Origin of the sequence: Achromobacter sp. MYb9 (genome assembly GCF_002975275.1) — a bacterium.
GTDB lineage: Bacteria > Pseudomonadota > Gammaproteobacteria > Burkholderiales > Burkholderiaceae_B > Achromobacter.
Window position 1 is genome coordinate 57,672 of the sequence record NZ_PCOQ01000018.1, and the last position, 57,671, is coordinate 115,342.

42 protein-coding genes (2 of these 42 cut by a window edge) are annotated in these 57,671 nt (G+C 63.9%); 11 read left to right on the top strand and 31 right to left on the bottom strand.

Annotation, left to right across the window (positions count from 1 at the left end):
- Window positions 1-687: the 5' portion of a LysR substrate-binding domain-containing protein gene (locus CQ050_RS22205; protein ID WP_105559036.1), read on the bottom strand. Its footprint begins 228 nt before the window's first position; 687 of the gene's 915 nt are visible here — the first part of the coding sequence; its start codon is at window positions 685-687; its stop codon lies beyond the left edge, outside the window.
- A gap of 123 nt (window positions 688-810) precedes the next feature.
- On the opposite strand from CQ050_RS22205, the gene dkgB reads away from it, so the two are divergent.
- Window positions 811-1,614 (top strand): 2,5-didehydrogluconate reductase DkgB, encoded by an 804-nt coding sequence (gene dkgB / locus CQ050_RS22210; protein ID WP_105558984.1) that lies wholly within the window; start codon window positions 811-813, stop codon window positions 1,612-1,614.
- Window positions 1,615-1,634: 20 nt separating this feature from the next.
- Here dkgB and CQ050_RS22215 read toward each other — a convergent pair whose 3' ends face one another.
- Both CQ050_RS22215 and CQ050_RS22220 read right to left on the bottom strand, forming a co-directional pair.
- Window positions 1,635-2,411: a fused MFS/spermidine synthase gene (locus CQ050_RS22215; protein WP_105558985.1), complete on the bottom strand. Its 777-nt coding sequence runs from the start codon at window positions 2,409-2,411 to the stop codon at window positions 1,635-1,637.
- Window positions 2,412-2,466: 55 nt separating this feature from the next.
- Window positions 2,467-4,509 carry an alkaline phosphatase gene (locus CQ050_RS22220; protein WP_105559037.1) on the bottom strand — a complete coding sequence of 681 codons (2,043 nt, stop codon included), beginning with the start codon at window positions 4,507-4,509 and terminating at the stop codon, window positions 2,467-2,469.
- Window positions 4,510-4,754: 245 nt separating this feature from the next.
- Here CQ050_RS22220 and CQ050_RS22225 point away from each other — a divergent pair, with 245 nt between their 5' ends.
- A complete protein-coding gene (locus tag CQ050_RS22225; protein ID WP_105558986.1) occupies window positions 4,755-10,925 on the top strand; it encodes an autotransporter outer membrane beta-barrel domain-containing protein in 6,171 nt (2,056 codons plus the stop codon).
- A 34-nt stretch (window positions 10,926-10,959) separates the two neighbouring features.
- Here CQ050_RS22225 and CQ050_RS22230 read toward each other — a convergent pair whose 3' ends face one another.
- The 14 genes from CQ050_RS22230 to CQ050_RS22295 form a co-directional block, all read right to left on the bottom strand.
- Window positions 10,960-12,537, bottom strand: coding sequence for a serine hydrolase (locus CQ050_RS22230; RefSeq protein WP_105558987.1), 1,578 nt, complete (start codon window positions 12,535-12,537; stop codon window positions 10,960-10,962).
- 7 nt (window positions 12,538-12,544) lie between these two features.
- Window positions 12,545-13,714: a hypothetical protein gene (locus CQ050_RS22235; RefSeq protein ID WP_105559038.1), complete on the bottom strand. Its 1,170-nt coding sequence runs from the start codon at window positions 13,712-13,714 to the stop codon at window positions 12,545-12,547.
- 23 nt (window positions 13,715-13,737) lie between these two features.
- Window positions 13,738-14,883 carry a D-alanyl-D-alanine-carboxypeptidase/endopeptidase AmpH gene (gene ampH / locus CQ050_RS22240; RefSeq protein ID WP_105558988.1) on the bottom strand — a complete coding sequence of 382 codons (1,146 nt, stop codon included), beginning with the start codon at window positions 14,881-14,883 and terminating at the stop codon, window positions 13,738-13,740.
- A gap of 154 nt (window positions 14,884-15,037) precedes the next feature.
- Window positions 15,038-15,955, bottom strand: coding sequence for a GAF domain-containing DNA-binding protein (locus CQ050_RS22245; protein WP_233214227.1), 918 nt, complete (start codon window positions 15,953-15,955; stop codon window positions 15,038-15,040).
- 201 nt (window positions 15,956-16,156) lie between these two features.
- On the bottom strand, window positions 16,157-17,365 hold the full coding sequence (locus CQ050_RS22250; protein WP_105558989.1) for a polysaccharide lyase family 1 protein: 1,209 nt from the start codon (window positions 17,363-17,365) through the stop codon (window positions 16,157-16,159).
- 12 nt (window positions 17,366-17,377) lie between these two features.
- Window positions 17,378-19,282, bottom strand: a complete 1,905-nt coding sequence (locus tag CQ050_RS22255; RefSeq protein ID WP_105558990.1) for a tetratricopeptide repeat protein — start codon at window positions 19,280-19,282, stop codon at window positions 17,378-17,380.
- On the bottom strand, window positions 19,275-20,306 hold the full coding sequence (locus tag CQ050_RS22260; protein ID WP_105559040.1) for a sugar ABC transporter: 1,032 nt from the start codon (window positions 20,304-20,306) through the stop codon (window positions 19,275-19,277). The genes CQ050_RS22255 and CQ050_RS22260 overlap by 8 nt, the downstream gene beginning before the upstream one ends.
- A 121-nt stretch (window positions 20,307-20,427) precedes the next feature.
- Window positions 20,428-21,144, bottom strand: a complete 717-nt coding sequence (locus CQ050_RS22265) for an ATPase (protein WP_105558991.1) — start codon at window positions 21,142-21,144, stop codon at window positions 20,428-20,430.
- Window positions 21,145-21,153: 9 nt separating this feature from the next.
- Window positions 21,154-22,494, bottom strand: a complete 1,341-nt coding sequence (locus CQ050_RS22270) for an ABC transporter permease (RefSeq protein WP_105558992.1) — start codon at window positions 22,492-22,494, stop codon at window positions 21,154-21,156.
- Window positions 22,495-22,501: 7 nt separating this feature from the next.
- Window positions 22,502-23,659, bottom strand: a complete 1,158-nt coding sequence (locus CQ050_RS22275; RefSeq protein ID WP_105558993.1) for a polysaccharide biosynthesis/export family protein — start codon at window positions 23,657-23,659, stop codon at window positions 22,502-22,504.
- Between the two features lie 42 nt (window positions 23,660-23,701).
- Entirely contained in the window at window positions 23,702-25,753 is a 2,052-nt protein-coding gene (locus CQ050_RS22280) for a glycosyltransferase (protein ID WP_105558994.1), read from the bottom strand.
- The gene (locus CQ050_RS22285; RefSeq protein ID WP_105558995.1) at window positions 25,750-28,236 is read right to left on the bottom strand and encodes a hypothetical protein; all 2,487 of its coding nucleotides are present in this window, start codon (window positions 28,234-28,236) and stop codon (window positions 25,750-25,752) included. Before CQ050_RS22285 ends, CQ050_RS22280 begins: the two co-directional genes overlap by 4 nt.
- 39 nt (window positions 28,237-28,275) lie before the next feature.
- Window positions 28,276-29,535, bottom strand: a complete 1,260-nt coding sequence (locus tag CQ050_RS22290; protein WP_105558996.1) for a nucleotide sugar dehydrogenase — start codon at window positions 29,533-29,535, stop codon at window positions 28,276-28,278.
- A gap of 631 nt (window positions 29,536-30,166) precedes the next feature.
- Window positions 30,167-31,060 carry a LysR family transcriptional regulator gene (locus CQ050_RS22295; protein WP_105558997.1) on the bottom strand — a complete coding sequence of 298 codons (894 nt, stop codon included), beginning with the start codon at window positions 31,058-31,060 and terminating at the stop codon, window positions 30,167-30,169.
- 143 nt (window positions 31,061-31,203) lie between these two features.
- Here CQ050_RS22295 and CQ050_RS22300 point away from each other — a divergent pair, with 143 nt between their 5' ends.
- The 6 genes from CQ050_RS22300 (at window position 31,204) to CQ050_RS22325 (ending at window position 37,037) form a co-directional block, all read left to right on the top strand.
- The gene (locus CQ050_RS22300) at window positions 31,204-32,139 is read left to right on the top strand and encodes a 3-hydroxyacyl-CoA dehydrogenase family protein (RefSeq protein ID WP_105558998.1); all 936 of its coding nucleotides are present in this window, start codon (window positions 31,204-31,206) and stop codon (window positions 32,137-32,139) included.
- A 173-nt stretch (window positions 32,140-32,312) separates the two neighbouring features.
- Window positions 32,313-32,852: a TRAP transporter small permease gene (locus CQ050_RS22305; RefSeq protein WP_233214229.1), complete on the top strand. Its 540-nt coding sequence runs from the start codon at window positions 32,313-32,315 to the stop codon at window positions 32,850-32,852.
- Window positions 32,849-34,120, top strand: a complete 1,272-nt coding sequence (locus CQ050_RS22310) for a TRAP transporter large permease (RefSeq protein WP_105559000.1) — start codon at window positions 32,849-32,851, stop codon at window positions 34,118-34,120. The genes CQ050_RS22305 and CQ050_RS22310 overlap by 4 nt, the downstream gene beginning before the upstream one ends.
- A gap of 67 nt (window positions 34,121-34,187) precedes the next feature.
- A complete protein-coding gene (locus tag CQ050_RS22315; protein ID WP_105559001.1) occupies window positions 34,188-35,192 on the top strand; it encodes a TRAP transporter substrate-binding protein in 1,005 nt (334 codons plus the stop codon).
- A gap of 39 nt (window positions 35,193-35,231) precedes the next feature.
- Complete coding sequence (locus CQ050_RS22320) at window positions 35,232-36,065, top strand: NAD(P)-dependent oxidoreductase (protein ID WP_105559002.1); 834 nt, start codon at window positions 35,232-35,234, stop codon at window positions 36,063-36,065.
- A gap of 57 nt (window positions 36,066-36,122) precedes the next feature.
- A complete protein-coding gene (locus CQ050_RS22325) occupies window positions 36,123-37,037 on the top strand; it encodes an SMP-30/gluconolactonase/LRE family protein (protein WP_105559003.1) in 915 nt (304 codons plus the stop codon).
- A gap of 265 nt (window positions 37,038-37,302) precedes the next feature.
- Here CQ050_RS22325 and CQ050_RS22330 read toward each other — a convergent pair whose 3' ends face one another.
- From CQ050_RS22330 to urtA, 7 genes are read right to left on the bottom strand one after another with little or no spacing between them, the layout of a single operon-like run.
- Window positions 37,303-37,635, bottom strand: a complete 333-nt coding sequence (locus CQ050_RS22330) for a zinc ribbon domain-containing protein (RefSeq protein WP_105559004.1) — start codon at window positions 37,633-37,635, stop codon at window positions 37,303-37,305.
- A 9-nt stretch (window positions 37,636-37,644) separates the two neighbouring features.
- Window positions 37,645-38,874: a formamidase gene (gene fmdA / locus CQ050_RS22335; protein ID WP_105559005.1), complete on the bottom strand. Its 1,230-nt coding sequence runs from the start codon at window positions 38,872-38,874 to the stop codon at window positions 37,645-37,647.
- A 29-nt stretch (window positions 38,875-38,903) separates the two neighbouring features.
- A complete protein-coding gene (gene urtE / locus CQ050_RS22340) occupies window positions 38,904-39,596 on the bottom strand; it encodes an urea ABC transporter ATP-binding subunit UrtE (protein WP_105559006.1) in 693 nt (230 codons plus the stop codon).
- A gap of 14 nt (window positions 39,597-39,610) precedes the next feature.
- The gene (urtD, locus tag CQ050_RS22345) at window positions 39,611-40,354 is read right to left on the bottom strand and encodes an urea ABC transporter ATP-binding protein UrtD (protein WP_050448137.1); all 744 of its coding nucleotides are present in this window, start codon (window positions 40,352-40,354) and stop codon (window positions 39,611-39,613) included.
- A complete protein-coding gene (gene urtC / locus CQ050_RS22350; protein ID WP_105559007.1) occupies window positions 40,351-41,472 on the bottom strand; it encodes an urea ABC transporter permease subunit UrtC in 1,122 nt (373 codons plus the stop codon). Before urtC ends, urtD begins: the two co-directional genes overlap by 4 nt.
- A 9-nt stretch (window positions 41,473-41,481) precedes the next feature.
- Complete coding sequence (gene urtB / locus CQ050_RS22355; RefSeq protein ID WP_105559008.1) at window positions 41,482-42,399, bottom strand: urea ABC transporter permease subunit UrtB; 918 nt, start codon at window positions 42,397-42,399, stop codon at window positions 41,482-41,484.
- A gap of 54 nt (window positions 42,400-42,453) precedes the next feature.
- Window positions 42,454-43,716: an urea ABC transporter substrate-binding protein gene (gene urtA, locus CQ050_RS22360; RefSeq protein ID WP_105559009.1), complete on the bottom strand. Its 1,263-nt coding sequence runs from the start codon at window positions 43,714-43,716 to the stop codon at window positions 42,454-42,456.
- A gap of 195 nt (window positions 43,717-43,911) precedes the next feature.
- On the opposite strand from urtA, the gene CQ050_RS22365 reads away from it, so the two are divergent.
- Window positions 43,912-47,304, top strand: coding sequence for an ATP-binding protein (locus tag CQ050_RS22365; protein ID WP_105559010.1), 3,393 nt, complete (start codon window positions 43,912-43,914; stop codon window positions 47,302-47,304).
- Window positions 47,273-48,181: a response regulator transcription factor gene (locus CQ050_RS22370; RefSeq protein ID WP_105559011.1), complete on the top strand. Its 909-nt coding sequence runs from the start codon at window positions 47,273-47,275 to the stop codon at window positions 48,179-48,181. The genes CQ050_RS22365 and CQ050_RS22370 overlap by 32 nt, the downstream gene beginning before the upstream one ends.
- Window positions 48,182-48,204: 23 nt before the next feature.
- Here CQ050_RS22370 and CQ050_RS22375 read toward each other — a convergent pair whose 3' ends face one another.
- The 3 genes from CQ050_RS22375 to glmS all read right to left on the bottom strand — a co-directional run bounded on the left by CQ050_RS22375 (window position 48,205) and on the right by glmS (window position 51,866).
- Entirely contained in the window at window positions 48,205-49,518 is a 1,314-nt protein-coding gene (locus tag CQ050_RS22375) for a type II toxin-antitoxin system HipA family toxin (RefSeq protein ID WP_233214231.1), read from the bottom strand.
- Window positions 49,519-49,561: 43 nt separating this feature from the next.
- Window positions 49,562-49,822: a helix-turn-helix domain-containing protein gene (locus tag CQ050_RS22380; protein ID WP_105559013.1), complete on the bottom strand. Its 261-nt coding sequence runs from the start codon at window positions 49,820-49,822 to the stop codon at window positions 49,562-49,564.
- A 211-nt stretch (window positions 49,823-50,033) separates the two neighbouring features.
- Complete coding sequence (glmS, locus tag CQ050_RS22385) at window positions 50,034-51,866, bottom strand: glutamine--fructose-6-phosphate transaminase (isomerizing) (protein ID WP_105559014.1); 1,833 nt, start codon at window positions 51,864-51,866, stop codon at window positions 50,034-50,036.
- Window positions 51,867-52,016: 150 nt separating this feature from the next.
- Here glmS and CQ050_RS22390 point away from each other — a divergent pair, with 150 nt between their 5' ends.
- The gene (locus tag CQ050_RS22390) at window positions 52,017-52,505 is read left to right on the top strand and encodes an Lrp/AsnC family transcriptional regulator (RefSeq protein ID WP_105559015.1); all 489 of its coding nucleotides are present in this window, start codon (window positions 52,017-52,019) and stop codon (window positions 52,503-52,505) included.
- A 15-nt stretch (window positions 52,506-52,520) separates the two neighbouring features.
- Here the strand turns inward: CQ050_RS22390 and CQ050_RS22395 are convergent, their stop codons facing one another.
- The 4 genes from CQ050_RS22395 to glmU all read right to left on the bottom strand — a co-directional run.
- A complete protein-coding gene (locus CQ050_RS22395) occupies window positions 52,521-53,579 on the bottom strand; it encodes a glycosyltransferase family 4 protein (RefSeq protein WP_105559016.1) in 1,059 nt (352 codons plus the stop codon).
- On the bottom strand, window positions 53,576-54,898 hold the full coding sequence (locus CQ050_RS22400) for a UDP-glucose/GDP-mannose dehydrogenase family protein (protein ID WP_105559017.1): 1,323 nt from the start codon (window positions 54,896-54,898) through the stop codon (window positions 53,576-53,578). Before CQ050_RS22400 ends, CQ050_RS22395 begins: the two co-directional genes overlap by 4 nt.
- A gap of 126 nt (window positions 54,899-55,024) precedes the next feature.
- Window positions 55,025-56,422 (bottom strand): MFS transporter, encoded by a 1,398-nt coding sequence (locus CQ050_RS22405; protein WP_105559018.1) that lies wholly within the window; start codon window positions 56,420-56,422, stop codon window positions 55,025-55,027.
- Window positions 56,422-57,671 carry the 3' portion of a bifunctional UDP-N-acetylglucosamine diphosphorylase/glucosamine-1-phosphate N-acetyltransferase GlmU gene (gene glmU / locus CQ050_RS22410; RefSeq protein WP_105559019.1) on the bottom strand. It continues 124 nt past the right edge of the window, so only the last 1,250 of its 1,374 coding nucleotides appear in the window; its start codon lies beyond the right edge, outside the window; its stop codon occupies window positions 56,422-56,424. Before glmU ends, CQ050_RS22405 begins: the two co-directional genes overlap by 1 nt.

Here is a 57,671-nt window from a genome sequence, read left to right on the forward strand (position 1 = left end):
CAACTGCCGCAGCGTTTCGCCGCTGAAGGCCCGCACGCCGGGCTTGACGTGCAACGGCTGGCCATCGCTGTCCAGCAACGGCCATTCGTTCAGCAGTTCCAGTTGGGAAAAGCCCAGCAGCGTGTGCGAGGCCAGGTCCGCCACGCGCTTGGGCGTGCCGTGCGCGGCCAGGTAGCCGGGGCTGGCCAGCACGCGCACACGGCTGGGGCCCAGCGACACCGCATGCAACGACGAATCCTTCAGCCGCCCGATGCGGATGGCCAGGTCCGTGCGGCGCTCCAGCAGGTCGATATTGCCCTCGTTGCTGTTGAGTTCAAGCTCCACTTGCGGATAGCGTTTGCGGTAGCCGGGCACCAGCGGCGCAATCACGTGCAGCATGAAGGGCGACGCCGCGTCCACCCGCAGCAGGCCGGCAGGCTGGTTGCGGCGCACGTTCATCAGGTCTTCGGTTTCCTCCACCGACGCCACGATCCGCCGCACCTGTTCCAGATAGGTCTTGCCCTCTTCGGTCAGCGCCAGCCGGCGCGTGGTCCGGCGCATCAGCGTGGTCTGCAGCTTCTCTTCCAACCGGCTCATGGTGCGGCTGGTGGCGGAAATGGTCTGCCCCAGCACGTCGGCGGCAGCAGTGATCGACCCGCTGTCGACCACTGCGATAAAGACCTGCATTTCGTCGAGCGTGGTTTTCATCATTGACGTTATATCAAAAGTCTTTCGCTGATACAGGGCTTTTTCAGCAAGTATCACCCGGGCACACTCGCTGCATTCCCGGACGACACGCGCCGGCCCGCACCCCCTACCATGGAGTTTTACATGAACATTCCCGCATTTGGCGTCGGCACGTTCCGCCTGCAAGGCCAGGCCGCTATCGATTCGGTGCGCAACGCGCTGGACGTCGGCTACCGGGCCATCGACACCGCGCAGATCTACGAAAACGAAGCTGCCGTCGGCCAGGCGATGGCCGAGTCGGGCGTGGCCCGCGAAGACCTGTTCGTCACCACCAAGATCTGGGTGCCCAACTATGCCCGGGACAAGCTTGCGCCCAGCCTGAAAGACAGCCTGGCCAAGCTACGCACCGACTACGTCGACCTGACCCTGATCCATTGGCCCGCGCCGGGCAATGGCGTGACCATCGCGGAATTCATGACGGCGCTGGCCGAGGCCAAGGCGCAAGGCCTGACCCGCCAGATCGGTATTTCGAACTTCCCCATCGCCGAAACCCGCGAGGCCATCGCCGCCGTTGGCCGCGAACAGATCGCCACCAACCAGATCGAACTCAGCCCGTACCTGCAGAACGCCGCGCTGACCGCCTTCCTGAAAGAGCAGGGCATCCCCGTCACGTCCTACATGACGCTGGCCTACGGCAAGGTGCTGAAAGACCCCGTGATCGGCCAGATCGCCGACCGTCATGACGCCACGCCGGCGCAAGTCGCACTGGCCTGGGCGCTGCAGCTGGGCTATGCCGTGATTCCGTCGTCGACCAAGCGCGACAATCTGGCCAGCAACCTGTTGGCCACGCAATTGAAGCTGACGGCGGACGACATGGCCGCGATCGCCGCGCTGGAACGCAACGGCCGCGAAGTCAGCCCGGAAGGCCTGGCGGCCGCCTGGGACTAAGCCGCCATCGCCACCGCCTCTTACCGAAGCTCCAGCGTCGCCCCGATCACCCGCAGGGTGGGCATCAGCTGCCGCCACGCCTCCTTCGCGATCGAGGCGGGGCGCGTCAGTTCCGCGGCGGCGGGGTCGTTCAGCAGGTCGCCCTTGCAGGCGAAGACGATGCTGTTGGTCATGTCGTCGTCCACCACTTCGAACATCGCGGACCCGAAGGCGGCGCGCACGCGGCTCAGGTAATCGTGGTGCTTGGGGTGGTTGACGTGGAAATTGATGACCAGGATGCCGTCGTCGCGCAGCGCGCGGTGGCAGTCGGCGTAGAACGCCTCGGAACAGAGGGCATCGGGAATGCCGCCCACGCCGAAGCCATCCAGGAAAATCACGTCGGCATGATCCGACAGCCCGCGCAGATGCACCGCCGCATCGGCCTGGATCACCGAGAAGCGCGCATCGTCCCGCGGCACCATGAAGGCGTCCCGCAGGGCGATGACGGCGGGATCGATCTCGACCACTTCGATCGCCGTCCGCGGCAAATGGCGGTAGCAGAACTTCGGCAGCGAACCGCCGCCCAGGCCCACCATCAGAATGCGGGCGGGTTCGGGGTTGAACAGCACGAAGCCCATCATCATCCGCGTGTACTCAAGCTCCAGCGCATCGGGATTGAGCACGGACATGCTGCTCTGGATCTCTTTCTGCGTGAAATGCAGGGTGCGGCGGGTGCCGGTGTTCTGGACGAAAGGCCGGTGGATGGCCGCCGGCTCATCGGGTTGCGAGGAATCGGCGGGGTACGTAGTGTCGGGCATTGGGCAGGGCAGGTGGAGAAAACAGCCACAAGATACCACCCGCCCCCAATCCCGATCAGGCCGCCACGGTTACCTCGGGCGTGCCGGACGCCACCGTCAGCACCGTTTGCGACGCCACCGCCGGCAGCGCGGGCGCCTTCGTGCCGTCCAGGGGCTTGAGTTTGTTGAAGACGCAACGCAGTTCCGTTGACGTCAGCGTCACCACGGCAAAGCCTTGCGCGTCGGTATCGATGTAGCGCAGCCAATTCGCGTTGAACTGCTTCAACGTATCGTTGAACGCGTTCTTCACCACGTCTGCGGCCTGGGTGTAGATCAGCGGCTTGGCCGGCGCGAAGGTGGGGTCGGTGTCGACGACGCTTTTGAAGTAGCTGAAGAACGAATTACTGGAAATGCCCGCGGTCACCAGGTCCACCATCACGGGCCTGGGCGTCGCGGCGTCGTAGTCGTCCATCACGGGGCCGGCGAAGAAGGCGTGGATATCGCCCGTCAACGCCACCAGGTTGCGCACGCCCGCATCGCGCACAAAGGCCATCAGGTCCTTGCGTTCGGCGTTGTATCCATCCCATTGGTCGGCATTCAGCAGATACTGGTCCAGCAGCAGCGACGGCGGCAATTGCGCGTCCAGCAAAGGCTTGATCTGCGCCGCGAACACGGTCGCGGGAATGCCCGCCTGCGCGTCCAGCAACGCCGACAACGCGGGATACGCGGTGACGGGCTTGCCGCTGCTGTGGTCTGCGCCCGCCAGGTCCTGGGCCAGTGCCGTCGTCATGAAAGGGACCAAGGGCCGCAAACCGGGCTGCGCCGCCGCCAGCCCCTGGGCCAGCAAGCCGGCAACGGCCTGCGTGCCATCGAACTGCATGCGCAGCAGTGAGACTTCATTGCCCCACAGATTCCACGCCGTGGTGCTTGCGCCCAGCTGCGCCTTCCACCAGTCGCGCTGGGTATTGCCCAGGATGGAGACGGGCGTCAGTTGTCCGCCGGCGTTGCTGATCTTCAGCGCTTCGACTTGCGAGAGCAGGCGCTTGGGAACGAAGTAGCGGCTGCCGATTTCGCTGCCTGCCTGCTGCTCGGGAAGGACATGGTCGGCGCGGTACAGGCGTTCATCCGTCATCAACAGCGTGGCCAGGCTGCCAAAGCGGAACGCGCGGTAGATCTGAAGGTTCTGGAACGACGGGTTGGCCAGATCCAGCGAGACATCGGCCGGCATGAATTCGAACCAGGCCTGGCTGGCGCTGCGGCGCCGAGACGTCCTGGGGGTTTCGTCGTCCGCGATGTCGTAGGTCTGGCGGTCCTGCCAGCAATCGTCCGAAAACTCGTGGTCGTCCCAGATGGCAATGATCGGAAAGCGGGCGTGCAACGCTTGCAGGCGCGGGTCCGAGCGGTAGCTGCGGTACAGGCTGCGGTAGTCGGCCAGCGTGGTGGCGTAGACCGCGCCATCGGCCCGCGCCGTGCCGTCGGGCAACGACAGCGGGGCGTGCGCGCTTTCGACGCCGCCCGTCTGGAAACCCGCCTTGACGGTCTCGTATACGTAGTCGCCCAGATGCACCACGAAATCCAGGTCCTGCGCGGCCAGTTCGTCGAAGCCGGCCCAATGGTTCACGCTCCAATCCTGACAGGAGATGAAGGCAAACTTCAATTTCGCCACGGCGGCGTTCTCGGCCGGCGCCGTGCGCGTGCGGCCCACGGGGCTCGTGCTGACGCCGGCCACGAAGCGGTAGTAGTAAGTGCTGCCGGCATCCAGGCCCGTGACCTTGTGGCGCACCGTATGGTCCCAATCAGGCTCGGCGCTGACGCTGGCGTCGACCAGCAATTGCGTGAACGCGTCGTCGCGCGCCAACTGCACCCGCACCGGGACCGCTGCGTCGTCGGCGCCGATCACGCGGGTCCACAGGATGATGCTGTCCGGCCGGGGATCGCCGGACGCCACGCCTTGCGGGTACTGGAAGCGGGCGGGCGGCGTGCCGCCACCCGGGTCGCCGCCGATATTGCCGCCGCCGTCATCGTCATCGTCATCGCTGCTGTTGCACCCCGCCAGGCTGGCGGTGGCCGCCGAGACGGTCAGGAAGCTGCCCCACTTGAGGAATTTTCTGCGGTCCATGTCGAGGAATGCCCACGGTAAGGCGGTGCCGGCGCGCGGCATCGCAAGGAAAGGATCGGGCAGACGGCGGCGCCAAGACCGCCGCGTGCCCTCGGCGCCGGTATTAGCGCACCGGGGCGTTGCATGGGCGTGACAGGCGCCGAAGGGGACTCGTCAGGCCGCATGGTTGATTCGTCATCTTGGCCTTGTCCGAAGGGGCGGGGTATTTCTACTCTGCCGCTATCCCCGTCGATGCGCCGCTATCCATGTCCACGCAAGCTCTCTCGAACCCGGGCCGCAACCGCCTGCGACTGCCCTGGCTTGCCGTCCTGCTGCAGGCCGGCATCTCGACGCTGTACGTGTTTGGCCGGCCGGCCTTTGCGCAATCGGAGCCGCTGTCGTATGTGAGCCGGGGCGCGGACGGCACGTGTTGCTCTAGCGGTGATTACCCGGACAACGGCCACGACGGCCAGTGGGCGCCGTCGGACTTCGTCCACCAGGACAGCCAGCAACACATCAACGCGACCGCGCCCGGCCAAACCGGCATCGTCATCGACGTCAGTGGCGGCCGGGGCGGCGACGGCCGGGACGCGAACCCCAACCACTGGGGCGGCAACGGCGGAGGCGGGCGGATCATCGATTACACCCTGACGAGCAGCTCGGTCACCGCCACCGGCCGCGGCATCGACCTTTACTCGGCGGGAGGCAGCGGCGGCCTGTGGGGCAACGCCAACGGGCCCAATGGCGGCTACGGCATCGGCGGCGACGGACACCGCGCCGGCGTCACACTGAACGCCGTCACCGTTACGGGCAGCGGCTTTGGCGTTGCGGTTCAATCGTGGGGCGGCGGGGGATCGGACAGCGGAATCGTCGGCGGGTTCGGCGGCGCGGACAACGCCGGGCACGGGGGCAGCGCCGGCGAGGCGTACGTGACCTTGCAGGGCCGCACATCGATCACCGCACGCGGCCCAGGGCCGGGCGACGTCAGCGCGGCGGTCGGCTTGATTTCGTCGGGCGGTAGCGGCGGCGCCGCCCAGCACACCGGCGACTTCGGCGGGCACGCGGACGCCGGCCGGGGCGGCGACGCGTCGACCGTCACCTTCGTGTCGTCAGCCGGTTCGTCCGTCACCGGCCAAGGCGATGGCGTGCATGGCGTCGTCGCCCGTTCCCTGGCCGGCAGCGCGTCGACCGGCAACGGCACCGACACGAAGGCCGCGGCGGGCGGCAACGCGGGGCAGGTCAGCATCACGAACGGCGGCATGATCACCACGACCGGCAACCGTGCCATCGGCGTCTACGCGCTGACGCAAGGCGGCGATGGCGGCAATGGCGGCAATGGTTCGTGGTCCGACGGGCACAACGGCGGCCCGGGCGGCTCGCCCGGCGCCATCAGCATCACCAATACCGGCCAGATCACGGCAGGCGCGGTTGGCACCGTGGGCGCCAAAGGTATCGTGGCCAGCGTGCTGGGCGGCGAAGGCGGCCCCGGCGGCGCGAACGGCGCGTTCGGGCAAGGCGGTGATGGCGGCGCGGGCGCCGTCGCAGGCCAGGCGATCACCATCGCCAACACGGGAAGCATCAGCACCTTCGGCAATGACGCCGCGGCCGTCGTCGCCAACAGCGCGGGCGGCGGCGGCGGCATCGCGTCGTCCAGCAACGGAATCATCGGGGTGGGGGGTGGCCATGGCGGAACGGGCGGCTCGGGCGGCGGCGTGGCCATGAGCCACGCCGGCAGCATCGACACCTCGGGCGACAACAGCGCGGCCGTCATCCTGCAGAGCATCGGTGGCGGCGGCGGCATGGGCGGTGACGCCAACGCCACAGGGGTCATTGCGGCCATTGCCATCGGCGGAGCCGGCGGCGCGGCCGGCAACGGCGGCCTGGTGCAGTTTTCGTCGCAAGGCAAGATCTTGACCCGCGCTGGGAACGCATCAGGCGTCGTGCTGCAGAGCATCGGCGGTGGCGGCGGCAGCGGCGGATCCGCCAATGCAGTCGGCGTGGGCGTCGGGCTGAATGTCACGGTGGCGACGGGCGGCTCGGGCGGCAGCGGCGGCGCCGCCGGCACCATCTCGTTCACGCAGGCAAACCAAGGAACCATCACGACGCTGGGCGCGCAAAGCCATGGCGTGCTGGCGCAGAGCGTCGGCGGTGGCGGCGGCAACGGCGGGCTGGCGAACGCCCGCGCCATCACGATCGCGCCGCCGTTGGGTGACAACCCCAGCGGCACGGTCACGCTCACGGTTTCAAATGGCGGCGTGGGGCAAGGGGCCGGCGACGGCGGCATGGCCCTCTTCACGAACGGCGGGGCCGTCAGTACGGCCGGCGCGCAAAGCCACGGCGTGGTCGCGCAGAGCATTGGCGGCGGCGGCGGCAATGGCGGCGGCGTCCTGGCGCCGGTCAAGACGCCGACCATCGGCAATTCGCTGATCGACCTGCAATTGAGCATCCGGCATGGCGCGCAAGGCGGCAAGGGCGGCAACGGCGGCCGCGTGCAGGTTGCCAACTCCGGCTTGGGCAGCATCGCCACCACGGGAGCGGGCTCGGCCGGCATCGTCGCGCAGAGCCTGGGCGGCGGCGGCGGCAATGGCGGCATCGTCCAGGCGCACGACGCCAATTCCTTCAATGACATCCTGGGTTCGCCCTCCAACCTTGCCGGCTTGCTGGACAAGGCCGCCAGTTGGCTGGAAAGCGGCCCGCAAATGGCGCTTAGCAAGGCGGTCAGCCTGTCCGTCGGCGTCACGACGGGCGGCAACGGCGGTGACGGCGCGTCGGCAAGCCCCTTCAATGTGCGCAACGACGGCGCCATCTCGACCCAGGGCGATCATGCGCCGGGCATGCTTGCGCAAAGCGTCGGCGGTGGCGGTGGCAATGCCGGCATGATCGATTCGGCAGGCGCGTCCACGCTGCTCTCCAGCATCGACGCGCTGGTCAAGGCCGCCGAATCGGGCGTGCAGAACGTGTTCACCGTCGCCTTGCCGCAAACCAGCATCACCCACCAGACCGGCGGCAGCGGCGGCGCGGCGGGTTCAGGAGGCGGCACGGCATCCGACCCCGCCCTGGTCGTGAACACCGGGTCGATCACGACGCAAGGCGACGGTTCGGCCGGCATCGTGGCGCAGAGCATTGGCGGCGGCGGCGGCCGCAGCGCGGCCAGCGGGCAGGATCTGCAAGCGGTGGTGTCCGCCGCGGCCGGCGACGCCGCCCCCCAGATCCTCGACAAGATCACCCGCATCATCAGCATCCTGGGTACCAAAGGCGGCTCCGCGCTGGGGTCGCTGATCAATGTGCGCAATGGCGGCACGGACGGCGCCAATGGCGTGGGCGGCGTGGTCACGGTTGACGCCGGCGCACCGACCAGCCGAATCACCACGCAGGGTTACCAGGCGCCCGGCATCGTCGCCCAAAGCGTAGGCGGAGGCGGCGGCATATCGGTGGTCGACCAGCCCCTATTCCTGTGGAGCGCAACCACCTCGACGATCGCGCTGGGAGTGGCGGGCGATCATGGCCCTGGCGGGAAGCTGAGCATCGGCGGCGCCGTCAACGCCATTCATGGCGGCACGCTTGGAACCCGCGCCAGCGGCTCCGCGGGGATCATCGCGCAAAGCGTGGGCGGCGGCGGTGGCATCGGCACGCTTTTCCTGCGTAACGCCAGCTTGGCCGCCATGCCGCAGACCGCCTCGCTGGCGATCACGCTGGGCGGTGAATATCCGGCCAGCAGCTTTGGAGGGGCCGACTTTTCGCTGGTGTCGGGAGGCGCCGTGACTGTCAGCAACAATACCGGCAGCATCGTGACGCAAGGCGCGTTCTCGCCAGGGATCGTGGCGCAAAGCGTGGGCGGTGGCGGTGGGCTGGCCGCCGTCTCGTCCAGCGCGTCGCTGGGCAGCGTCGATATCCAGCTGGGCAGTATCGGGACGCACAACAACGAGCTGTTTCCAACAACGGCGACCGGCAATGGCGGCAACGTCAGCATTACCAACATGGGCGGCAGCATCACGACTTCCGGCGCGCTGTCCTTCGGGGTGCTGGCGCAGAGCATTGGCGGCGGCGGCGGGCTGGTCACCATCGACAATGGCACGCAGCCTGCGGCCAATGCCGCGAACATCACCTTCGGGTCGAATGTGCCGATGAGCGGCGCCGCGGGCACCGTCACGGTGACGCAGGACGTGGGCGGCCGCATCTCCACGTCCGGCACGAACTCGCACGGCATCGTCGCGCAAAGCGTCGGCGGCGGCGGCGGCATCGCCGGACTGTCGACCCAGCCCGGCCGGGTGACGCTGAAGCCCGTGGCGTCTTCCACCATCGACGGCGACGGCAATGGCGTTACCCTGACCATCTCGGGCATGGTGGCCACCAGCGGCAACGGCGCCGCCGGCATCCTGGCGCAAAGCGTGGGCGGCGGCGGCGGCCTGGCGGGCGACCCGTCTTCGGCGCTGTACACGACAGGACTCATCCAAAGCGCGGGGCTCACGGGCGGCACCGGCAATGGCGGCCCTGTCAACGTATCCATCGGCACGGGCGGCACCCTTCAGACCACGGGCGCGAATGCGCCCGCGATCCTGGCGATGAGCGTGGGCGGCGGCGGCGTCTTCAAGGACGGCCGGCTGTATCAATACGGCACCCCGGACAACGCCCTGACGTACGGCGGGCCGATCTCCATCACGCTTGGACAGGCCGCGTATGTTGTCGCCACCGGCGCCAATTCGCCCGCTATCGTGGCCGTCAGCAATGGCGCCAACGGCGGCGGCCGGCCCATCACCGTCAACGTCGGCCCGAACGCCCTGCTAAGCGCCGACCGCGCATCCGGAACCGCCATCCTTGCCATCGCGCCGCTGGCCAGCACCACCATCACCAACGCCGGCACCATTCAGGCCAAGACCGCGATCGACACGTCCGGCCTGACAATCGTCGACAACAACGGCACCGTGGCGGGCGATGTTGCGATGGGCAGCGGCAGCACCTTCAACAACCATGCCGGCGCCAGCCTGTACAGCGGCGCCCGATTCCAGGGCAACCTGAACAATGCCGGCACGTTGAACCCCGGTGGGCCGGGCACGTTCATGACGACACGGATCACCGGCGCACTGAACCACACGGGCACCTATCGGCCAGACCTGGATTTCGGCAACCACAACAGCGATTTCATTTCCGTATCCGGGGCGTCGACCTTCGCCGGCACCGTCAATCCGGTGCTACGCAATCCCGTGAAGAATGTCTGGCTGGGCATCGGTCACTTCGACGCCGCGCAGACCCAGGTTCCGGTCCTGGCCAGCGACAGTCCGCTGTTCCAGTTCGCCATGAAAAACAACGGCGGCGGCGGCTTTCGTGACCCGTTGATTTCGGTCGATGCCGACTTCACGCCGGCCGCGCTGCCCCTTAGCGCGGATCGCGTGAACATCGCAAATTCGCTGCAGGCGTTGTGGAACCAGGGCAGCAAAAGCAGCGCCTCGCTGTTCGACAAATTCACCGGCGTCCAGACCACGCAGCAGTACCGGGACGCGCTGAACGGCGTCGCCCACGATGGACAGTTCGCCCGCGCCTCGAATCAGATACACGCGTCCTACGCTTCGATGAGCCGCATGATGAGCTGCCCAGGTTTCGTCGGCGAAAGCACGATCCTGCGCGAGGGCAACTGCGTGTGGTCGCGCCTGGACACCAACTGGACAACGCGTGACGGCACGTCGAACGACCAGGGCTATCGCATCCACCAGACGGCGTTGACGATTGGGGCGCAGCGTGAAATCGTCACCAACTGGTTCCTGGGCGGATCGCTGAGCTATGCCTCAGGCAAGACCTCGTCGTCATCCGGCCTGTCGGCCAACAGCGACACCTATGCAGGCGGCCTGGCCTTGAAGTACAACAACGCGCCGTGGCAAGTCGCCGTCGCAGTGCATGGCGGTGTCGAGAAAAGCAGGATGTCGCGCGGCACGCTGGACGGTGTCGCCAAAAGCAAGCCCGAGTCGTCTTTCCTGGCTGCCCGGCTGCGTACGGCCTACGAGTTCAGCCAGCCGTCCTGGTACCTGCGGCCATATGTGGACCTGGACGTGAACCACATCCGCCAGGACGGTTATCGCGAACAGGGCCCCAGCGTGTTCAATCTGAAGGTGCGCGGCAACGACACGACGTCGTTCATGGTGTCGCCCATGGTCGAAGTCGGCGCGCGCACGGATCTGGACAATGGCGCGACGCTGCGGTCCTATGCGACGGCCGGGATGAGCTTCCTGGGCGGTGGCGACGTCGTCACGACCATGCAGTTAAGCGGATTCAACACCACGCCATTCTCGTTAAAGTCCGGCATACCGAAGACCTATGGCAACCTGTCCGCCGGACTGGAGTACGTCACGCCCAAGGGCATGGAACTGAAGACGGAATACGCCTTGCGCGGCAATGGCCAATACCGCGATCAATCGTTGACGTTGCGCGCCGCCTACCGTTTTTGAGCGGGCGGCAGGCGCGCTTTTCCAGCGGCCCCATCTACTTTGCGGCCCAGTGCCCCAGGCCGTTGTCGTCATAGAACTTGATGTCGAACCCGCTGGCCTTGCCCTGTTCCGTCTTGAACACGATGGACGCCAGCGAATCAACCAGTTCGGCTTCGCCCGCGGGCGAGAAAGCAAAGGTATCGCCGTCCCAGTGCCTGACCGGGAAACGCATGCCCTTGGGCCCCAGCACCAGCGCCAGGCCGCCGTCGGCTTCCAGGATGTCGGCGGCGCCGTAGTAGGCATTGTCGAAGCGGCCCGTGTAGGCCGACAACGCTTTCGCAGGCGCCGGCTTCGCGGGTCTGGTCTGTGCGGATAGGTCCGCCTGCGGTTCAAAGAAGCCCTTCATCGCACCGTGGTACGCCGCGTACCAGTCGCGCGTCGGCTTGCCGTACAACGCGGTGTCGATGAACGAAGCGGCAACGGATTCGGCCGCGCCCACCGGCGCGCCGTTCGTCAGCACCACGATGCCGATGCCCGCGGACGGCACGATCTTGAACGTGGTGCCCGTGCCCATCAGGAACGCGCCCGAATGCCCCATGGACGGCCGCCCGCCCAGTTCGGTGTTGACGTTGAAGCCATAGCCATAAAAGCCGGCGCGCGAATCCAGGTCATGCGCCCGCGCGCTGAACGCCTGCGCGCTCAGCGCTGGCAGCAGTGTGCCAGCGCGGATCAGCCGCTTGCCTTGATATTGGCCGTCGGCAAGCAGCAGCTTCAGCCATTCGGCCATGTCCACCACCGTCGACGACGCGCCGCCCGCCGGCGCCTGCTGATCCGCGTCGCGCTGCCCCATGGGCACGAACACGCCGTTCTGGTAACCGTGCAACACCGCGCGGTTATCGTGCGCCATGAAGTCGCTGAACCGATAGCTTGTCGCCTTCATCCCCAACGGCTTGAACAGCCGTTCATCGGCCAGCGCGTCCCAGGGACGGCCCGCGGCGCGAGCCACCGCCTCGGCGCCGATGGTGGTACTGAAATTCGCGTAGTGGTAGGACGTGCGGAAGGCGTCCAGCGGCAACAGGCGCAGCCGGGCGATGACGTCGTCCCGCTTGAACCCCAGGTCTTCCAGGTCGTCGCCAGCCGTGCCCGGCAGGCCGGACCGGTGCGCGAAGAAATCCCCGATCGTGGCGTGCGTGGACACATAGGCGTCGCTTAGTTTCGCGTCCGGCAGATACCGCGAAACCGGGTCGTCCCACGCAACCGCGCCCTTGGACATTTCCATCGCCGCCACCGTCGCGGACAGCGACTTCGAGATGGAAGCGATCTGGAATACGGTCTGCGCATCCACGGGCGCCTTCTTGCCCACCTCTCGCGTGCCGTAGCCCTTCACCAGCACGGTCTTGCCATCGATGACCACGGCGACCGCCATGCCAGGCACCTGGCTGCGCGTCATGATGTCTTGGACGATGCCCGGCAAGGCCTGGACCGCGTGTGTCTTGCTTGCGGCGGGGATGGCCACGGCGTCCGCCGGCGGATTCGGCGCGCTATCGATGGCGACCGGTTGGGCCCACGCCGCCAGGGGGCCGCCAAGCGCCAGCACGCATACGCCGGCAATGAGTGATGTTTTGCTAGTCATGATGCCCTCAGAATCCCGCTTGATAAGCGATGCGAAAAACGCCCTGGTTGATGCGGGTGGTCTGGTCGCGCTGATGCGTCAGCCCCGCCTGCACAATAAACCCGACCGGCGTCACGTAGGTGACCGCGCCTGAAATAGCCCAATCCGTATCGTCTTCCAGCCCGAACCGCGCCAGCTTCTGTTGGCTGCCCGACAGCTTGCGCACGGCGGCCGTCGCGGTCAGCTGCCAGCGGTCGCGAGAGAACGACATCGACGTCACGGCATTGCCATTGGAGACCGGCGCGCCGCGAAAGGCGCTGGAGAACGTGGCCTCGTTGAACCAGCCGACATTCCACGCATTGCCCAGCGGCGCATCGTAGCGAAGCCGCGCGGACACGGTGTTGGCGCTCTTGCCATGGCCGGGATCGACATGCAGCCGTCCCGCGTCCACCCCGCCCGACAGGCGTTCAAACCCCGGCAGATCGCGAAAATCGTATGACAGGATGAAGGACTTCATCTGGTCGCTGAACGGCGGCGGCTGCGCCGGCCGGATGAAACCCTGGTCCAGGCTCAGCCGGTAGTTCAGGCTGGTGTCGTCGCGCTTGAACAGCACGGCGGCCACGGAATGCGTCCCGACACCGGCGGGTTCGAAGGTGTAGCGTCCGCCCAGCCCGATCGAGCCCCGGAATTCCGAATTCTCGTTGAAGCCGGTGTACAGCCCGTCGACAACGTGCCAGGCGTCGCCAAAGCCCAGATCCATCTTGCCGCCGTACAGCGCGTAGCGGTCGGCGGTATAGGCGGCAAACAGGTTGTCCAGGTCCACGCCCAGATCCGAGAAGGCATTGTCTTTCGTTTCATTGGTCGACGAGTTGAACGTGGCCTTCGCGCGGATCGAGAATTCCCGCGTCAGCTGCAACACCAGCGCGGCTTCCGCCGTGGGCTGCACGCTGCTCCAGTGGGACCGTGGAATCTGCCCGTTGTCATCCTTGATGCCGAAAAAGCCGGTGTATCCCGTCATCAGCAGGAAGCGGCCGTTCAACTGCGGATACGTGTCCTCGCCTTCGCCCAACTCGCTGTACGGCGTCAGGAATATCTCTGTCTTGAAGATGTCCCGGGCCTCTTGCGCGGACGCGCCCTGCGCAAGGAGAGCCGCCACGATCGCGGCCGCGCCAAGCGATGTACCCAGACGCTTTTTCATTGCCACGCGCAGGCCCAGGCCGATCACCGCGCCAGCTCGGCCGCCAGTTCACGCACCTGGGAATGGATGTTGCCGAACATGGCGAAATTCACGCGGCTGGCCACGACGAACACGCCCAGGTCGCGATTCGGCGACAGCACGGCGTAGCTCATGAAGCCGCCCAGGCCACCGCTTTTTCCCAGCAGCAACGGCGCGCCGTTGCGCGGCAGCGTCACCACCCAGCCCAGCCCCATGCCGTCGGCGTCGGTCACTTCAGTGCCCACGACCGACTTCAGCCCGTCATACGGCAGCCACATCACATGATCCAGCGCAAAAGCCTCCTTGGCCTGCCGGGCGCCGTCCAGATGCCAGCGCATCCAGCGCGCCATGTCCGCGCCCGTGGAATAAATGCCCGCGCTTGCGTACATCACATCGGGCACCGGGGCGTTGGGATCCGGCTTGCCAAACGGGTCCAGCCCGGTCATCAGGCGTTTTTTTTGTGCGTCGGTCAGCACATTGGTGGTGTCCACAAGGCCCGCCGGTTGGGTGACTTCATTGGCCAGCACCGTCGAGTAGTCCGCGCCTGCCGCCTTGGCCAGGGCGTCGCCCAGCAAGCCGAAGCCAAGATTCGAATACAGGGTGGTGGTGCCGGGCACGTAGGCCGGCTTGTTGCTGCCCATCCACTTCCAGTAGTAGGCGCGATCGAAGGCGGCAAAGGGGTTGTCGGACGGCTTGGCGTTTGGATCCGGCAATTCGCGCGGCAGGCCGGCCGAATGCGTGGCCAGGTCCAGCAGCGTGATGGGCCGGCCATTCGTCTCGACACGCGCATTGGCCGGCGCGTATTTCGCCAGCGGATCGGTCAGCTTCAGCTGGCCCTTGGCGGCCAGCGACGCCAGCACGTCGGCGGCGAAGACCTTGGACACCGATGCGATTCGGAAGATGGAGTTCGCGTCCGGCTCCACGCCATTGCCCGGCGCCGTCTCGCCATAGCCCTGAATCACCACGTCGTCGCCGCGCACCACGGCAATGATCACCGCGGGCGCGCCCGCGTTCAGATAGAGCTGCATGCCCGCCATGGACACGGCGTCCTGCAAGGCCAGATCGGCGGCCCGAGCCGGCGTCGCGCCCAGCACGCACGCGGCCGATATCGCCAAGGAAGTAATGCGAAGAAAAACGCGGGACGCCAGCATGCCGATTCTCACAAGGTAGCCCGGGGAACGGGAGTTCCACCGCATGCAGGATGATCCCAAAAACTTGCCCGATGGCATCGTTCGTCAGGACGAAACAACAGGCCGGCATGACGAACTGCATAGGCCGGCCAGGTTGCCGGCCGATTCGCCGGGGTCAGATGCCAATGCGTTCGCGCAACAGTTTCCGGTACGAACGTGACACCGGCCATTTGGCATCCAGCGACCGCATCCTGATCACCCACTTGTCGACGCTTCGGCGGTCGACATCCATGACATGCAACGCGTTCGCAATGGCGGTGCGGTGGACCCGGAAGAACGTCTTGTCGGGCAGCAACGTCGACCACATGCCCAAGGCACGCGAATCCAGCACCATCGACCCGTCCTCAAGCCAGATCTCGCTGTAGTTGCCCGCCGACCGGACGCCCACGATGGCCTCCGGCTGCACGCCCCGGACCACGCCGCGCATGCTCAGATAGATCACCGCCGTCGAACCGTCGTACCTGGCCGTGCGGCCGGAATCGCTGCTATTCGCGTACTTGGCCTGCCCGATCAGATTGGCGCATTGGAACAGCGCCCTGACCTCGTCGGCAGACCACGTCCTGTGCTTGGCGGTCGTGTCGAAACCGATGATTCCGTAGAGCTTCTTGTCATGAAACACCGGCACGCTCAGCACGCTCTTGTTTCCCTGACGCTGGAATTCGGCCTGGATGGCTCGCGCGGTGCGCGGCAGGTCGTTCACATCGTGGATGGCCACGGCCTGGCCTTTCACCATGAACCGGTGCAGCCATGCGATCAAGGTGGTGGGCACATCCTGGAGTTCGGCGACGAACGGCTGTGTCTGGCCCCGGCACCATTCATGCGTATTGCGCAGGCGCAGCATGTCGGGGCGGTATTCGATCATCCAGGACCGATCCACGTCCGAGGTCTCGCCCATGAATGCCAGCAGCGCCGAAATCGCGTCGTCGGCCGGGTGTTTAAGCAGGCTCATCGCGCAGTGATACAGCCAGTCCGACGACGGACTGGGTTCAAGCACGGTAGCGTTGTGCGTCTGGTACTGGCCAGCATCCTTCACGTGCGATTCCCCCGGCGGCGGGATCCAGCATCGTCCTTGCGCTAGCTGCGCCGCGCCAAGAGGGGATTTTCGCCGTGGTAACGGGGAATGACAAGAACTGTCTAATGTGAGCAGTTGATGCGAATCGAGGGCATCTGGCCCTTTTTATAGATCACAGCGTGGCGCGCGGAGGATCTGAAGCGGCCCCGCGCTGCGCGACTATCACCCCGGGCAACCCGACCCCGTCCGAGACGCCGGCAACGGCGTATCCCCAGCCGTATTACCTGCGAACTGGCGGATCTTCTCGGCCAGTTCCGGCGTGGCCTTCTCGTAGCCGTAGCAGTACGGCGGTGTCGGCGCGGATTCAGGGCGGTAGTCTTCCAGTACCGGCTTTGCATCGCCCAGATAAAGGTTGTCTTTCAGGCGCAAGAACGCCTTGTAATCGCGCGTGTAGCCGTGCTGGGCCTTCAACTTCTCGTACGCGCCCCGATCCGATTCGCCATTTTCCAACGCGCTTCGCTTGGAGGCGATGGGAATGTAGTGGCAGTAATTCACCTTGATGCCTTCCACCGTGGGGGAAAACTCGGGTTCCACGCATTTGCGCTGCGTGGCGTTGCTGAAGATGTTCCCCTCGACAAACGCCTTGGCTTCCAGGCTGAAACTCATGCCGTAGAAATCCCAGTTTTCCAACAGGTTGTTGAAAAGGTGGAACGTGCCGAACTGCCCGCGCGGATTGCGTTGCACGGTGTTGAAGAAGTAATTGTGATGCAGCGTCACCCGCGCGATCGAATCGCGCTCGTAGTTCTGGAAGAGGTTCTTCGAGGTAATGTTGTTCAGCAACATGACCTTGTTGGAATTATGGAACTTCGTCCACGAGATCGTGACGTCGGTCGACCCGTTCTTCACATTGAGCAGCCGGTCGGACATCCGCGACAGGTCCATATGGTCGACCCAGACGTCGCGGCTGCCATTGGCCACATTCACCGCCTGCGTCAGCCGGCTCAGGCGCCCGTCTATCGTCAGATGCGTCAGGATGACGTTCTGGCTGCCGTACACGCCCAATCCGTCGTCGATCAGCGTGACACGCTTGCCGCGTCCGTCGATCGTGACGTTCGACGGCACGCGCAGCTGCGAATCCAGCACGATGGTCATGTCGGACGCGAAGCGGATCCAGGTGGGGCCTTTCTTGGCCTGCGCCAGCGCGGCGCGCAGCGTCCCTGGCCCCGCGTCCTGGTCGGACGTGACCTCGATGAACTTGCCGCCCAATCCGCCCGTGGCGCGGGCGCCGTAGCCCTCGCGTTGCTGCAGCAGCGACGCGACCGACGCACAATGTTCATCGGGGCGTTCGCACGATGCACTCGCGGCCGCCGCGCCGCCCTGCCACAGGGCCAAGGCAAGCAGCCCCAGCATGGCCTTCATTGCGGGTTTCATCGACGATCGCTCCTATTGCTGCGCGGACCGATCCGCGGACTGCACATGACGCCAGATTCCCCCGCTAAGGCGAAGATTCTCCGGCGGGCCGGCCACGTGCTCACGCAGCCGCTCGAAATACGCCTTCTGCCATCGCAGCGAGTAGGCATCGGCATCCTCGCCGGGTTCAACGGCGGGCAGCATCTCAAGCGTATACGCCACGTGACCGTTCTCCCAGCGAGGCGCGTAGAACACCGAAGGCACCCGCAGGCGGTGCGCCAGATGCGACGCGAAACTGGAGTAGGTCACATCCTGCCCTTCGAAGGTCGTGCGCGGGGCCGCGGGGTTGGCCGCGCCGTCGATGGCCAGGCACAGCACGTAACCCGATCCCAGCGCGCGCATGCAAGCCTTGGCGACTTGCGCCTCGGTCTGGTCCGCGGTGGAGATCAAGGCGGTGGCGTAGCTGCTTTGGGCGACACTGGGCGCCGTCGCGAGCCAGCGCGACGGGATGCCAAGCAATTCCAGCGCCATCAGCCCTGCATACATGGGCCCGACGTGCGCGGTGGCCACCACCACGCCCCGTCCGGCCGCCAACAACGGTGCAAAGAAACGTTCGCCGGTGTCGAGTTCACCCAACACCTGCATGGCCTCTTCGGCGCTGTCTTCGCGGCATTCAAGCCAGTCGTACAGAAGGTGATCGACCAGGTGGCCCCAACGCGCGCGGCGTTCCCACTCTGCCCGGTCGGCATTGGGATCCCCGCGTAACGACCAGGCCCAGTCCAGCCGCGCCTGCGGTATCGGGGCGGTATCCAGCCGTTCGTCCAGTTGATCCAGGGCCTCCTGGAAGGTCGCCGGCAAATGCGCGCCGCGTTTGGCCACATACTGCGCGTAGAGCGCTTCGGCCTGCGTGCTGCGGCCCGCCTGGGACAGCGCGCCGATGGCGGCACGCTGCCACAGCAGCTTGTCGGGCGATTTCTCGACCAGCATCATCATTTGATCGGCGGCCTCGCCGTACTGCAGCGTGTAACGCAAGGCACGCGCATAAAGCGCCCGCGTCTGCTCCAGATCCGGCGCCAGGCCGATGGCCTGCTCAAGCGGCGCCAGCGCCTCTTTGGCGCGACCCGCGCGCAACAGCGTTTCGCCATAGAGCGTCAGCAGCCTGACGTCGGCCGGCGATGCCTTCAGGCCGGCCTCAAAATGCGTCAGCGCGTGCGTCTTGCGATCATCCTCGGACCCGCGCCGCAGGTGGGCCAAACCCAGGGATGAGCGCAGCGCGGCACAATCGTGGCCCGCGCTCAGCGCCGCATCACCCAGGCGGATCGCCGCCGCCACCCTGCCGTCCTCAAGCAGGGCACGCACCGCCATCGTCGCCACGCGTTCGTTGGGCAGCTCGTTGGGATCCAGCGCTGCCGCGACGCGCGCCGCATCAGCCGCGTCGCCGTTGCGCACAAAGGCCAGCATCCAGGAATAGGCATCGCCCGGCTCGCGGTGCACCAGGCCGACGGTCGCGCGCGCGACGTCCGCGGCTTCGGCCAGCCGTCCCGCCTGCACGCGCAACTGGATTCGCGCGGCGTGCAGCGCCGCGGCATCGGGCTCGATGCCCGCGGCGGCATCCGCCACGGCGATGGCGCGGTCCCACTGTTCGGTTCGCCCCAGCAGGCTCGCCAGCAGGCGGCGGTCATCGATGCGCGAGGGATATGCCGCAACCAGCACCTCAAGCGCGGCGATCGCTGGAACAAACTTACCCTCTCGCACAAAGGGGGACACCAGCAATCGTCGGACATCGCGCCAGCCGTCTTCCACCGGCGACAGCGCGGGCGGAAGCGCCGCCATGTCGCGCGCCGGGTCGGCGGCGGCGTGGATGCTCTTGATGACCTCGCGCAGCCGTTTCGTGGCGTCAGCCTGGGTCTGGCGATTCGCAATAGCCGTCTCAACCATGACGCAATCCCCTCAACAATGCCATCGCCACGCGGAAAATGAACATCAATACAAAGCCCAGGGCCAAGGCTTGCAGCAGCAAGATCCCCGTGCGCGGGCTGCTGGGACGATCGGTCGGCACCGGTTGCGCAATGATGGACAAGTACCGCTGCAGCCGCAGCGCATCCGTCACCGCTTGCTGGTAAGTCTGCTGCGCCAACGTCAGGTTTGAATCCGCGAAGGCCTGGGTATTGCGCAGGGTCTCGTACGACTTCAATTGTTTCGCTTCCGTATTGCCTTCGCCGCTCAGACGGCGCCGCAACGACGCGATCCGCTTTTTCAGGGCCGCGACTTGCAGCTCGGCGGGCTTGAGCATGAAATGGTCTTTGTTGCCCAGCGCGCGGATCTTGTCCAGATTGATCTGTGCGCTATTGAGTTCCGACTCGAGTTGGCTCGACAAGTTCAACAACATCGCCACCGTCGCGGTCGGGTCGATGTTGCCGTGCGTGGTCCGCCATGCCGTCAGCGCCTCTCTCGCGGCAAACGCCTTTTGCTCGGCCAGCCGGACGGACTCTTCGCTTACCTTCAGTTTGTCGGCCACGCCTTTTTCGTTCATGGAACTGACGAAGGCCTCCGCCAGGCCGATCAGCGCCTTCGACAAGGTCGCGGCATCTTCCGGCGAAAACGCGCTTACGCGCAGTACGTCGATCTGCTCCAACGCGTTGAACGAAACCTGGACCGACGCCCGGTAGGCGCGATAAAGATCGTCCTCGCTGGCATCTTCGGCCAGGTGGCTGAGCGGGTCCATGCCGGCACGGATCAGGTATTGGCGCAGGCCGACTTTCCTGTCCAGCTGTTGCATGGCATCGCGCGATTTGAGGAAGTCGGCAACCGCCCATCCATCCACGAAGCCACCCAGCATGCCGCCCATGTTCCCCGTGGTGAGCAAGCTTGCCGCGCCGCCTCCGCCGCCTTGCTGGCCGGATCCCGACTGCACGAAGAAGCGCGACTCCGCCTCATAGCGCGGCGTGGCGATCCAAAGCACATAGACCAAGGCCAGGACGACCGGCGCCACGACGATGAAGGCGTTAATCCACCGATGGCGGCGGCGCTCGCGCAGCGACGACTGCCGTTCGCGGCGACGCCGTTCGATTTCGGACCCGCCCTCAGAGGCCGAGCTGCCCTTCCTCGAAGCCGCCGCCGAAGCCGTCGTCGCCTGTGCCGGATTCGCTCCGTGATCGTCGCGGGGGGAATCTGCTGATGCACTGGTCGAGGTCGTCTTCGATGCTGAGAGCGCTTCGTTCATAAATCAAGCCTTTTAGGCAGTAATCCGCCATCTGATTCTGGCGATAACTGGAAAAAATAAGTGTCCGGCCAATCAGCCGCTCTTCAAAGAGAGCCAGCCAGAGGCGGGTGAAACGGCAGGGCTCGAAAGGAATGGCCCCTTCGATGACGTAGACATCGAACGCCGGCGCCAGCGCCAGGGCGAACGAGAACTCCTGCCGTGCGTAAAGCGGCCAATGCTCCATCGGCTTGGCCAGGCACTTGGGATCGCTGATCAGGTCCGCGACCAATTCATACGTGGCCGCCGCATCGATCTCGTACATCTCGCTCACGAAATCGATGATGCTCAGGCCGCTTGCCTTGCCGCGGATGAAGCCTTGCCGCCCGATCGCCCAAGACACGACGCCGTCGTGCTTGACGAACCCCTGACGCGGCGGACGCAGGCAGCACAGCACATCGACGATCTGACGATGCAGTTCCGGCGAATGCGAAAGCAACGCGTAGCGGCCAACGGGTATATCAAGGTCGGCATTGAGCAGCAGCGGTTGCCGGCTTCCGAATGCATAGGGTTCGTCAGTGACGCCATTCAAATGAATCATCGTCTTCCCTCACATCGGCTGGACATTGGGACGCGCAAGGCGTTCGGCTGCCAGGGCGACCACCATCAAGAACACCAACGACGTCAGGAAATAGCCCAGGCTTGCATCCTGGGAGTCGTAGGCCTCGAAGTAAGCCGAGCGCAAAAGTTGCATGCCGTGGGCAAACGGCGACCAGAGAATCCACGGGCGCAGATGTTCCGGCAACTGTTCCGAAACAAAAAAGACGCTGGAGAAAATCTGCAGGAACCGCTCGATCACCGGCGCAAGCCTCAGATAGAAATGCCAGAAGGTCGCGATCGACCCGAACAACACCCCCATCGCCGCGCCGCAGACTCCCATCAGCACGACGAACAGCACGAACCCCGCCCAGCTTTCCGGCAAGGTAATGAGTTCCAGCGCATGGCCAGCGCTGATCAATACGCCGAACACCACGAGATACACCGACAGATAGATCAACGCCTGCACCAGCGCGCACATCAATGGCGTCACGCCCTGAAAGTTCAGCAGGCCGCGGGCCGATATGTAGGCCGCGCTGCTTCTGAAGATGATCTGCCGGAACATGATCCAAGTGGTTGCCCCCAACAGCGAGAACGTCTGCACGTCCATGCCCAGGATGTAATGCGTGCCCATCAGGATGTACAGCGACGAAATCAACGTCAGCAGCACCACCGGGCCCACCAGAGCCCACAGCAAGGCGATCCGGCTCTCGCCGTGTATCACCCGCAGCTGATAGACGAACAACGCCAGCAACGTGCGCCCCACTGGCCGCCCGCGACCCGCATCCCGGGGGTGCCCCCCTTCATGCAAGGCGGCCATGCGATCCCGCAGAATCGCAAGGTCGCCGGCCTCGTCCCCGGACAGCTCGACTTCCAGCGCAATATCGTTGCGCGACGCATGGCGCCGCGCCTCGCGCGCTTCATCCTGCTTGCGCCGCTCGACGCGCCGCGCATGCGCCGCGGCCAGGCGTTCGTCTTCCGCCACCAGTTTGGCGGGCATGTGTCCCGGCACGAACACGTCGGTGCCCGCGCGGATATCCTGCTCAAGCAAGCGCACGATAAGCCGCAAGCGGCGCCGCGAGAAGTCGGCGAGCGTCTCATTGACGCCGCTACGCGCGATCTCTGCGTCCAGCTCCGCCTGCACGGCCTCGTACACCGTTCGCCGGGCGGCCACGGAGTCGTGCGGCTCGCCCTGAAGGCGCGCCAGCAACGGCTTGAGCAACACGGCTGGCGTGGCCTTTTCCTCAAACAGCGCAGCCGGATCCAGCCGCCAGGCGGCGACGCCGGACCCTACCGCGTAATTGCTATCCTTCCGGCGCGAGCGCCAGCCCTTGATCCGATCCTCGTTGCTCATCGACACGCTATTGCGATACGCCGGATGAACTGGAGCCCGAATCGCTGTCGATAGCCCGCGTGGCGCTGAAGCCTGCGCTCATCGTGACGCGGAACGCCGACAAGACCTTCTGCACCTGGGTAAACGGCGCATCCGAAATGTAGATGGCCTGGCCTTCCTGCACGGTAAATTCGCGCGCCAGCGCCACCTGCTCCGGCCGGGTCAGGTCAAACTGGTAGACCACGGGCAGCATGTCGGGCTTGCCGGCCACGCCAGCCTTTGCAGGCGTGAACAGGAACACCGAGCGCGGGTCGGCCAGCTTGTCGTCAAGCCCCCGGGAATCGGCCAGGGCATCCAGCACGCTGTAGTTGCGCTTGCTGATGGCCACGCGCCCCTGGGTGCCCGCCGCGCCCAGCACGGTCAGATATTCGCGGGAGTCATAGGCGGTGATGACATCGCCCGGCCGCAGCAGGATGTCGTTGTTCTGGTTGCGGTAGATATCCGACAGCCGCACCGACGCAACCTGGTTATCGCGACGCAGGCTGATGACGAGCTGCTCGGGATTCGTCTGCACGGGCGCGGCCTGCGCCAGCGCGCTGCTCAGGCGCTGCGCGGTCTGCGTGATGGGAAACATGCCGGGCTTGGTCAGATTGCCCTGCACCGTCACCATCTGTCCGCGCGCGTCGGCCGCACGGGTCACGCTGACGTCGGCGCCCACGACCAGCTTGGCCAGGCGCGCAACGATCGCATCATGCAGCTTGCCCAGCGTCAGGCCCTCGGCCTTGAATTTTCCAAGGATCGGGAAGGTGACATTCCCCGACCGGTCGATCTCCTGGTTACCCAGGTCGCTCACGCCGGACGGGTCCGCGGCGAAGACGCCCAGCCCGCCGCGCTCCCAGACCTTCACATTGATACCATCGCCAGGCACCAGACTGTCGAAGCCCGCTTGCGTCAGATCGCGATAGCGCACGGGAAAATCAGCCACGTCGGGCACCCTGCTTTTCTGCACCAGGTCACGCGACACGGGCATCACCACGACATCCTTGTCGTCGTGTGCCCCCGTCATCTCGCTTAGCATCGGGCCAGAACGCGGCAGTTGGCAGCCCGTCAGTGAAAGCGCGGAAAGCAGCATCAGGGCCAGGGCCGCGTTGCGCCGCAGGCCCGGAGCCGGGACGTTCATTTGCATAAAATCCTTTAGCGTTAGCAGCTCGAAAAGATAAGCGGCCAATCAGGCTTGCATCAAGCGCATGGGCTGCAGATCCATGCTCTCGTCGTTTTCGGACACGGGCATGCACAGCGCCAGGAACTTGGTCAGCATCGCGTCAAGCGAAAACAGTTTTTGCGCCCGGTGGCGGCTATGCGCCCGCAGTTGCTCGTTGCTGCGCACCTGGTCCACCATCGAGGCGACTTTTTCGCAGGCCTCGTGCAGATCGGGATGATCGACATCGCTGAGCAAGTGGCCGGTCTCGTTTTCGACGAAACACTCTCCCGCACCACCGGCAGGCGTCGAGATCACCGGCACCCCCAGCAGCTGGGCTTCGATCAGCACGTTCGGCAAGCCTTCGTACCGGGACAGCAGCACGCTGGCATCCATTTGCGAATACCAATAACCGACGTGGTTCGATAAGCCCACAAGCAGCAGCCGGTCGGTCACGCTCAGCTCTTCTGCAAGTGCCTCGATATTCTCTCGAAGACGGCCATCGCCCACGATGACGAAGCGCGCTTGCGGGCGTTCCTTCAGATAGAGCGCGGCAAGCTTGATCCACAGTTGTGGACGTTTATCCGGCTCCAGCCGGAAGACGCCACCAATGGTCTCGGTCGCGTCCGTCGTGCTTTCCTGGAACGCCTTCCACTTTTCCTTATCGGCGTCGGAGGCGTCGGTCGCCAGATCCGGCACGCCGTTGTACAGGATGTGAAAACGCATGATGGGAATGCCCAGCCATTCGGAATAGGCTTCCGCCGCCTTGCGGCTATTGCTGACGAAGACCACCCCGGGCACCTGGGCCAAGGCCTGGTAGAGCTCGGGATACTCTTCGCGGAAGCGGTCTTTGCGGATATTGGGCGGCAGTCCGCGGAAGACGAGGTGAATGGTCGGCGTGCCGGCAAGCAGCGCCGCCAATGCGCCAAACAGGCAGGTTCCGTCTTGCCACAGACTTACCACGTCAAACGAGACGGCACGCAACACCGGCGCCAGGCGCGTCACGCCATAGTGAACCGGCGGGGGCAATTGCTCCAGCAAACGCGCCAGGCTGCCCTCGGGAACGGGCTGATGGGACACGGACACGGCGGGCAGCTTGTTGATTTCCGTGACAGGAATCTGCGCCTTGACCAGCACGGGCAGGAAGAAATCCAGCTCCTGCTTCTTGGGCGAGCCCGGTGGTTCGGTGTGCTGTTTCACCAGCACCTCCACCTTCTTCGGCTTCATCAGCACCTCGGCCGGCCGCTGCTCGGGAAACGCTGCCAGACGGGTCAGTTCGCCGGCAAGCCGCGTCAGCTGACGCTCGGCGCCGCCCGGCCCCAGGCTGCCGGTAACCAGCGCCACGGACACGGGTTTGTCCGGCGAATTCTCGGCAACCTGCCGATCGCGAAAGTGCAGGATCGCGTGTTTCATCGACACGATCCTGATGTCCTTTCCGGCCAGCCCCTCTTCGGACTCGAAGCGCTGGTAGAAGGCATAGTCGCTTGCCAGTCCGTCGGCAAGTTCCGCCGCCTTGCTGCCCGGCGTCAGGTGCTTGGCCACCGGCGCAATCGCCTCGAACGCATCAGCCAGCAAGCCGCGTTTGCGCAAGCGCTTGGCAAACTCGACGCGCATGTTCCGGTCGGTGTACTGCGTGATCAGCCGGCGGAACAGCGCGTCCGATTGGTCGTGCGCGCGAATGTCGCTAAGCAGCTTGGCCCGCGCGAACAAGCGGTCGGGATTATCCGTCGACTCGGGCAGATGGCGGTCAACCAGCTCCAACGCCTGGTCGACATGCCGTTCCTTCACCAGGCGGGTTGCGCAATAGCGGACGATCTGAAGGTCGTCCGGGCACTCCTGCAACAGCGTTGCCCACTGCTCCGCCATGCCCTCGTTCAAGCCCGCCGACTCCTTCAGCCTGAGCAGAAGAAAGCGGACCTTCGAATCTTCCAAGTGATCGCGCGCCAGCACTTTCGCGCGAGCCAGGTTTTCCTGTGCGACTTGAACCCGCCCTGAAGCCGCGACGATTTCCTCTAATTGGGCCTGAACCCATTGAAGGTCGGACTTGGCGTCCGCACGCTCGGTGATCAGTGGTGGATTCATGCCGCCTTTCTCCGGTTTATCTTCTCGATCCAGACCTGGCAGCGCTCGATGTAATGGTCGAACTGAGCCGGATTATCGGAACGTTCCTGGAGCTTTTTCCAGTGAGGCAAGGCCTGCTCGAAGCGATGCAACCGCATGGCGCCAACGGCGGCCAGGCGCAGGCCGATCGGATCTTCCGGCACGAGTTGCACGATCTTCTCGCCAAGCGCCAGGCGTTCGGTCGCGCTTGCGGGGTCAAGCGCGCGCGCTTCGGCATACAGAACGGTAAGGATGCGGCGCTTTTCACGGTCGACTTCGGTCATCTCGGGCCACGACTGCGCAACGCGCTCCAGCAGGGTCCAGGCCGCCTGATGATCGCCGGCGGACAAGCTTTCACGGGCGCCACGAATGGCGCGCGGTCCAAGCCTGCCCAACTGGCGTTCTGCTTCTTCCTTGGCGCCCTGGTCGGCCGACGGATGGGAAAGCACCATCTTGTAGGCGTCAATGGCTTCGCCGTACCAGCCGCCGTTGAACGCGGCACGCGCAAAGAACAACTGCGCGCTGAACGGGGCGGATTCGCCGGCGGCGGCCTGTGCAAGGTGCCGCATGGCGGTTTGCTTGTCGCCCAGCGCGTCGGCTGCCCGGCCGCGCATGGCGTCCAGCTCGGGGAAGGCAACTTGGGTATCGATAGCGATATCCGTCAGGTCGATCACTTCCTTGTGGTTGCCCGCCAGCAGTGCGGCCCGCACGCCAAGACGCATGGCGCGCTCGAAGGCACGCTGCGCGCGCGCACCGGTCAAGGCGTTGGGATTCAGCAGGCGGTGCGCGCAAATCCTTTCGGCTGCGTCGCGCAGGCGCCCTTCTTCCAGGGCGCGATTGCCTTCTTCGGCCCATGCCGTGGACTGCGCCAGCAGCCATTCCGAAATATCTTGCTGCTCGCTGTCGGCCAGGTGGCAAGACGCCGCCAGCGCCGCCGCGGCCATGATGAAGCCGCGCCACGAGGCTTCCTTGACCAGCTCCAGCGCAACGACGTCGTCCAGCGCGGGGGATTCGGTCGCCAAAGTGCGCAGTCCGGTGCGATCCCCGGCCAGCAGGCGGTCACGCCACAGCACGGCAAAGCCGCGTCCGTATGCGGGCATGACCGCGCGGACTTCATGTACCCAGCGGATGGCGGCTTCCATGTCGCCGCTCGTCTGCAGCATGGACAGCACCGTATCGGCGGCTTCGACCGCGCTTGCGTCTTCCGGGGACGAGATGCGGAACAACTGCTTCCAATTGCCCAGGGCCTCGTCCACGTAGCCCAGCTGGGCCGCGGACACGGCGGCGATCCGGACAATTTCGGGCGTCTCGATTTCGTCGCCCAGCAGGCCGGCCGCCAGCGAGTAGGCCACGTCATAGCGGCCCAGCTTGAACTGATTGCGCATCAGGATCTGCTCGGCCTTGCTGCCGGTTGCCACGCCGTCCGCGCCGTCCGCGCTGCCCAGCAGTGCAAGCGACCCTTCGTAGTCGCCCAGCTCTTCCTGGATCCTGGCGAACAACAGCACATGATCGGGCAGACCGGGATGGCGGCGAAGCACGTCGCGCACGCGGCGCGATGCCTCGCGCAAGTTGCCCGAATCCCAGATCTTTTCGATACGTTCGACGCTTTCGTCGGCCGCGAGCTTGGGCACCGCAACCTGCGGCGTGGTGCCGCTCATCCGCGGACGCATGAAATTCTTGAACCAGTCCACGTACAGGCGCTCGGCAAAGAGCGGGGTGTAGTGGGTCAGGTCCAGGCCGCCGTCTTCCATCGCTTCGGCTTGCCCGACCTTGTTCATCAACGGCGTCGGATCGTAGCAAGGCACGCCGATGCGCTGCGCGATTTCCGTCACCGCGGAGATCAGCTGCTGCCGCTGCTCGATCGGCATGTTGTCAGGGGTCAGGGCGTTGACGTGCGTGACGAACACCACCTTGTCCCGGCCGATCAGATCGACCAGTTGACGCATTTCCGCCTCGATCTCTTCATCCGTCTGATCGCGCTTCACGATACGCGACAGCAGTTCGCGGTCCTCGGACGACAGGCTCTTGAAGACCGGATCCTGGTCCAGCAACGCGCGCCTTTCGGCCAGCCGGTCAGCATGCGCCATCGACCAGAACGTCCGGGTGCGGGTACGGTCGGCGAAGAATTCGCTGAAGTAGCGCACCACGTAGTTGGACTGGATGGGATAACCGTCGATGGTCAGCAGCTTGCGCGAAGATAGCTCGACCATGTAGAGATCGGCCGGCTTATGCGTTCCGCGGCGAGCCTGCTCGCCATTCGAGGGGCGGAAGATCAGGCGCTGGACGTCGGCGGGAATATCGCCGTGGCCGAACATGAACCGGGCCTGCTGAAGCGCCTCGGCGCTGGTATGCACGAAACCGTAGTTACGCCCGAGTTGCAGTTTGATCGGATAGCGTCCCACGGCATCGCGCAGCGGCGTATGGATGCGGCACGTGCCAATCGGAGCAGTGGTAAATGCAGTCATTCTGGGTCTCTCCTGCAGTGATGGGTAGCGAGACCGAACTTAAAGAGTCCAGTACAAGAGGTCGGAGGCAAGCCGTTTGCTGTCAAGCACGGACTTCAGGTCGCAGACCATCCCGCCGCTCTTGACCAGACTGGGCATGTCTTCCCAGATGGCGTCCATGGTTTCGCGATGCGGAACCGCCAGGATCAGCACATCCATGTCTCGGAACTCGCCGCGCTCGACGAGCTTGATGCCGTATTCGTGCTCCATCTGGCCCGCGTCTGCCATCGGGTCGCAGGCCACCGGCGTAATGCCGTACTTGCCCAGCGCGTTGTACAGATCGACCACTTTCGAATTGCGGATGTCGGGCACGTTTTCCTTGAACGTCATCCCCAGGATGCCGACGCGGGTCGACGCATTCAGGCGGCCGTTGCGGGCCAGGGTCTGAACGATCCGCGAGGCAACGTGGTTGGCCATGCCGTCATTGATGCGGCGGCCCGACAAGATCACCTCGGGGTGATAGCCCAGCTCTTGCGCCTTGGACGTCAGGTAGTACGGGTCGACGCCGATGCAGTGGCCGCCGACGAGGCCGGGCGTGAACTTCAGGAAATTCCACTTGGTGCCTGCCGCAGCCAGCACTTCCGACGTGCGGATGCCGACCAGATCGCAGATCTTCGACATTTCGTTCATCAACGCGATGTTGATGTCGCGCTGCGTGTTCTCAAGCACCTTCGCGGCTTCGGCCACTTTGATCGAAGAGGCGCGATGCACGCCCGCGTCGATGATCTTCTCGTAGACGCCAGCGATGACTTCCAGCGAGGCCTCGTCCTGGCCGGACACGATCTTGACGATCTTCTCCAGCGGATGCTCACGGTCGCCCGGATTGATCCGTTCAGGGCTGTAGCCCAGCTTGAAGTCGACGCCGCAGCGCAAGCCGGACACCTTCTCCAGCTCGGGGCCGCAGATTTCCTCGGTTGCGCCCGGGTGGACGGTGGATTCGAAGACCACGATGCATCCAGGACGCAACACGGGGCCGATCGACCGGCAAGCCCGGACCAGCAGCGAGAAATCCGGATTGTTCTTCTCGTCGACGGGTGTCGGCACGGCCACGACGAAGAAGTCGCAGCCTTCCAATTCCGTCACCTGGTCGGTGAACTGCATGGGGGAAGCCAGCAATGCGTCGCGTTCGATTTCGCCAGTCCAGTCATCACCCTCTTTCAGCCGTGCGATTCGACGCTTGTCCACATCAAAGCCAATGACATCAAAGCGCTTGGAAAATGCGACGGCTACGGGCAGGCCGACATATCCAAGGCCACACACTGCGATTCTCTTTACCACGGGGGACCTCACTGTTTTCGTCGTGTCGAAGACACTAGAAATCGACGCCCAACGACACGTATTCGATATGAAATCGAAGGACGTTTGTCCTGGGTTGGGCTGACAGATTGCTTAAGTTTGATTACAGCTCGATACCCAGATATACGTGTTGGGCGACGAGCCAACGAATCGTAGATGGGTCACACAGCAAACTTCTTTCTAAAAATTTTTATTGCTGTGCAAATAAGTCGGGGGGTCGGTAATAAACCTAGGGAATCCCCTCAAATAATTACATTCATTACACAAACCGCAACATTGGCGAGCCGCCAAGTTGTTAATAAATATTAAAAAGCGTTTTTCTTATTTTTGTTTAACCAAACTGAAAAGACATAATACCCCAGCGGGCGCTATTTATTAATACTCCCGGGTAATGACGGGATAAATGATCTGATCGTCCCACATATTGGGCTTATAGCGCGCGAGTCAGCGCGGCCTCACGCCCGTAAACCCCCGGCTTACACGGCCAAACCCCTCCATCACCTCTTAATTGGAAACATCGATCAACCTTGTGTTTAATACCTGCCTGCCGTGCGCATCGAAATTCGCTAGCGCTTGGCTGCTCAAGGCTTGACCCTCAGTTCGCGCTTGCCACTTCCCGCAAGGCGCCAATCAGCAATTCGGCCGGCCGGGACAATGATCGCCCTGCGCGGCGCAAGATGCCGATGAATCGATACAGGGGGGGATTCTCGATCGAAATGCGCCGCAGGCGCTGTGCATCGCCTCCGCCCACAACCAGCTCTGAAAGGATGGCCACGCCAAGTCCCTGAGCCGCCATCGCAATGATGGTCGAGTTATAGACGGCCTCATAGGCTGCGGGCAGCGAGATCTTGTTTTTGTCGGCCGCAGCCTCGATGTGCATGCGGATGCTGCTTTCCCTGACGGGCAGGATAAGCGGCGGACCGGCCAGGTCCTTGAGGGTCACGGAATTCCGTGTCGTCCACGGGTAGTCCGGCGCGACAAAAGCGCAAAAGCGGTCGGTCATCAATTTCTCCCAGACCAGCTCCTGATCGCGTTTGACGGGGCTGCCAACGCCAAAATCCACTTCCCCGTTTCGGATCATGTAGTTCAGGCGCGCGGCCACGGTGTCGCGGATGCGGACCGTGATACGCGGATAGTCGCGATTGAGCCGATGAATCGCACGAGGCAGCAACCCCGCAGCCACCGAAGGCAACGCCGCCACAGTCACCGTGCCCCGGTCGGGGTCGTTTGCCTCTCGGGCATGGGTGACCAGATCTTCGATTTCGGCAACCACGCGTTCGATGCGGGGGAACAGCTCCTGCCCGTGCGGCGTCAACGTCACGCTTCGGCGATTGCGGTCGAACAGTTGCGTACGCAGATGCGTTTCAAGCTGCTGGATCTGGATCGTCAGCGCCGACTGAGAAATGTTCAGTTCGTACGCGGCCCGGGTGAAGTTGCCCAGGCGGGCAATAGCGAGAAACGCGCGCAACTGCTTGAGATCACCCAGCATTACCGCCCTCCATGTCGATGACGCACCAGGTGAACTATTAATTTTTTCGAAGACACTATTCGTTTATTTGAATTTTACCGATCACTACCGCGTATGTAAATTGTGGTGCAGCAGTTGTCCAGCCCTCTAACCAGGAACAAATGATGAGCAGCATCAGAAAGATGGTGGTGGTAGGCGGCGGAACGATGGGATGCGCGGTCGCAGCCATGTTCAATGTGGCCGGGTGGCGCGTCCACGTCGTCGAGACGGATGGGACGGCGCGGCATGCCTTGCCTGGAAAGGTAGACACGGCAGCCCAGGCGCTTGGCGCCGATGGACACGAAACCCCGCTCGCCGTTCATGGCGCGCTGACAGACATCGATTGGACGGATGTCGATATCGTCATTGAATGCGTATTCGAGGATCTCGGACTCAAGCAGGCGGTCTTCGCTGAACTTGAAACCCTGTGCCCGGCTCCGACTCCTTTGACCAGCAATTCCTCGAGCTTTCCGATAAGCCAGATCGCAAAGGGTCTGGCGACGCAAGGCCGGATGCTTGGGCTGCACTTTTTCATGCCCGCCCATCTGGTTCCGGCGGTGGAGGTGGTCTGCAGCGTAGCCTCCGATGCGTCGACCGCCGACGACGTCAGCGCCATCATGCGCGGAGTTGGGAAAAAGCCGATTCGGGTCAAGCGCGATATCCCGGGCTTTCTTGCCAACCGCATCCAGCATGCCTTGATGCGCGAAGCGATCGCCCTGGTCGAAGAAGGGTTCGCCTCGGCGCAAGACGTGGACGCCGCCGTGCGCTATGGGTTCGGATTCCGCTACATCGCGGCCGGCCCGCTGTTGCAAAAGGACCTGGCCGGCATCGACATCCATTGCGCGGCGGCAACGACGATGTATCCCTACCTTCGCACCGACCAGGAACCCAGCGCCTATATGCGCAAACTGGTCGCCAACGGCGACATCGGCGTGAAATCGCCCACGTTGCGCGGCTTCTACCAATGGACCCCCGAACAAGTGGCGATCGAGCAGCGTCGCTACGAAGCGGCACTTCTGAAAGCCGCGCGGATCCTGTCGGATGAAGAGGCGGCCCACTGACACGCGCTACACGGCACATGCAGCATCCATAGAAGACCAACCACGCAAATCTGCAGTGCGGATTCCTATCAAGGATCAAGGGGAGATGTGATGAAGCGAGACAAGAAAAACGGGGAGGCACGATGAACGGGTCCTCTGCCTCTCATAGAAAGTTCCTGGCGCTGCAACGGACGATGGATTCCGTCAACAGCGCCGCAGAAAAATGCGCCGGGCTTTTTCTCCTCGGCATGATCGTCGCCGTTTCAATTTCTGTTTTCTCCCGGCTGCTCTATACCTATACCGGCATCTCTTTGTCGACGCCATGGGCCGAAGAGCTCGCGCGCTTCCTGATGATCGGGAGCGTCTTTATCGGCGGTGCGGTGGCCGCCTACCACCTGCGCCTGATCGGCGTCGATGTCTTCGTCACCATTGTCCCCGAACGTATTGCCCGCTGGCTGAGGCTGCTGTCCCATCTCCTGACCTTGGCACTGGCGCTTTTGCTGGTCTGGAAATCCATCCGGCTGATTGAACTGGGCTTCAAGCAATGGTCGCCCGCGATGGAAATGCCAATGGCCTACGTGTACGCGTCGATGGCGATCGGCTGTCTCCTTATGTGTGCGAACACCCTCACGAATGCGGCCAAAGAGCTGCTGAATGTGGAACTGCCACACCGAGAGTCAGCGGAAATGGAAGAGGCGATGGAAATCAAGAACAGTGTCGAGGGGGCATTATGATTTTGGTGCTTGGCTTGTCGTTCTTCCTGATCATGCTGATCGGCGCGCCCATCATGACGGCGCTGGGGCTGTCCGCCGCGATGGCCTTGCAATCGGGCGATCGATCGCTGTTGATCGTCGTGCAGATGGCCTTCCAGTCCCTGGATTCATTCAGCCTGATGGCCGTGCCGTTCTTCATCCTTGCGGGTCATCTGATGCAGTCGGGCGGTGTCGCGCGAAGGCTGGTCCAGCTGGCCAATGCGTTCGTCGGCTGGATCCGCGGTGGCCTGGGCGCGGTCGCGGTGCTCACCTCCTTGCTATTTGCCACCGTATCCGGCTCGTCGTCTGCGACGACTGCGGCAATCGGCTCGGTGCTGATCCCGGAAATGGAGAAAAAGGGCTATCCGCGATCCTTCGCCGCGTCGATCGCGGCCTCGTCCGGGGAACTGGGGGCCATCATCCCGCCGTCCATTCCCATGGTCGTCTATGCACTGACGGCCAACGTATCAGTGGGCGCGCTGTTCATTGCGGGCATTCTGCCGGGGCTTCTGATTGCCTTGTCGCTGATCCTGACGGTTTGCGTGATCGCCAGCGTCAAGGGTTTTGACGCCGTGCGCGTACTGAGCCTGAAGGATTGGACAAGAGGCGTGCTGACGGCTTTGCGCGACGCCATGCTGGCACTGATGATGCCCGTCATCATTCTTGGCGGCATCTATGGCGGCTTGTTCACGCCCACTGAAGCGTCCTGCGTCGCGGTGCTCTACGGTCTGGTTCTGGGGATGTTCGTCTACAAGGAAATCACGCCCAGGAACCTGCTTGGCATTTTCGGCCGAGCCGCGGTGATGTCCGCGATCATCTTGCTCATCGTCGCCTTTGCCGCGGTGTTTGCCTATCTCCTGACAATCAACCAGGTGCCGCAGCGAGTCGCCGCCATGCTGGGCTCGGTGACCACCAACCCCATCATCTTCTTACTGCTCGTGAACGTTATGTTGTTCTTGGTCGGCATGTTCATCGAAGCGCTGGCGGCGATCCTGATTATCGTGCCAATCCTGGCTCCCATCAGCGTGGCCTTTGGCATCGACCCGATCCATTTCGGCATGATCGTCATCACCAACCTGGCGGTCGGAATGGTAACCCCGCCAGTGGGCGTGAATCTGTTCGTGGTGTGCGAAGTCGCCCAACTGAAGATGCATCAATTGGCCCGCTACCTGGTCCTCTTCCTGGCGGTATTGATCGTGGACATCCTCATCATCTCGTATGTACCTAGCCTCAGCACGGCGTTTCTATAGGTAGCGCGCCGGGCGGTCGCATGATTTTCATTAAAAAAACAAACCAGAATCACCCAGGAGACAAGCAATGCGCATGCTCAAGAAGATCATTGGAGCCGGATCCCTCAGCCTTTTGCTGCTATCGGCGCCCTCTTATGCATTGAACATGGATGTGGGCCACACGCTGACGACGGACAGCCCGTTCCACGTCGGCACGCAGAAATTCGCCGATATCCTCAAAGAGAAATCAAACGGGAAAATCAACGTCACGGTATTTCCCCATTCGCAATTAGGCGGCGAACTCACCATGATCCAAGGTGCCGTGGCCGGCGCGACGGACCTGTTCGTCACCGGTCAACCCGCCTTGAACAATGTGGTGAAGGAGTTTCTGGTTTTTGACACGCCTTTCCTGTTTGACAACGTGCAGCAAGCCAATGAAATCCTGGCCGGCCCCGTGGGCGACAAGTTCATGGACATTCTGCCTAAGTATGGCCTCGTCGGTCTGGGCTGGTTTTCCGCCATCGAACGCAATGTCTTTGGCAACCGGGCCGTCAATTCCGCTGGCGATCTGAAGGGCATGAAGATTCGCGTGATTCAGTCACCGGGATACGTCGAAAGCTACAAAACGCTGGGTGCGCAGGCCACCCCGATGGCGTATTCCGAACTGTACCTGGCGCTGCAGCAAAAGGTCATCGACGGCGGTGAGACCACCCCGGACCAATTCGTGTCCGACAAGTTCATCGAGGTGTCCAAGTACTTCAACATGACGCACATCAATATCCATCCGGCGCTGCTGGTCATGTCCAAGACGCGTTGGGACTCGCTCTCCGACAGCGAGCGGAAAATGGTGAAGGAGGCGGCCGATGAAGCCATGGCCTATGCCCGCGACTATTACAAAAAGGTCTACGACGAAGGCATGAAGACCATGGCCGAAAAGGGCGTCACGGTGGTCTATCCCAGCGACATCGATTCGCTGGTGCAGGCTACCCGGCCGGTTGTGAAGAAGCTGGTCGGCGATGCACCTAACGGCCAGGCGCTTTATGACGCCGTGATCGCCGCCAAGGCCACGGCCACGGCCACGGCCAAGAAATAATCCATGCCCCGCCATCCGGGAAAAGAAAGGAAGAGAGCGATGACTCATTTCACCAAAGCTGAAAGCCTGCGGGTGCTGATCACCGGCGCGGCGGGGAACATCGGAAAGTGCCTGCGAGAGCAGCTGCGCGGCCGCTATGCGTTGTTGCGCCTGGCTGACATCGCCGTACAGGAACCCGCGCAAGCGGGCGAGGAAATCTGCACGCTGGATGTGCGCGACATGGATTCTGTCGCGCGTTGCATGGAAGGCATGGATTGTGTCGTGCACCTGGCCGGGATTCCAGGCGTGGACACCTGGGACAAGATCCTGCCGATGAATATCGATGGCTGCTACAACGTGTTCGAAGCCGCTCGTCGCCAGAACGTGCCACGCGTGATTTTCGCCAGCTCAAACCATGCCGTGGGCTATCACCGCAGGGAGAAATTCCTGGACAACACCGTGGAACCCCGACCGGACTCCCTGTACGGCGTATCGAAAGTGTTCGGCGAGGCTCTGGGCCGGATGTATGCCGACAAGTACGGCATGTCTGTCGCCTGCCTGCGGATCGGCACGTTCCGCACGCCCGATCGCCCAAGTGAAGCCCGCCAACTCCTTACCTGGCTCAGCCACCGGGACATGGCGCAGCTGGCGCGCCGTTGCATCGAGCACGAGGCCTACCACTTCGCCGTGATCTATGGCGTGTCGAACAATCTACGCAACCGGTGGGACAACTCCAATGTGAAGTTTCTTGGGTACGAGCCGCAAGACGACTCCGAAATCTTCGCGGCGGAAATACTCGCCCAGGATATCCCCGAGGACCCCATCGCCGCCCAGTTTCATGGCGGCTTCTACTGCCCTCTGGAGTTCATCGGCACCACCGACAGGATTTCCTGAGACGCCCTTGTAGAAAGCGCTGCCATCCCCCCGTAAACAACTCACTGCCGGGACACCATGTACGCCGCACCGCCTGCCATTCAAGCCGAAGTGTTCGCCCGCCTGCCCGATGCCTTCCGCAAGCCGGAAGGCACGTCCGAATGGCACCGCTACCAGCCGGGCAACCAGCCACCGCATTCCCTGCTGGAAGGACCTTCCTTTGACGCACAAGGCCGCCTGTATTGCGTGGATGTGCCTTGGGGTCGCGTGTTTCGAGTGGATGCACAAGGCGAGTTCGAACTGATCGCCGAGTACGCCGGCGAACCCAACGGTCTGAAGATCCACCGGGACGGGCGTATCTTCATCGCGGATTACGCGCGCGGCATCATGCAGCTCGACCCCGCGACGGGCGACGCCACGCCTGTGCTCGAACGCGTCCACCTCGAACGCCTTAAAGCGGTGAACGACCTGGTGTTCGCGTCCAACGGCGATCTGTATTTCACCGATCAAGGGCTGACCGGCTGGCACGACCAGACGGGCCGGGTCTTCCGGCGCCGGGCCGACGGCCGTGTCGATTGTCTGCTGGACAACATCCCGAGCCCCAACGGCCTGGTGCTGGACCCAAGCGAATCCGTACTCTATGTCGCGGTGACGCGCGCGAATGCGATCTGGCGCGTGCCCCTGACCCGGGAAGGAAACGTAACCAAGGTCGGAACGTTCATCCAGATGTCCGGCGGCGGCGGTCCCGACGGTCTCGCCATTGATGAAGACGGCAATCTGGCCGTGGCACATGTGGGGCTGGGTGCGGTCTGGCTCTTCAGCAACCGGGGCGAACCCATGTTGCGCATCAATTCGCCACTGGGTGCATTGACGACCAATATCGCCTTCGGCGGCCCGGACCGAAAAGCGCTTTACATCACCGAGTCCGAATCGGGATCCATCCTGCGGGCTCCGATGCCCATTGCCGGCCGAGTCATGTATTCGGGTGTTTGACCGCCCCTTGGCAGAAGTGCGAGGCGAATTCAGTTCGTAGCGTATGCGAGAGCCCATCCAGACGCGATCAACATGGGATCGGCCGGGATAGGATCGATCAATCACCTGAAAGAACCCGCCAAGATCATGGCGGGTGAGTTGAAGCTATGGACGCCCGTCATCCAGCACGCAAACATTCAGATGGACTAATTGGCAAGCGGACGGCAGCCGCCTGTCCGTCCAGCTTGCCAGCGCACTCGGAACCTGCGCCCGTCGCTGCCCGCTTTCAGTGACTGATCATCCACGGCCGGGCGCCCGCGAAGGTTTTGCCGCCGTCGGCGGTCTGGCGTGATCGGCCCGTGGCTTTGGCGCCTGAGCAACAACCGCAACCCATGCCGTGGCCGCTGCGGGTGCTGCGAGGTTCATGTGCGGCGCGTTCGTTGACCGCGCGGGCTCGATTCATTGCCGAGGACAGCGCCGAGACCGCTGGCGCGCCACTGACGAAGCGCTCGCAGGCGCCACCGCAATCGGGGCAAGGCGCGGGGTCACGCCATTGCGACAAGGGCCTCAGGACGGCGAACTCGCCGCAGTCCTGGCAGCGATAGTCATAGAGCGGCATGGCGGCTCCTCAAAGGTCTTTGGCGATGGGCATGTCCATACCACGCGTTATCTGCGGTACGTCGCCCAGCGCATTGGGCTGGATGTCGATGTCGAAGATCTCGGTCGGCAGCCACAACGTCGCGCAGGCATTGGGAATGTCCACCACGCCGCTGATGTGGCCCTGCACCGGCGCCGTGCCCAGAATCGAGTACGCCTGCGCGCCGGAATAGCCAAACTTCTTCAGGTACTCAATGGCGTTCAGGCAGGCCTGGCGATAGGCGATGTGCACGTCCAGATAGTGCTGCTTGCCGCCTTCATCGACCGAAATGCCTTCGAAGATCAGATAGTCTTTGTAGTTGGGCGTGATGGGGCTGGGCTTGAAGATGGGATTGCGAATGCCGTACTTGGCCATGCCGCCCTTGATGAGCGACACCCGCATATGCACCCAGCCCGCCATTTCGATGGCGCCGCAGAAGGTGATCTCGCCATCGCCCTGCGAGAAGTGCAGGTCGCCCACCGACAGGCCGCCACCGTTGACGTAGACGGGAAAGAACACCCGGGAACCGCGCGACAGATCCTTGATGTCGCAATTGCCGCCGTGCTCGCGCGGCGGTACGGTGCGTGCACCGGTGGCGGCAGCGCGATCCCGCTCGGCCCCCTTGAGCTTGCCCATGTGCGCCGTCTTGGGCGCCGGCGGATTGGCCAGGGGCGGAACGCGCTCGGGGTCGCTGTCTATCAGCTTCTGTTCACGCTCATTCCACGTGTCCAGCAATGCCTGATCCGGCAGGCAGCCGATCAAGCCCGGATGGATAAGGCCGGCGAAGCGCACGCCAGGGATATGGCGCGAGGTCGTGAACATGCCTTCAAAATCCCAGATCGACTTTTGCGCCGAGGGGAAGTGTTCGGTCAGAAAGCCGCCGCCATTGTTCTTGCTGAAAAAGCCATTGAAACCCCACAGGCTTTCCTGCTTGGCGCCGATATCCAGCAAGTCCACCACCAGCAGGTCACCGGGCTCGGCGCCTTCGACGCCGACCGGGCCGGACAGGAAGTGCACCGTGGACAGGTCCACATCGCGCACGTCAGAGGCATCGTCATCGTTCTTGATCGCGCCGCCCGTCCAGTCGTAGGTTTCAAGCACGAAATCATCGCCCGGCTTGACCCACGTCGCCATGGGAATATCGGGATGCCAGCGATTGTGCACGCCTTCGTTTTCGTAGGGGGATTGGGCCAGGTCGACCTTGATCAGGGTTTCAGGCATGTCATGCTCCTTTAAGATGGACAACGACTTCAGACAGACAGGTATTTGCTGATCGTCTTCTCGTCAACGCGCTCGCGCGGGTCTTCGTGCACGAAGCGGCCCTTGTCGATCACGATGAGCCGGTCGGCGATCTGCATGGTGAAACTCAAGACTTGTTCGGACACCACGATGGCCAGATTGCGCAGCTTGCGGATTTCCAGCAGGCTGCGGGCGATGTCCTTGATGATGGACGGCTGTATGCCTTCGGTGGGCTCGTCCAGCAGCAGCACGCGCGGGTTGGTGACCAGGGCGCGTGCAATGGCAAGCTGCTGTTGCTGCCCGCCCGACAGATCGCCGCCACGCCGGCCGCGCATGTCGTGCAACACCGGAAACAGGGCGTAGATGTCTTCCGGAATGGTGTCGCGCAGTGCCCGCCCGCGCATGCCGGTACGGATGTTCTCTTCAACGGTCAGCGTCGGAAAGATCATGCGGCCCTGCGGCACGTAAGCCACTCCGTTGCGCACGCGCTGATGGCTCTCCAGCCGTTCCAGCGCCTTGCCGTCCAGCGAGATCGAGCCCTGCATGGTGGGCAGCAAGCCCATCATGGTTTTGAACAGCGTGGTCTTGCCCATGCCGTTGCGCCCCATCACGGCGACGATTTCACCGGACGCCACGGCCAGGTCGACACCATGGATGACTTTGCTTTGGCCATAGCCTGAAACCAGGCCAGCGATATTGAACATATTGCCTCCTGGCCTCAGTGGCCGAGATAGACTTCAACCACGCGCGGATCGGACTGCACCTTGTCCATGCTGCCCTCGGCCAGCACACGGCCCTGGTGCAGCACCGTGACCTTGTGCGCGATGTTCTTCACGAATTCCATGTCGTGCTCGATCACGATGAGCGATCGATTGCGGCTGATTCGATTGAGCAGTTCGGCGGTGCGCTCACGCTCGGACACGCTCATGCCGGCCACTGGTTCGTCCAGCATCATCAGCTCGGGCTCCTGCATCAGCAGCATGCCGATTTCCAGCCATTGCTTCTGGCCGTGCGAGAGCAACTCCGCCGAGCGGTCCAGATGATCGGCAAGAAAAATCTCTTCGGCCACCTGCTCGACCCGTTCGATCACGGCCGCGCTACGCCGGAAGGTCAGCGCGCCAAACACGCTGCGCCCGGCCGGGAACGACACTTCCAGGTTTTCGCGAACGGACAGGGTTTCGTAGATAGAGGGGGTCTGGAATTTTCGGCCCACGCCGGCGCGCACGATTTCATACTCGGCCAGGCCGGTCAGCTCGGTGTCCTTGAAGCGGATGGAGCCGGCGGTAGCCTTGGTGCGGCCGCAGATCAGATCCAGCAGCGTGGTCTTGCCGGCGCCATTGGGGCCGATGATCACGCGCAGCTCTCCCTGATCGACATACAGGTTGAGGTCGTTGACGGCGACAAAGCCGTTGAACGAGACGGTCAGGCCTTCGACGTACAACGCGAACTCGGATGGGTTCATGCGGCCTCCGTGGCGCCATCCGCCTGCCGGCGCGATGCTTTGCGCGCCAGGCGTTTTTGGGCATATTGGTGATACAGACCCGCCAGCCCGTTGGGGAAGGCCATCACGACGGCAATGAACAGGCCACCCATCAGGAACAGCCACAGCTGCGGGAATGCCTCGGAGAAATAGCTTTTGCCGAAGTTGACCAGCAGCGTGCCGTAGACCGCGCCCAGCAGGGACAGGCGGCCGCCAACCGCGGCGAAGATGACCATTTCAATGGAGGGCACGATACCCACGAAGGAGGGCGACATGAAACCGACCTGCAAGGTGAACATGGCCCCCCCGATGGCCGAGAACACGGCGGCCACGCAGAAGACAAAGACCTTGAAGCTGGCGACGTCATAGCCCGAGAAGCGCACCCGTTCTTCTTTGTCGCGCATGGCCATCAAGAGCTTGCCCAGCTTGGACGAGAGCAGGTAGCGGCCGAACAGGATGCAGGCAAACAGCAGCACGCCATTGATGAAATACAGCACCAGCCGGGCGCTGTCGGTGCGGATATCCCAGCCCAGCAGCGTCTTCAGATCGGTGATGCCATTGACGCCGCCCGTCCAGCCTTGCTGGCCGATGATGAGCACCGACAGAATCAGGGCCACGGCCTGCGTCACGATGGCGAAATAGGTGTCGCCCACGCGGCGCTTGAACATGGCCGCGCCCAGGATCAACGCCAGCAGGCAAGGCAGCACCGGTACCGCCATCAAGGTGAACCAGAAGCTTTTGAACGGCACCCAGAGCCAGGGAAGCGAGGTCAGTTGGTTCCAGTCCATGAAGTCGGGAATACCGGGCGTGGACTGAATTTTGGTGGCCTCCGGCGTCGAAGCTTCCAGCTTCAGGAACATGGCCATGCAGTAACCGCCCAAGCCGAAAAACACCCCCTGGCCCAGGCTCAGGATGCCGCCATAGCCCCAGCACAGCACCAGGCCGAGCGCGACAAAGGCATAGGACAGGTATTTGCCAATGAGATTGAGCCGGAAGACGTCCAGGCCTAGCGGAAACACCACAAAGAGCAGCAGCGCCAGAATCACCAGCCCGGCCAGCCCTTCGCGCCCACCCACGACATTGCGAAAGAATTTCTGCATGATGCGCCCCTACTTGCGTACCTTGATGCTGAACAGGCCTTGCGGGCGCAGCATCAGAATGATCACGATGGCCGACAGGGTCAGCACTTTTGCCATCGACCCCGTCATGAAGAACTCCGAGATCGATTGCGTCTGCGCAATGACGAAGGCCGACGCGATGGTGCCGAACAGGCTGGCCGCGCCGCCAAACACCACCGTCAGGAAGGTGTCGACGATGTAGAGCGAGCCGCTGGTCGGGCCGGTGGAACCGATGGTCGTGAAGGCCGCGCCGGCAATACCGGCAATACCGCAACCCAGCGAGAACGTCACGCGGTCCACGCGCTTCGTATCGATGCCGACCGCGCCGCTCATGGCGCGGTTTTGCACCGTGGCGCGCACATGCAGGCCCCAGGTCGAGCGGAACAAGGCCAAGAGCAGCCCGCCGGTCAGCAGGATGCTGATGGACATGACGAACAGGCCATTGATGGGGATATCCACGCCGTCCAGCGGCTGCCAGGAACCCATCAGCCAGTCGGGCAGCGTGGGGCTGACTTCACGCGGGCCGAACAGCGAGCGCAGCGTTTGCTGCAACACCAGCGACAAGCCCCAGGTCGCCAGCAGCGTGTCCAGTGGCCGACGGTAGAGATGACGGATCATCAACCATTCGACCAGCCAACCCAGGCCGAAAGTCACGGCAAAGGCCAACAGGATGGCGATGAAGAAGTAGGCCGGCATCAAGCCGGGCGCGTACTGCTGGACCAGTTCGGAACAGAGATAGGTGCAATAGGCGCCCACCGCCAGGAACTCGCCATGGGCCATGTTGATGACGCCCATCTGGCCAAAGATGATCGCCAGGCCCAAGGCCATCAGCAACAGCACGCTGAAGACCGATAAACCGTTGAAGCCCTGCATCAGCAGGATGGCCCCGAGTTCGGAAAAGGATTCCATGGATGGCTCCCGGCAGTGAAAAGGGCGCCGCGCGCGGCGCCCGGATCGAGGTGATTACTGATAGCCCTTGGGGAAGGGATCGGGCTTGATCAGTTCCGGGGTTTCGAAGATCACGTCAACCTGGCCGTCCTTGCGAATCTGGCCGATGCGGGTCTTGCTCCACAGGTGGTGGTTGGGGTCGATCTTGACGTAGCCTTCGGGCGCTTCCTTGAATTCCAGGCCGGCCGAGGCGGCGACCACTTTGTCGACATCGAAGCTGCCGGCCTTTTCCACCGCCATCTTCCACAGCCAGGGGCCCAGGTAGGCTGCCTGGGTCACATCGCCGATCACGGCGTTGGCGCCGTACTTGGCCTTGAAGGCTTCGACGAATTTCTTGTTGTTGGCGTTGTCCAGGCTCTGGAAGTACTTCATGCACGACCAGAAACCCTCGGCGTTTTCCCCGCCGATTCCCAGCAATTCGTCTTCGGTCACCGAGATGGTCAAGAGCTTTTGCTTGCCGCTGGTGACGCCAGCCGCCTTGAGCTGTTTGTAGAAAGACACATTGCTGCCGCCCACCACCACGGCGAACACAACATCGGGCTTTTTCAGTTTGATCTTGTTGATCAGCGAGCCGAATTGCGTGTGGCCCAGCGGGTAGTATTCCTCGCCGACCACTTCGCCCTTGAGCACGTTCTCGATATGCTTGCGGGCAATCTTGTTTGATGTGCGCGGCCAGATGTAGTCAGAGCCGATCAGGTAGAACGAGCGCGCTTTCTTCTCGCGCGACAACCAGTCCAGGCTGGACAGAATCTGCTGCGTGGCCTCCTGGCCGGTATAGAAAACGTTCTTGGATTGCTCCAGGCCTTCATAAAAGGTCGGGTAGTAGAGCAGGCCGTTTTCTTTCTCGAACACCGGCAAGACCGCCTTGCGCGAGGCCGAGGTCCAGCAGCCGAACACGGTGGCGACCTTGTCGCTGACCAGCAGCTTGCGGGCCTTTTCAGCAAAGGTCGGCCAGTCGGAAGCGCCGTCTTCCTGGATGATCTTGATCTTGCGGCCCAGAATGCCGCCCATGGCATTGATCTGCTCGATGGCCAGGCGCTCGGATTGAATCGACCCTGTTTCGCTGATGGCCATGGTGCCGGTCGCCGAGTGCAACTGGCCCACCGTGACTTCGGTGTCGGTAATGGCAAGGCCGGTGGTGTTGATGGCCGAGGTGGCCGGGGCAGCCGCGCGCGACAGCGCCGGTATGCCGAACAGCGGAAGGGAGGCAAAAGCCAGGGCCAGGCGCCGGCGCGAGGGCGATTCCGGGGCAGTATCAAAAGGGGTTTTGCCAGACATCGATGACTCCTCAATGGATCACGACCAGGGAAACCGAGCATGCGCGGCACATGCCGCAGCCCGGAGGGTGAAGGCATACTAGGAGCCTATGACGCAGCGCAACATACGTTGATTGACGTAGAGGCAGGCCTGCCCCCCGGGCGTTACAACGGCATCTACGTTCAATGACGTATCCCCAACTCCTCGGAGCCTGATTTGTCTGCCAGCGCGCCTCAACGCATCGTCAAGATCCGCCGCGACTACAACACCTGGGTCGCCAATGAGACGCTGGAAGACTATGCGCTGCGTTTCACGCCGGTGTCGTTTCGCAAATGGTCGGAGTTCCGCGTCGCCAATACCGCCCTGGGCGCCGTGTCTTTCCTGGCGCTGGAAGCCATCGGCGGCGCGCTGGCGCTGAACTATGGCTTTATCAATGCCTTCTGGGCCATCATCGCCGTGGCCCTGGTCACCTTTCTGACCGGCCTGCCGATTGCCTATTACGCGGCGCGCCATGGCCTGGACATGGACCTGCTGACGCGAGGCGCGGGCTTTGGCTATATCGGCTCGACCATTACGTCGCTGATCTACGCCTCCTTTACCTTCATCTTTTTTGCGCTTGAGGCGGCCATCATGGCGCTGGCCATCGAGCTGGCCACCGGCTTGCCGCTGTCCATCGGCTATCTCTTGTGCGCCGTGGTCATCCTGCCCATGGTGGCTTACGGCATTACCTTCATCAGCCGGTTGCAGGCATGGACGCAGCCGATATGGCTGGTGCTGCTGCTCTTGCCCTATGCCTTCATCGCCTTCCGGGATCCCGGGACCTTGCAGGAGTTTCTGCGGTTTCCGGGCTATGACGGCCGGGGCGGCAATTTCAATCTGCTGATGTTTGGCTCGGCGGTAGCGGTGGCCGCCTCGCTGGTGACGCAGATCGGCGAACAGGTCGACTTTCTGCGCTTTCTGCCCGAACGCACGGCAGCCAACCGCAGACGCTGGTGGCTCGCCCTTATCTGCGCGGGTCCGGGCTGGATTTTGCCGGGCGCGGCAAAGATTCTGGGCGGCGCCTTTCTGGCCTGGCTGGCCCTGTCCCTGGGAGCGCCCGCCGACAAAGCGGGGGACCCCACCCATATGTATCTGGCGGCCTATACCTATGTCATCAGCGATCCCGGCCTGGCACTGGCTCTGGTAACGGCCTTTGTGGTGGTCTCGCAGGTCAAGATCAATGTGACCAATGCTTATGCCGGCTCGCTGGCCTGGTCCAACTTCTTTGCCCGCATCACGCACAGCCATCCGGGCCGGGTGGTGTGGCTGGTGTTCAACGTGCTGATCGCCGTGGTCCTGATGGAGATGGGCGTGTTTGGCGCGTTGGAGCACGTGCTGGCGGTGTTCTCGCACGTTGCGCTGGCATGGATCGGGGCGCTGGTGGCAGATCTGGTGATCAACAAGCCGCTGGGTCTGTCGCCGAAGCGGATCGAGTTTCGTCGCGCCTATTTATATGACATCAACCCGGTCGGCGTGGGCAGCATGCTGATCGCCATGACGCTGGGCCTGCTGGCCTTTGCCGGCGTGTTTCCGGGCACGGCGGGCGCGCTGGCGCAGGCGTTGTCGCCCTTTGTGGCCTTGCTGGCGGCTTTTGTCTGCGCGCCTGTCATCGCCTGGCGCACGCGCGGGCGCTACAACCTGGCGCGCACGCCGGTCGATGTCGCGGGTTCGGATCATGTCTGCGTGATCTGCGCCAACCGTTTCGAGCAGCCTGACATGGCGCATTGTCCGGCCTATAACGGTGCCATCTGTTCCTTGTGCTGCACGCTGGATGCCCGCTGCCAGGATCGCTGCAAACAGCAGGGACGTTTGAAGGATCAGGTGCAGGCGGTCTTGGGCTGGCTGTTGCCGGCGCGGGTCACACCGCTGCTGCATAGCCGCCTGGGCCACTACCTCTTGATCGTGGCGGGAATGGGCTCGCTGCTAGCCGGTATTCTGGGCTTGATCTACTACCAGGAATACGCCAGTCACATGCGGGCCGGCCTGGCCCCCACGGGTTTGCGGCCAACCTTCTTGAAGTTGTATGCCGCCTTGTTGCTGATCGGCGGCGTGGTGGCCTGGTGGCTGGTGCTGGCGCACGAAAGCCGACGCGTGGCGCAAGAGGAATCGGATCGTCAGACCCATTTGCTGCTGCGCGAAATCGAGGCGCACAAGCAGACCGACGCGCAGTTGCAACAGGCCAAGGAAGCGGCCGAAAGCGCCAACCTGGCCAAGAGCCGCTTCATGGGCGGCATGAGCCATGAGTTGCGCGCGCCCTTGAACAGCATTCTGGGTTACGCGCAGATTCTGCAGCGCGACCCGGGCCTGCCACCGGCGCGGCGTGAGGCCATCGATGTGATTCATCGCAGTGGCAAGCACTTGATCGGCCTGATCGATGGTTTGCTGGACATCGCGCGCATCGAGGCGGGCAGGCTAAGGTTGGAGAACAGCGAACTGCGCTTGCCGGCGTTTCTGGAGCAGATCGTGCAGATGTTCCGGCCGCAGAGCACCCTCAGAGGGCTGATCTTTCGCTATGAAGCGGCGGAACTGCCGTCCATCGTGCATATCGACGAAAAGCGGCTGCGGCAGATTCTGATCAACCTGCTGAGCAATGCGCTGAAGTTCACGTCGGAAGGACACGTGTCGATGCGCGTGAAGTCGGCGGCGGATATGGTGTTGTTCGAAGTAGAGGATAGCGGCCGAGGCATACCGGCCGAAGATCTGGAACGCATCTTTCTGCCCTTTGAACGCAGCTGGGCGGCGGTCGAGCAGGCCGATTCCGGCACGGGCCTGGGCCTGACCATCTGCCAAATGCTGACCGGCATCATGGGCGGCGAGTTGACGGTGCGCAGCGCCGTCGGCCGCGGCAGTGTGTTCACGCTCAAGTTGTTTTTGCCGGAGGTGCGCTCGCCGCGCCGCGATGCCCGACCGTCGGGGCTGGTGGTGGGCTATCGCGGCGAGCGGCTGCGGATCCTGACGGTGGATGACCAGCCTTCACAGCGACGCCTGGTGCGCGACCTGCTGGAGCCGCTGGGCTTCGAGGTCCACGAGGCGCCGCATGGCGCCGCTTGCCTGGCCTGCGTGCATACGCTGCGGCCGGCCCTGATATTGATGGACGTGTCCATGCCGGTCATGACGGGATGGGAAGTCCTGCGGTGCCTGCGTGATGAAGGCGTGGCCGTGCCCATCGTGATGCTGTCCGCCAATATCCTGGGGCTGGATCCGAAAGACCCGGCGCAAAGCGGGCATGACGCGTTCATTGCCAAGCCCGTGATGGTTGATGATTTGCTGAATCAACTCGGCAGTTTGCTCAAGCTGGACTGGCAGGTGGCGCAGGTGGAAGCGGCGCTGCCGGCGGGGGATCTGCATCGGGTGGCACTGGAGCGCGAGGATGCCGAGGCGCTGCTGGAACTGGGCGCCATGGGCTACATCAAGGGCATACAGGCCAAGCTGGAAGAAATACAGGGCCGCCGGGCCGAAGCACGCGAACTGACGATGCATCTGCGGGCGCTGGCGGGCGAGTTTCAACTGAGTGAATTCAATCAAGTGCTCAAACATCATGTACAGCGTCACCATGCCCACGCCCGATAAGAACCTCGTCATGCTGGTCGATGATGCGCCGGACAATCTGAAAATGCTCTCCACCGCATTGGATGCAGCGGGTTATCAGGTGCTAGTGGCAACCGACGGCCAGTCGGCGATAGAACGGGTGGATTTCGTGGTGCCGGATATCGTGCTGCTGGATGCGGTGATGCCGGGGATGGATGGGTTCGAGACCTGCGCGCGCCTGAAAGCGCATCCGGCGGCGGGAGATGTTCCCGTGGTGTTCATGACGGGCCTGACCGAGCCCGAGCACGTGTTGAAGGGGTTTCGAGTGGGCGGCGTGGATTATGTGACCAAGCCGCTGGACCCGGATGTGGTAGTGGCCAGGCTGCGAACGCATTTGCGCAATGCGCGCAGCCTGTCGGCGGCCTTTGATGCGATCGATGCGGCGGCGCGAGCCGTGGTGGCGCTGGATGCGCGCGGACTGCCGATCTGGAAGACGGGCAAAGCGCGGATCTGGCTGGCAGCGTATTTTGGTTGCACGGAGGATGCGGCAGACCTGCCGGTGCCCTTGGCGGATTGGGTGGCAGTCAATCTGGCGGCCGGACCGGCGGCTGAACCCTTGGTAATTGTCAGTGCGCGAGGGCGTTTGACCCTGAGTCTGTCGGCATCACGGCGTAGCGGCGAGACGTTGCTGCTGTTGCAGGAGAAGGCGCCGTTGGCGCCGGCCTACGGTCTGACGCCGCGTGAGGCCGATGTGCTGCGCTGGTTGGCCAAGGGGAAAACCAATCGGGATATCGCCGAGATTCTGGGCATGGCGTCACGAACGGTGAACAAGCATCTGGAACACATCTACGTCAAACTGGGCGTGGAAACGCGCGCGGCGGCGGCGGCGCTGGCGGTGCGGCACGGGGATGCCTTTTGAAGCGCGCCGCGGGTCCTCTGGCGCTAACGTGCCAGTTTGTCGGCGGCCTCTTGCAGGCCGTCGAGGATGCAGTCGGCCACGTGCATGGGGAATCCAGCCGGCAGTAGCGCGCGGACGGTCTTCACGACCTCGGGCGTGCGCGCCACCAGGTCGTCAATGACATGCTCCACCCCCTTACCGTCGTGATTCACTACGCCATGCTCGGTGCCCACGGCAATCCAGTGCCGACGCAGGATGTCGCGCATGACACGGAGGGGGTTTTCCGAGCGCACGGCCATGGCCATCTTGGCGTCGTACGGAGACAGCTGATCCGCCCCCTTGCCGATGACGGGGTAAGCCGAAAGCACGTCGTACAGCGGGGTGAGTTCGTAGGTGCCGCCCTGGCGCAGGAAAATGCTGAAGTTCTTCGCGTGGCCATCCGTGGCACGCAGCATCCAGAAGAGGACCTGGGCCTGGAAGAACGTGCGACGGTCGCGGTCAGGAGCGCGCGACGTGGCCAACAGCTTCATGATTTGGCGCACACCCGGCCCGCCGTCGGACTCGTACTTCGAATGCGGCGGGGTTCCCGTCGCCTGGCACATGTCTTCCTGCGGCAGCCGGACGAGCCAGCGCTTGCCCTCTACGTTCTCCCACCACATTCGGTCGAAGCGCTCGACCGCCAGCACCTTCATGTCCTCAAACATCAGGGGCTCGGTGCGCGCCACCGGCATTTGGTAGGCGCGCAGGACTTCGGAGCACAGCCACTCGTTTTCGACTGAGTCGCTCCAGTCGAACTTCATGTTTGCGACCAGGCCCAGCGGCAGCTTGAAGATGTGAGTGGTCGGTGTCGCGCCATGCGGCCGGCACCACCGCCCGTCGTACCAGAGCATGGCCGACTTTTCCTGTGCTCCGGCAATGGAGATGCGAAAGTCTTCATCCTCGGCGGCGTTGCGGCCCAGAGGGCCTGGCGCCAGGGTGTTGCGAAGCAGCTGGGCGATCTCGGCGTCGGTCATCGGAACCGCGTTCACCTCTTGAACGCCGTCCGGCGCCTCGGGGCCCGGCACCACCTGCAGCGCGCCGACGCAGTCCCGACCAACTTCAGCCAGCAGGGCGAACGAGTTGGTCGAGCCGGCCTGGTACCGACGTGCGACGCGCTCGCGGATTTCCTTGCTGTCCGGCAGCAGGTTTTCGAAGTAGGTGCGCACGGCTTCGCCACGGTGCGGGGGATTGCCCGGGGTGAAGGGGAGGGACAGCGACAGCGGGCGCCCCTGCTCGGAAGCCACCCAGGCGTCGGCATATTGCAGGACTTCTCCGACATGCGGTTGCACGCTCCAGGTACCGACGAATTCGCCGTTCATCCAGAGATTCAGGGTGCGGGTGTGTGAGCGTCGACCCATGGGCTCACCAGCTTGGGCCAGCCGACGCCTTGGGCGACGGCGATTCGCTGGTCTTGCGCAGCACGAGCTCGACGCCCAGGATGCTCAGAAGCTCCAGCAGGCGGTCGGCGCTGACCTTGTCGGCATGGCGCTCGAGATTAGACAAGGCCTGCTGGCTGACGCCCAGGCGCATAGCCGTATCCGCTTGGGTCAGGCCGGACTGTTTGCGAAAACCCTGGAGCAGCGCTGGCAGCTGCTCCGCCGTGCGGACGGTGAAATCGGGCATACAGGCCTCACGTTGTTTTGCTGATTTACAAATTATGTTGAGTAAAATCGAAATACTCAATTTAGGTTGTAAAGAACAAATACAATGCGGGGATTGTATTGACGTTTTACAACTCGGAAGCTGTAAAACGCCCCAGGCGGCGCTACGCGCGACGATTAGCCTTGCGACCGACTTTATTTCAAGTTTTCACGACCGGTGAATTTTCGCCGCTTCACTCCACCGTCACGCTCTTCGCCAGATTCCGCGGCTTGTCCACGTCCGTGCCGCGCGCGCATGCCGTGTGGTACGACAGCAGTTGCAGCGGGATCGTGTGCAGGATCGGCGACAGCTTGCCGTAGTTCTCCGGCATGCGGATCACGTGCATGCCTTCGGCGCTCTGGATCTTGCTGTCGGCGTCGGCGAACACATAGAGCTCGCCGCCACGCGCGCGCACTTCCTGCATGTTGGACTTCAGCTTTTCCAGCAGCTCGTCCTTGGGCGCGATGGTCACGACGGGCATGTGCTCCGTCACCAGCGCCAGCGGGCCATGCTTGAGTTCGCCGGCCGGGTACGCTTCGGCGTGGATGTAGCTGATTTCCTTCAGCTTCAGCGCGCCTTCCAGCGCGATCGGGTAGTGCATGCCGCGGCCCAGGAACAGAGCGTTTTCCTTGGAGGCAAAGCGGTCGGCCCACGCCATGATCTGCGGTTCCAGTGCCAGCACCGAACCGATGGCCACGGGCAGGTGGCGCAGCGCCTTCAGGTGCTCGGCTTCCTGTTCGTCGCTCAGGCGGCCGCGCGCTTGCGCCAGCGTCAGCGTCAGCAGGAACAACGCGGTCAGCTGCGTGGTGAAGGCCTTGGTCGACGCCACGCCGATTTCAACGCCGGCGCGCGTGATGTAGGACAGCTTGCACTCGCGCACCATCGCGCTGGTGGACACGTTACAGATGGTCAGCGTGTTTTCCATGCCGAGCGAACGCGCATGCTTCAGCGCGGCCAGCGTATCGGCGGTTTCGCCGGACTGCGAGATCGTCACCACCAGTGAACGCGGGTTGGGCACGCTGTCGCGATAGCGGTATTCGCTGGCGATTTCGACGGCGACCGGGATCTTGGCGATGGACTCGATCCAGTACTTGGCGGTCAGGCCCGCGTAGTAGCTGGTGCCGCAAGCCAGGATCAACAGCGAATCGATGTCCTTGAAGACCTTGAAGGCATCGTCGCCGAACAGCTCGGGCGTGATGGCTTCGATGTCTTGCAAGGTATCTCCGACGGCGCGCGGCTGCTCGAAGATTTCTTTCTGCATGTAGTGGCGGTAAGGCCCGAGTTCGGCGGCGCCCGTGTGCACGTGCACGGTGTGCACTTCGCGGTCCACGTTCTTGCCAGCGGCGTCCACGATCCAGACACGCGACAGCTGCAGGTCGACGACGTCGCCGTCTTCCAGGTAAATGATCTGGTCGGTGGTGCCCGCCAGGGCCAACGCGTCAGAAGCCAGGAAGTTTTCATTCTGGCCCACGCCCACCACCAGCGGCGAACCTTGGCGCGCGCCAACGACGCGGTGCGGTTCGTCACGGCAGAACACGGCGATGGCGTAGGCGCCATGCAGGCGGCGCACGGCGTTTTGCACGGCTTCGAACAGGTCGCCGGCGTACAGGTGATTCACCAGATGCGCGATGACTTCGGTGTCGGTCTGGCTTTCAAAGACATAGCCCACGGCCTGCAGCTCGGCGCGCAGTTCGTCGTGGTTCTCGATGATGCCGTTGTGGACCAGCGCGATGCGCGGCTCGTCGTTGCCCAGGTGCGAAAAGTGCGGATGGGCGTTGTGCGTGGCCGGCACGCCGTGCGTGGCCCAACGGGTGTGGGCGATGCCGGTGAACCCTTGCACCTTGTCTTCGGCGACCTGCTCGGCCAGTTCGGCCACGCGCTGCGTGCTGCGCGTGCGGCGCAGATGGCCGTCGGCGTAGACGGCGACGCCGCAGGAATCGTAGCCGCGATATTCCAGCCGCTTCAGGCCTTCAACGAGGATCGGGGTGATGTCGCGCTGGGCGACGGCGCCAACAATGCCGCACATAGGAGAGACTCCGCTAAGTTCGTGTACCGACGCATTGTGCGCGACCCACCAAGAAATATGATTTCTTTATATGCGAATAAGTGGAATTTAATTCCCTTACATAATTGTGATTAAATTATCTTTCTTAAAAACCACATTTTTGAATTAAACATGCAAAACGTGCCGATTTTGCTACCGGAACTTGATGATCTGGACCGGCGCATTCTTGAACAGTTACAAGAAGACAGCTCGTTGACCAACCAGGATCTGGCCGCGCGGGTGCATGCGTCGCCCCCGACATGCCTGCGGCGGGTGCGGCGACTGTTGGACGAAGGCGTCATCGACCGTCAGGTCGCCCTCCTGGCTGCCGACAAGCTGGGCAGCACGCTGACCGCGATCGTGGAAATCACGCTGGACGTGCAGGCGGCGGAAAGCCTGGATGCGTTCGAGCAAAGCATGCTGGTCGAGCCCGCCGTGCTGCAGTGCTATCGGGTGTCGCCAGGGCCGGACTTCGTGGTGATCGCGCAGGTCAAGGACATGCCGGCCTATCACGCGCTGGTGCACCGGGCGTTCACGGCCCAGGCGAATGTGCGCAACGTGCGCACGTTCTTCTCGGTGCACCGCGCCAAGTTCGAGACGCGGATCGACGTGCGCGGGTAACGCCAGGCGTCCCGTCTACCACCGGCCCAGCAGGCGCTCGAATTGCGCCAGGTAGCGGTTGCCCATCTCCTGGACGTCGTGTTCCGTCTTCACGTATGCGTAGGCGCGCTGCGTGACGTCGTCACGGAACGCGGCGTCGTCCAGGCAGCGGGCCATGCCGGCCGCCATGGCCTGGTGGTCGCCCACCGCCACCAGCACGCCGCGGCCGTCGGCCAGGCTTTCCTTCAAGCCACCCGCGTCGGTGGACACCACCGGCACGCGCTGCAGGAAAGCGTCCAGCACGCTGCTGCCCAGCGCTTCTTCTTCGGAGCTCATCACGAACACGTCGAGAATGCTGTAGAAGTCTTCGACGCCTTTGCGAAAGCCCGCAAAGCGGTAGACGTCTTCGATGCCCAGCTTCTTGGCTTCGTCCTTGGCCTGCTGCTCGCGATCGCCGCCGGCGCCGAAATGCAGGAAGACGAAGTCGCGGCGCGTCTTGGCCAGCTCGCCCACGGCGCGCACCAAGGTCACCGGGTCTTTGTCGCGGATCAGCGCGGCAGACGTCGCCATGACCTTTTTGCCCGCCAGATCGAATTCACGGACCAGGGCGGCAACGTTTTCCGCGTTGATCTCGTGCGGTTCGACGGCGCTGCGGATGATGACCGGCTCGATGCCCAGCCGGCGCGGTTCGCTTGCGGCCATCTCGCTGATGGCCACGAACAGGTTGGCATGGCGCCACTTGAAGCCCGTCTTCCACTCATCGCCCGGCTTGACCACGAACGACGTGCGGCGCGAAAACACCACCGGACTGCGATGCAGCCATTTCGTCAACACGGCCCACGTGATGGTGTTGGCGGTCTGCGCGTGGATGATGTCGTAGCGGCCGGCGCCAGCCAGGAACGCCAATTGACCCGGCACGTTGCGGCAGGTGTGGGCCACAAAGCCCTCTTGGCGGGCGCGCTCGGCAAGCGGCGCGCCCTCGCGGCACATCACTTCGACGTCATGGCCCGCCTTGCGGAAGGCGCGCATGCAATACAGCGTCTGCCGTTCGCCGCCGCGCCAGCCTTTTTCGAAGTTCAGTTGCAGGATTTTCATGCGCGCCCGATGCCGGAGTACTCGAAGCCCTGGCCGCGCACGTCGGCCGGCGTGTAGAGGTTGCGGCCGTCGATGATCAACGGCGTCTTCAGCAAGGCCTTCACGCGGTCGAAGTCGGGCGCGCGGAAGACCTTCCATTCGGTCGCGATCAGCAGCGCGTCCGCGCCGTCCAGCGCGTCGTACATGTCGGTGGCGAAGGTGATGCCGGGCTGGCCGATCAGCATGCGCGCGGCCTCGTGCATGGCCACCGGATCATAAGCGCGCACCTCGGCGCCACGGCGCGTCAGTTCGGCAATGACCGTCAGGCTGGGCGCTTCGCGCATGTCGTCGGTGTTCGGCTTGAACGACAAGCCCCACAGCGCGATCTTGCGGCCGCGCAGGTCTTCACCGTAGCGTGCCACCAGCTTTTCCGACAAGCGGAACTTCTGCGCATGGTTGGCGGCCTCGGCGGCTTCGATGACCCGCATGGGCAAGGCATTTTCCGCGGCGGTGTTGACCAGCGCCTGCACGTCCTTGGGGAAGCAGGAACCGCCGTAACCCGCGCCGGGGTACAGGAAGTGGTAGCCGATGCGAGGGTCCGCGCCGATGCCGCGGCGCACCTGCTCGATGTCGGCGCCCAGCGCTTCGGCCAGGTTCGCCATTTCGTTCATGAACGAGATGCGCGTGGCCAGCATGGCGTTGGCGGCATACTTGGTCAGCTCGGCCGAGCGCACGTCCATCACCATCAGGCGGTCGTGCGTGCGCTGGAACGGTTCATAGATGCGGCGCATCACGCCAACCGTGTAGTCGTCGTCGGCGCCGACGATCACGCGGTCCGGGCTCATGAAGTCGTTGATGGCGGCCCCTTCCTTCAGGAACTCGGGGTTGGACGCCACGCTGAACGGGATCTGGACGCCGCGCACGGCGAGTTCCTTGTCCACCACCGCGCGCACCCGGTCGGCCGTGCCGACGGGCACGGTGGACTTGTCCACGATCAGCTTGCGGGACGTCATGTGACGCGCGATGTTCTGGGCGGCGGCCAGCACGTATTTCAGGTCGGCGGAACCGTCTTCGCCGGGCGGCGTGCCCACGGCGATGAACTGCACGTCGCCGAAGGCCACGCTTTGCGCCACGTCGTCCGTGAAATGCAGGCGGCCTGCCTGCACGTTGCGGCGGACCAGGTCTTCCAGGCCGGGCTCGTAGATGGGAATGCCGCCCTGGCGCAGCAGGGCGATCTTCGCCGCGTCCACGTCCAGACACATGACGTCGTTGCCCATGTCGGCCAGGCACGCTCCCGACACCAACCCCACGTAACCGGTACCCACGACCGTGATTTTCATGCCTGCACGCCTTCAAAATAGGGAATCTTGCGCGCCCGGTCCCTGGACCAGGCGCTGGCCGCCATTATAGAAGCGGCCAGGGCGCTAGGGCGGACCCGCCTCAGGCCCCGTCGACACGGACCGGCGCTAGACCCGCAGTTTGTTGAACCGGACGGTGTTGACCACCACCGCCAGCGCGGCGCAAACCGTTCCCAGCACCAGCGCCAGCCCAGGGCCATGCGCGACGCTGACGCTGAACGCGATGGCCACCAGCGCCGTGCCGAAACTCTGGCCGAAAACCCGGGTGGTCGCCTGCAGGCCGCCCGCGGCCCCGCTACGCGAGCGGGGCGCCGCCGACAACATGGCGCGGTTGTTGGGCGTCTGGAAGAAGCCGAAACCCACTCCGGCCACGAACATGCCCGCCACGATGAACCAATTGGATACCGACGACGGCAGCAACGCCAGCCACAGCATGCCAGCCACCATGGTCGCCGCCCCTACGCCGCTGAGAGTGGCGGCGGAATAGCGGTCGGACAGCCGGCCCGCCAGCGGCGCGATGATGGCGGTGCCCACGGGCCAGGCGCCCATCAACATGCCCACCTCCAGGTACGGACGGCCAAGCACCTGCTGAAAATAGAAGGGCAGCGACACGTATGACGCCATTTGCGCGGCGAAGGTGCAGGCCGACGCGCCCACGGCGAACGCCAGCGGGCGGATGCGCAGCAGGTCCACCGGCACCAGCGGCGCCGGCTGCTTGCTGACGCGGCGCACCAGCACCCAGCCCGCCACGGCCGCGATCGCCACCAGGCCGATGCCCCGCAGCAGATCCTGACCCATCATGTCCACGCCCGAAATGAAGACGCCCAGCGTCGCCATGCAGAGCAGGGCGCTGACCCAGTCCAGCTTCACCTCGTTGCGCGGCACTTCAGGCAGGTGGCGCAGGCCGAACATTGCCAGCACGCAGATGGGCAGGTTTACCGCGAAGATCCAGGGCCACGGCGCGACCGACAGGATGGCGGACCCGATGGTGGGGCCCAGCACCGACATCACGGCCACCGTGGTGGCGTTGATGCTGATGCCCCGGCCCAGCATCTTCAGGGGATAGATGTTGCGCACCAGGCCGCCGAACATGCACATCAGGGTGGCGGCGCCCACGCCCTGGAACACCCGCGCCGCGGTCAGTTGCCACAGCGTGCCGGCCAGCGCGCACCCCAACGAGGCCAGGGTGAACAGTATCAGGCCAAAGGTGAACATGCGGCGAAAGCCGATGCGTTCGGCCAGCGCCGACAACGGCAGCAGCGTCATCACCACCGCCAGGTTGTAGGCATTGACGATCCAGACGGCTTCGGCGGGCGAGGCGTGGAGATCGACGGCGATGGTGGGCAGCGCCACGTTGGCGATCGTGGTGTCCAGCACCGACAGGCTGATGCCCGTCATCACCGTGGCTGCCGCCCAGTACCGGCGGGGGGCCGGCAAACCGTCGGGCGGCGCGGGCTTGGCGCCCCCGCCCGGCGGTGTGTCCCGGGCGGAGTCGTTCTCCGCCATCACGACTTTTTGACCGGACGCTGCCAACCCTCGACCGTAAGCTGTTTAGCGCGCGACACGGTCAGCTTGTCGGCCGGCGCGTCGCGGGTCAAGGTAGTGCCTGCGCCGAGCGTCGCGCCGCGGCCCACGCGCACGGGCGCCACCAGTTGAGTGTCCGAGCCAATGAAAGCGTCGTCTTCGATGACCGTGCGGTGCTTGTTCACACCGTCGTAATTGCAGGTGATCGTGCCGGCGCCCACGTTCACGCGCTGGCCGATGTCGGCGTCGCCGATGTAGGCCAGGTGATTGGCCTTGCTGTCCGCGCCCAGCACGCTTTTCTTGATCTCGACGAAGTTGCCGACGTGGCTGCGGTCGCCCAGTTCAGCGCCCGGGCGCAGGCGGGCATACGGGCCCACGCGAGCATCCCGGCCCACTTCGGCCTGCTGCAAGTGACTGAAGGCTTCGATCTGGGTGCCGGCGCCGACGGTCACGTCGCGCAGGACGCAGTGCGGGCCCACGCGCACGCCATCGGCCAACGTCACGTTGCCTTCGAACACGCAACCCACGTCGATGAACACGTCGCGCCCGCACGTCAGCGTGCCGCGCACGTCAAAGCGCGCCGGATCGGCCAGCGTGACGCCCGCTTCCAGTTGGCGGCGGGCCTGCTCGCCCTGCCAGCGGCGTTCCAGTTCGGCCTGTTGCACGCGGCTGTTCACGCCCAGCGTTTCCCAGCCCGCGCCGGGTTGGGCCGCGCCCACCGGCACGCCATCGGCAACAGCCAGGCCGACCACGTCGGTCAGGTAGTACTCGCCCTGCGCGTTCTTGTTGTCGATGCGGGACAGCCAGTCTTTCAGCCTGGCGGTCGGGGCGGTCAGAATGCCGGTGTTCACTTCCTTGATGGCGTGTTCCGCTTCCGAGGCGTCCTTGTGCTCGACGATGCGGCACACATTGCCCTGGGCGTCGCGCACGATGCGGCCATAACCCGTGGAATCCGCCAGGACTTCCGTCAGCACGGCGGCGCCCGCGGCGCGCGCGGTCAGCAGGCGTTGCAGCGTGTCCGGCTGCACCAGGGGCACGTCGCCGTACAGCACCAGCGTCACGTCGTCCTTGCCGTCGCCTTCCAGCAGCAGCGGCACCGCTTGCTGCACGGCGTGGCCGGTGCCTTGCTGCGGCTGCTGCAGCACGAAGTGCAGGTCAGCCTGGCCGTCGAACGCCTGTTTGACGCGATCGGCGCCATGGCCCACCACGACGATGATGCGCGCCGGCTTCA

Bases quoted from the DNA above. Each gene is read 5' to 3' on its own strand.
- urtB (WP_105559008.1), bottom strand. From the start codon at position 42,399: ATGGAATCCTTTTCCGAACTCGGGGCCATCCTGCTGATGCAGGGCTTC.
- CQ050_RS22310 (WP_105559000.1), top strand. From the start codon at position 32,849: ATGATTTTGGTGCTTGGCTTGTCGTTCTTCCTGATCATGCTGATCGGC.
- CQ050_RS22405 (WP_105559018.1), bottom strand. From the start codon at position 56,422: ATGGCGGAGAACGACTCCGCCCGGGACACACCGCCGGGCGGGGGCGCC.
- CQ050_RS22255 (WP_105558990.1), bottom strand. From the start codon at position 19,282: ATGGTTGAGACGGCTATTGCGAATCGCCAGACCCAGGCTGACGCCACG.
- CQ050_RS22320 (WP_105559002.1), top strand. From the start codon at position 35,232: ATGACTCATTTCACCAAAGCTGAAAGCCTGCGGGTGCTGATCACCGGC.
- urtC (WP_105559007.1), bottom strand. From the start codon at position 41,472: ATGCAGAAATTCTTTCGCAATGTCGTGGGTGGGCGCGAAGGGCTGGCC.
- CQ050_RS22230 (WP_105558987.1), bottom strand. From the start codon at position 12,537: ATGACTAGCAAAACATCACTCATTGCCGGCGTATGCGTGCTGGCGCTT.
- CQ050_RS22325 (WP_105559003.1), top strand. From the start codon at position 36,123: ATGTACGCCGCACCGCCTGCCATTCAAGCCGAAGTGTTCGCCCGCCTG.
- glmS (WP_105559014.1), bottom strand. From the start codon at position 51,866: ATGTGCGGCATTGTTGGCGCCGTCGCCCAGCGCGACATCACCCCGATC.
- CQ050_RS22390 (WP_105559015.1), top strand. From the start codon at position 52,017: ATGCAAAACGTGCCGATTTTGCTACCGGAACTTGATGATCTGGACCGG.
- CQ050_RS22225 (WP_105558986.1), top strand. From the start codon at position 4,755: ATGTCCACGCAAGCTCTCTCGAACCCGGGCCGCAACCGCCTGCGACTG.
- CQ050_RS22235 (WP_105559038.1), bottom strand. From the start codon at position 13,714: ATGAAAAAGCGTCTGGGTACATCGCTTGGCGCGGCCGCGATCGTGGCG.
- urtE (WP_105559006.1), bottom strand. From the start codon at position 39,596: ATGTTCAATATCGCTGGCCTGGTTTCAGGCTATGGCCAAAGCAAAGTC.
- CQ050_RS22265 (WP_105558991.1), bottom strand. From the start codon at position 21,144: ATGATTCATTTGAATGGCGTCACTGACGAACCCTATGCATTCGGAAGC.
- CQ050_RS22215 (WP_105558985.1), bottom strand. From the start codon at position 2,411: ATGCCCGACACTACGTACCCCGCCGATTCCTCGCAACCCGATGAGCCG.
- CQ050_RS22275 (WP_105558993.1), bottom strand. From the start codon at position 23,659: ATGCAAATGAACGTCCCGGCTCCGGGCCTGCGGCGCAACGCGGCCCTG.
- fmdA (WP_105559005.1), bottom strand. From the start codon at position 38,874: ATGCCTGAAACCCTGATCAAGGTCGACCTGGCCCAATCCCCCTACGAA.
- CQ050_RS22280 (WP_105558994.1), bottom strand. From the start codon at position 25,753: ATGAATCCACCACTGATCACCGAGCGTGCGGACGCCAAGTCCGACCTT.
- urtD (WP_050448137.1), bottom strand. From the start codon at position 40,354: ATGAACCCATCCGAGTTCGCGTTGTACGTCGAAGGCCTGACCGTCTCG.
- CQ050_RS22305 (WP_233214229.1), top strand. From the start codon at position 32,313: ATGGATTCCGTCAACAGCGCCGCAGAAAAATGCGCCGGGCTTTTTCTC.
- dkgB (WP_105558984.1), top strand. From the start codon at position 811: ATGAACATTCCCGCATTTGGCGTCGGCACGTTCCGCCTGCAAGGCCAG.
- CQ050_RS22295 (WP_105558997.1), bottom strand. From the start codon at position 31,060: ATGCTGGGTGATCTCAAGCAGTTGCGCGCGTTTCTCGCTATTGCCCGC.
- CQ050_RS22330 (WP_105559004.1), bottom strand. From the start codon at position 37,635: ATGCCGCTCTATGACTATCGCTGCCAGGACTGCGGCGAGTTCGCCGTC.
- CQ050_RS22395 (WP_105559016.1), bottom strand. From the start codon at position 53,579: ATGAAAATCCTGCAACTGAACTTCGAAAAAGGCTGGCGCGGCGGCGAA.
- CQ050_RS22315 (WP_105559001.1), top strand. From the start codon at position 34,188: ATGCGCATGCTCAAGAAGATCATTGGAGCCGGATCCCTCAGCCTTTTG.
- CQ050_RS22375 (WP_233214231.1), bottom strand. From the start codon at position 49,518: ATGAACGGCGAATTCGTCGGTACCTGGAGCGTGCAACCGCATGTCGGA.
- CQ050_RS22400 (WP_105559017.1), bottom strand. From the start codon at position 54,898: ATGAAAATCACGGTCGTGGGTACCGGTTACGTGGGGTTGGTGTCGGGA.
- CQ050_RS22285 (WP_105558995.1), bottom strand. From the start codon at position 28,236: ATGACTGCATTTACCACTGCTCCGATTGGCACGTGCCGCATCCATACG.
- urtA (WP_105559009.1), bottom strand. From the start codon at position 43,716: ATGTCTGGCAAAACCCCTTTTGATACTGCCCCGGAATCGCCCTCGCGC.
- CQ050_RS22300 (WP_105558998.1), top strand. From the start codon at position 31,204: ATGAGCAGCATCAGAAAGATGGTGGTGGTAGGCGGCGGAACGATGGGA.
- CQ050_RS22270 (WP_105558992.1), bottom strand. From the start codon at position 22,494: ATGAGCAACGAGGATCGGATCAAGGGCTGGCGCTCGCGCCGGAAGGAT.
- CQ050_RS22220 (WP_105559037.1), bottom strand. From the start codon at position 4,509: ATGGACCGCAGAAAATTCCTCAAGTGGGGCAGCTTCCTGACCGTCTCG.
- CQ050_RS22250 (WP_105558989.1), bottom strand. From the start codon at position 17,365: ATGAAACCCGCAATGAAGGCCATGCTGGGGCTGCTTGCCTTGGCCCTG.
- ampH (WP_105558988.1), bottom strand. From the start codon at position 14,883: ATGCTGGCGTCCCGCGTTTTTCTTCGCATTACTTCCTTGGCGATATCG.
- CQ050_RS22370 (WP_105559011.1), top strand. From the start codon at position 47,273: ATGTACAGCGTCACCATGCCCACGCCCGATAAGAACCTCGTCATGCTG.
- CQ050_RS22380 (WP_105559013.1), bottom strand. From the start codon at position 49,822: ATGCCCGATTTCACCGTCCGCACGGCGGAGCAGCTGCCAGCGCTGCTC.